Annotated in this window: 53 protein-coding genes and 5 pseudogenes (1 of these 58 running past the window's edge); 22 read left to right on the plus strand and 36 right to left on the minus strand. The window is 69.2% G+C overall.

From position 1 onward, the window contains the following. Positions 1–603: 603 nt before the first annotated feature. The 5 genes and pseudogenes from ACIA8X_RS25060 to ACIA8X_RS25080 form a co-directional block, all read right to left on the minus strand. Complete coding sequence (locus ACIA8X_RS25060) at positions 604–903, minus strand: twin-arginine translocase TatA/TatE family subunit (RefSeq protein WP_393443841.1); 300 nt, start codon at positions 901–903, stop codon at positions 604–606. Positions 904–1,062: 159 nt separating this feature from the next. Then, complete coding sequence (locus tag ACIA8X_RS25065; protein WP_393443838.1) at positions 1,063–1,647, minus strand: TerD family protein; 585 nt, start codon at positions 1,645–1,647, stop codon at positions 1,063–1,065. A gap of 69 nt (positions 1,648–1,716) precedes the next feature. After that, a complete protein-coding gene (locus ACIA8X_RS25070) occupies positions 1,717–2,361 on the minus strand; it encodes a hypothetical protein (protein ID WP_393443836.1) in 645 nt (214 codons plus the stop codon). Positions 2,362–2,484: 123 nt separating this feature from the next. Then, entirely contained in the window at positions 2,485–3,060 is a 576-nt protein-coding gene (locus ACIA8X_RS25075) for a TerD family protein (protein ID WP_393443834.1), read from the minus strand. A gap of 155 nt (positions 3,061–3,215) precedes the next feature. Further along, positions 3,216–3,457, minus strand: a pseudogene (locus ACIA8X_RS25080) (GlsB/YeaQ/YmgE family stress response membrane protein). Between the two features lie 209 nt (positions 3,458–3,666). Between ACIA8X_RS25080 and ACIA8X_RS25085 the strand changes: the two are divergent. Together ACIA8X_RS25085 and ACIA8X_RS25090 are read left to right on the plus strand one after the other, a co-directional pair. Beyond that, complete coding sequence (locus ACIA8X_RS25085; protein WP_328878778.1) at positions 3,667–4,056, plus strand: BlaI/MecI/CopY family transcriptional regulator; 390 nt, start codon at positions 3,667–3,669, stop codon at positions 4,054–4,056. A 6-nt stretch (positions 4,057–4,062) separates the two neighbouring features. Continuing rightward, positions 4,063–4,995 (plus strand): M56 family metallopeptidase, encoded by a 933-nt coding sequence (locus tag ACIA8X_RS25090; RefSeq protein WP_399459152.1) that lies wholly within the window; start codon positions 4,063–4,065, stop codon positions 4,993–4,995. Between the two features lie 629 nt (positions 4,996–5,624). Here the strand turns inward: ACIA8X_RS25090 and ACIA8X_RS25095 are convergent. Both ACIA8X_RS25095 and ACIA8X_RS25100 read right to left on the minus strand, forming a co-directional pair. Continuing rightward, positions 5,625–6,080 (minus strand): TerB family tellurite resistance protein, encoded by a 456-nt coding sequence (locus ACIA8X_RS25095; RefSeq protein WP_328878776.1) that lies wholly within the window; start codon positions 6,078–6,080, stop codon positions 5,625–5,627. Between the two features lie 151 nt (positions 6,081–6,231). Then, a complete protein-coding gene (locus tag ACIA8X_RS25100; RefSeq protein WP_399459153.1) occupies positions 6,232–7,212 on the minus strand; it encodes a sporulation protein in 981 nt (326 codons plus the stop codon). Between the two features lie 381 nt (positions 7,213–7,593). On the opposite strand from ACIA8X_RS25100, the gene ACIA8X_RS25105 reads away from it, so the two are divergent. Continuing rightward, the gene (locus ACIA8X_RS25105; protein WP_393443826.1) at positions 7,594–8,940 is read left to right on the plus strand and encodes a hemolysin family protein; all 1,347 of its coding nucleotides are present in this window, start codon (positions 7,594–7,596) and stop codon (positions 8,938–8,940) included. Next, positions 8,937–9,959, plus strand: coding sequence for a hemolysin family protein (locus tag ACIA8X_RS25110; RefSeq protein WP_393443824.1), 1,023 nt, complete (start codon positions 8,937–8,939; stop codon positions 9,957–9,959). The genes ACIA8X_RS25105 and ACIA8X_RS25110 overlap by 4 nt, the downstream gene beginning before the upstream one ends. A 171-nt stretch (positions 9,960–10,130) precedes the next feature. On the opposite strand, the pseudogene ACIA8X_RS25115 reads toward ACIA8X_RS25110, so the two are convergent. The 4 genes and pseudogenes from ACIA8X_RS25115 to ACIA8X_RS25130 all read right to left on the minus strand — a co-directional run. Then, positions 10,131–10,271 (minus strand): annotated as a pseudogene (locus ACIA8X_RS25115) (amidinotransferase); the annotation flags it as partial. Between the two features lie 282 nt (positions 10,272–10,553). Then, on the minus strand, positions 10,554–10,682 hold the full coding sequence (locus tag ACIA8X_RS25120; RefSeq protein ID WP_393443822.1) for a hypothetical protein: 129 nt from the start codon (positions 10,680–10,682) through the stop codon (positions 10,554–10,556). A 137-nt stretch (positions 10,683–10,819) separates the two neighbouring features. Next, positions 10,820–11,887 carry a TerC family protein gene (locus ACIA8X_RS25125; protein ID WP_393443819.1) on the minus strand — a complete coding sequence of 356 codons (1,068 nt, stop codon included), beginning with the start codon at positions 11,885–11,887 and terminating at the stop codon, positions 10,820–10,822. Positions 11,888–12,265: 378 nt separating this feature from the next. Beyond that, positions 12,266–12,373: pseudogene (locus ACIA8X_RS25130) on the minus strand (IS5/IS1182 family transposase); the annotation flags it as partial. Positions 12,374–12,480: 107 nt separating this feature from the next. Between ACIA8X_RS25130 and ACIA8X_RS25135 the strand changes: the two are divergent. Beyond that, on the plus strand, positions 12,481–13,083 hold the full coding sequence (locus tag ACIA8X_RS25135) for a response regulator (RefSeq protein ID WP_399459154.1): 603 nt from the start codon (positions 12,481–12,483) through the stop codon (positions 13,081–13,083). Here ACIA8X_RS25135 and ACIA8X_RS25140 read toward each other — a convergent pair. Then, the gene (locus ACIA8X_RS25140; RefSeq protein ID WP_399459155.1) at positions 13,024–14,097 is read right to left on the minus strand and encodes a sensor histidine kinase; all 1,074 of its coding nucleotides are present in this window, start codon (positions 14,095–14,097) and stop codon (positions 13,024–13,026) included. The two genes, ACIA8X_RS25135 and ACIA8X_RS25140, sit on opposite strands and share 60 nt — an antisense overlap. Positions 14,098–14,476: 379 nt before the next feature. Here ACIA8X_RS25140 and ACIA8X_RS25145 point away from each other — a divergent pair, with 379 nt between their 5' ends. Both ACIA8X_RS25145 and ACIA8X_RS25150 read left to right on the plus strand, forming a co-directional pair. Continuing rightward, a complete protein-coding gene (locus ACIA8X_RS25145; RefSeq protein ID WP_399459252.1) occupies positions 14,477–20,731 on the plus strand; it encodes a DNRLRE domain-containing protein in 6,255 nt (2,084 codons plus the stop codon). 155 nt (positions 20,732–20,886) lie between these two features. Beyond that, positions 20,887–21,150 (plus strand): hypothetical protein, encoded by a 264-nt coding sequence (locus ACIA8X_RS25150; protein WP_399459156.1) that lies wholly within the window; start codon positions 20,887–20,889, stop codon positions 21,148–21,150. Between the two features lie 347 nt (positions 21,151–21,497). Here ACIA8X_RS25150 and ACIA8X_RS25155 read toward each other — a convergent pair whose 3' ends face one another. The 4 genes from ACIA8X_RS25155 to ACIA8X_RS25170 form a co-directional block, all read right to left on the minus strand. Further along, complete coding sequence (locus ACIA8X_RS25155) at positions 21,498–23,051, minus strand: PH domain-containing protein (protein WP_399459157.1); 1,554 nt, start codon at positions 23,049–23,051, stop codon at positions 21,498–21,500. Positions 23,052–23,366: 315 nt separating this feature from the next. After that, positions 23,367–26,027, minus strand: a complete 2,661-nt coding sequence (locus ACIA8X_RS25160) for an FG-GAP-like repeat-containing protein (RefSeq protein ID WP_399459158.1) — start codon at positions 26,025–26,027, stop codon at positions 23,367–23,369. Positions 26,028–26,745: 718 nt separating this feature from the next. Then, entirely contained in the window at positions 26,746–27,015 is a 270-nt protein-coding gene (locus ACIA8X_RS25165; RefSeq protein ID WP_399459159.1) for a helix-turn-helix domain-containing protein, read from the minus strand. A 152-nt stretch (positions 27,016–27,167) separates the two neighbouring features. Next, positions 27,168–27,707 carry a hypothetical protein gene (locus ACIA8X_RS25170; protein ID WP_399459160.1) on the minus strand — a complete coding sequence of 180 codons (540 nt, stop codon included), beginning with the start codon at positions 27,705–27,707 and terminating at the stop codon, positions 27,168–27,170. 567 nt (positions 27,708–28,274) lie between these two features. On the opposite strand from ACIA8X_RS25170, the gene ACIA8X_RS25175 reads away from it, so the two are divergent. After that, positions 28,275–29,489, plus strand: a complete 1,215-nt coding sequence (locus ACIA8X_RS25175; protein WP_399459161.1) for a lactonase family protein — start codon at positions 28,275–28,277, stop codon at positions 29,487–29,489. Between the two features lie 48 nt (positions 29,490–29,537). On the opposite strand, the gene ACIA8X_RS25180 is transcribed toward ACIA8X_RS25175, so the two are convergent. Then, positions 29,538–30,059 (minus strand): nitroreductase family deazaflavin-dependent oxidoreductase, encoded by a 522-nt coding sequence (locus tag ACIA8X_RS25180; RefSeq protein ID WP_399459162.1) that lies wholly within the window; start codon positions 30,057–30,059, stop codon positions 29,538–29,540. Positions 30,060–30,228: 169 nt separating this feature from the next. Here ACIA8X_RS25180 and ACIA8X_RS25185 point away from each other — a divergent pair, with 169 nt between their 5' ends. From ACIA8X_RS25185 to ACIA8X_RS25200, 4 genes are all read left to right on the plus strand, one after another. After that, positions 30,229–31,317, plus strand: a complete 1,089-nt coding sequence (locus ACIA8X_RS25185) for a PP2C family protein-serine/threonine phosphatase (protein WP_393443798.1) — start codon at positions 30,229–30,231, stop codon at positions 31,315–31,317. Between the two features lie 34 nt (positions 31,318–31,351). Then, positions 31,352–31,888, plus strand: a complete 537-nt coding sequence (locus ACIA8X_RS25190) for a MarR family winged helix-turn-helix transcriptional regulator (protein ID WP_393443797.1) — start codon at positions 31,352–31,354, stop codon at positions 31,886–31,888. 236 nt (positions 31,889–32,124) lie between these two features. Beyond that, positions 32,125–32,682, plus strand: coding sequence for a hypothetical protein (locus ACIA8X_RS25195; RefSeq protein WP_399459163.1), 558 nt, complete (start codon positions 32,125–32,127; stop codon positions 32,680–32,682). A gap of 227 nt (positions 32,683–32,909) precedes the next feature. After that, a complete protein-coding gene (locus ACIA8X_RS25200) occupies positions 32,910–33,626 on the plus strand; it encodes a hypothetical protein (RefSeq protein WP_393443795.1) in 717 nt (238 codons plus the stop codon). A gap of 31 nt (positions 33,627–33,657) precedes the next feature. Here ACIA8X_RS25200 and ACIA8X_RS25205 read toward each other — a convergent pair whose 3' ends face one another. From ACIA8X_RS25205 to ACIA8X_RS25235, 7 genes and pseudogenes are all read right to left on the minus strand, one after another. Continuing rightward, positions 33,658–34,404, minus strand: coding sequence for a DUF4142 domain-containing protein (locus ACIA8X_RS25205; protein WP_393443794.1), 747 nt, complete (start codon positions 34,402–34,404; stop codon positions 33,658–33,660). A 149-nt stretch (positions 34,405–34,553) separates the two neighbouring features. After that, positions 34,554–36,491, minus strand: a complete 1,938-nt coding sequence (locus ACIA8X_RS25210) for a galactose oxidase-like domain-containing protein (protein ID WP_399459164.1) — start codon at positions 36,489–36,491, stop codon at positions 34,554–34,556. 514 nt (positions 36,492–37,005) lie between these two features. Then, positions 37,006–37,407: pseudogene (locus ACIA8X_RS25215) on the minus strand (CBS domain-containing protein); the annotation flags it as partial. A 42-nt stretch (positions 37,408–37,449) separates the two neighbouring features. Further along, the gene (locus tag ACIA8X_RS25220) at positions 37,450–38,169 is read right to left on the minus strand and encodes a potassium channel family protein (RefSeq protein WP_393443789.1); all 720 of its coding nucleotides are present in this window, start codon (positions 38,167–38,169) and stop codon (positions 37,450–37,452) included. Then, the gene (locus ACIA8X_RS25225) at positions 38,162–39,541 is read right to left on the minus strand and encodes a TrkH family potassium uptake protein (RefSeq protein ID WP_393443787.1); all 1,380 of its coding nucleotides are present in this window, start codon (positions 39,539–39,541) and stop codon (positions 38,162–38,164) included. Before ACIA8X_RS25225 ends, ACIA8X_RS25220 begins: the two co-directional genes overlap by 8 nt. Positions 39,542–39,851: 310 nt before the next feature. Then, entirely contained in the window at positions 39,852–40,220 is a 369-nt protein-coding gene (locus tag ACIA8X_RS25230; RefSeq protein ID WP_393443785.1) for a hypothetical protein, read from the minus strand. A gap of 186 nt (positions 40,221–40,406) precedes the next feature. Next, complete coding sequence (locus ACIA8X_RS25235; RefSeq protein ID WP_399459165.1) at positions 40,407–40,778, minus strand: STAS domain-containing protein; 372 nt, start codon at positions 40,776–40,778, stop codon at positions 40,407–40,409. 150 nt (positions 40,779–40,928) lie between these two features. On the opposite strand from ACIA8X_RS25235, the gene ACIA8X_RS25240 reads away from it, so the two are divergent. Continuing rightward, positions 40,929–41,758 (plus strand): IS5 family transposase gene (locus ACIA8X_RS25240; RefSeq protein ID WP_399459253.1). Its coding sequence is split into 2 segments (ribosomal slippage): positions 40,929–41,267 and positions 41,270–41,758, totalling 828 coding nucleotides; the frame shifts between segments, so codons are not numbered across the junction. A 15-nt stretch (positions 41,759–41,773) separates the two neighbouring features. Here the strand turns inward: ACIA8X_RS25240 and ACIA8X_RS25245 are convergent. Further along, positions 41,774–42,370, minus strand: a complete 597-nt coding sequence (locus ACIA8X_RS25245) for an SMI1/KNR4 family protein (protein WP_393443779.1) — start codon at positions 42,368–42,370, stop codon at positions 41,774–41,776. A gap of 1,238 nt (positions 42,371–43,608) precedes the next feature. Between ACIA8X_RS25245 and ACIA8X_RS25250 the strand changes: the two genes are divergently transcribed. Then, positions 43,609–44,193 carry a vanadium-dependent haloperoxidase gene (locus ACIA8X_RS25250; protein WP_393443777.1) on the plus strand — a complete coding sequence of 195 codons (585 nt, stop codon included), beginning with the start codon at positions 43,609–43,611 and terminating at the stop codon, positions 44,191–44,193. A gap of 19 nt (positions 44,194–44,212) precedes the next feature. Here ACIA8X_RS25250 and ACIA8X_RS25255 read toward each other — a convergent pair whose 3' ends face one another. The 6 genes from ACIA8X_RS25255 to ACIA8X_RS25280 form a co-directional block, all read right to left on the minus strand. Continuing rightward, the gene (locus ACIA8X_RS25255; RefSeq protein ID WP_393443775.1) at positions 44,213–45,115 is read right to left on the minus strand and encodes a cytochrome c biogenesis CcdA family protein; all 903 of its coding nucleotides are present in this window, start codon (positions 45,113–45,115) and stop codon (positions 44,213–44,215) included. Between the two features lie 7 nt (positions 45,116–45,122). Beyond that, positions 45,123–45,710, minus strand: coding sequence for a redoxin domain-containing protein (locus ACIA8X_RS25260; protein WP_393443773.1), 588 nt, complete (start codon positions 45,708–45,710; stop codon positions 45,123–45,125). A 95-nt stretch (positions 45,711–45,805) separates the two neighbouring features. Next, positions 45,806–46,507, minus strand: coding sequence for a Crp/Fnr family transcriptional regulator (locus tag ACIA8X_RS25265; protein WP_393443772.1), 702 nt, complete (start codon positions 46,505–46,507; stop codon positions 45,806–45,808). A gap of 176 nt (positions 46,508–46,683) precedes the next feature. Further along, positions 46,684–47,505, minus strand: a complete 822-nt coding sequence (locus ACIA8X_RS25270) for a class I SAM-dependent methyltransferase (protein WP_399459166.1) — start codon at positions 47,503–47,505, stop codon at positions 46,684–46,686. Then, positions 47,502–49,070, minus strand: a complete 1,569-nt coding sequence (locus ACIA8X_RS25275; protein WP_399459167.1) for a radical SAM protein — start codon at positions 49,068–49,070, stop codon at positions 47,502–47,504. Before ACIA8X_RS25275 ends, ACIA8X_RS25270 begins: the two co-directional genes overlap by 4 nt. Positions 49,071–49,402: 332 nt before the next feature. After that, the gene (locus tag ACIA8X_RS25280) at positions 49,403–49,858 is read right to left on the minus strand and encodes a MauE/DoxX family redox-associated membrane protein (RefSeq protein WP_393443765.1); all 456 of its coding nucleotides are present in this window, start codon (positions 49,856–49,858) and stop codon (positions 49,403–49,405) included. A gap of 212 nt (positions 49,859–50,070) precedes the next feature. Here ACIA8X_RS25280 and ACIA8X_RS25285 point away from each other — a divergent pair, with 212 nt between their 5' ends. The 4 genes from ACIA8X_RS25285 (at position 50,071) to ACIA8X_RS25300 (ending at position 51,692) form a co-directional block, all read left to right on the plus strand. Continuing rightward, positions 50,071–50,532, plus strand: coding sequence for an SRPBCC domain-containing protein (locus ACIA8X_RS25285; RefSeq protein WP_393443762.1), 462 nt, complete (start codon positions 50,071–50,073; stop codon positions 50,530–50,532). Further along, positions 50,529–50,879, plus strand: coding sequence for an ArsR/SmtB family transcription factor (locus ACIA8X_RS25290; protein WP_393443760.1), 351 nt, complete (start codon positions 50,529–50,531; stop codon positions 50,877–50,879). Before ACIA8X_RS25285 ends, ACIA8X_RS25290 begins: the two co-directional genes overlap by 4 nt. Positions 50,880–50,881: 2 nt before the next feature. After that, positions 50,882–51,325, plus strand: coding sequence for an SRPBCC domain-containing protein (locus ACIA8X_RS25295; RefSeq protein ID WP_393443758.1), 444 nt, complete (start codon positions 50,882–50,884; stop codon positions 51,323–51,325). Between the two features lie 211 nt (positions 51,326–51,536). Next, positions 51,537–51,692 (plus strand): hypothetical protein, encoded by a 156-nt coding sequence (locus ACIA8X_RS25300; protein ID WP_393443756.1) that lies wholly within the window; start codon positions 51,537–51,539, stop codon positions 51,690–51,692. 222 nt (positions 51,693–51,914) lie between these two features. Here the strand turns inward: ACIA8X_RS25300 and nrtS are convergent, their stop codons facing one another. After that, positions 51,915–52,238, minus strand: a complete 324-nt coding sequence (gene nrtS / locus ACIA8X_RS25305) for a nitrate/nitrite transporter NrtS (RefSeq protein ID WP_393443754.1) — start codon at positions 52,236–52,238, stop codon at positions 51,915–51,917. A 150-nt stretch (positions 52,239–52,388) separates the two neighbouring features. On the opposite strand from nrtS, the pseudogene ACIA8X_RS25310 reads away from it, so the two are divergent. Continuing rightward, positions 52,389–52,685, plus strand: a pseudogene (locus ACIA8X_RS25310) (SRPBCC family protein); the annotation flags it as partial. On the opposite strand, the gene ACIA8X_RS25315 reads toward ACIA8X_RS25310, so the two are convergent. The 3 genes from ACIA8X_RS25315 to ACIA8X_RS25325 all read right to left on the minus strand — a co-directional run bounded on the left by ACIA8X_RS25315 (position 52,681) and on the right by ACIA8X_RS25325 (position 54,578). Next, positions 52,681–52,917 (minus strand): TfoX/Sxy family protein, encoded by a 237-nt coding sequence (locus ACIA8X_RS25315; RefSeq protein ID WP_399459169.1) that lies wholly within the window; start codon positions 52,915–52,917, stop codon positions 52,681–52,683. The pseudogene ACIA8X_RS25310 and the gene ACIA8X_RS25315 sit on opposite strands and share 5 nt — an antisense overlap. Next, entirely contained in the window at positions 52,918–53,856 is a 939-nt protein-coding gene (locus tag ACIA8X_RS25320) for an RNA polymerase subunit sigma-70 (RefSeq protein WP_393443752.1), read from the minus strand. Positions 53,857–54,008: 152 nt separating this feature from the next. Then, a complete protein-coding gene (locus tag ACIA8X_RS25325) occupies positions 54,009–54,578 on the minus strand; it encodes an SRPBCC family protein (protein WP_393443750.1) in 570 nt (189 codons plus the stop codon). A gap of 142 nt (positions 54,579–54,720) precedes the next feature. Here ACIA8X_RS25325 and ACIA8X_RS25330 point away from each other — a divergent pair, with 142 nt between their 5' ends. Together ACIA8X_RS25330 and ACIA8X_RS25335 are read left to right on the plus strand one after the other, a co-directional pair. Next, positions 54,721–54,858: a hypothetical protein gene (locus tag ACIA8X_RS25330; RefSeq protein WP_393443748.1), complete on the plus strand. Its 138-nt coding sequence runs from the start codon at positions 54,721–54,723 to the stop codon at positions 54,856–54,858. A 75-nt stretch (positions 54,859–54,933) separates the two neighbouring features. Further along, the gene (locus ACIA8X_RS25335) at positions 54,934–55,143 is read left to right on the plus strand and encodes a hypothetical protein (RefSeq protein ID WP_393443746.1); all 210 of its coding nucleotides are present in this window, start codon (positions 54,934–54,936) and stop codon (positions 55,141–55,143) included. A gap of 14 nt (positions 55,144–55,157) precedes the next feature. Here ACIA8X_RS25335 and ACIA8X_RS25340 read toward each other — a convergent pair whose 3' ends face one another. Then, complete coding sequence (locus ACIA8X_RS25340) at positions 55,158–55,538, minus strand: STAS domain-containing protein (RefSeq protein ID WP_393443744.1); 381 nt, start codon at positions 55,536–55,538, stop codon at positions 55,158–55,160. A gap of 257 nt (positions 55,539–55,795) precedes the next feature. Between ACIA8X_RS25340 and ACIA8X_RS25345 the strand changes: the two genes are divergently transcribed. Further along, positions 55,796–55,970 carry the 5' portion of a zinc-dependent alcohol dehydrogenase family protein gene (locus ACIA8X_RS25345; RefSeq protein WP_393443742.1) on the plus strand. The gene runs 896 nt beyond the window's last position, so 175 of the gene's 1,071 nt are visible here — the first part of the coding sequence; its start codon is at positions 55,796–55,798; its stop codon lies off the right edge, out of view.

Below are 55,970 nucleotides of genomic sequence, written 5' to 3' on the forward strand. Positions count from 1 at the left end.
CGGAGGCCGCGGCCGCGATGTCGCCGCAGGTGCCGCGCCGGGGACAGACGTCGGGCGATTGAGCCCACCCTCGGGCTGTCGCCAGGACCGCCGTGCCGCGACTGGGCGGCGGCGACAGACGCCAAGGGCGACGACCCGCTGCGGCGCGCCACCGACCTGCCGGCCTTCCCCCTCCTGGCTCGCGACCGGCAGTCGCTCCTGATCCCCCCGCGAGCACTTACCTGTTCGTGGCGACCATGAAGGCCAGCAGCAACACCGATGGGCGGAGTGCAGACCTGCCCATCCATCAGCTCGGTGTGGCCATTGCCGCCGGTGCCGCAGTAACCGGTGCGGCATGGCTGATCTCGCGCAGGCGCGCATGAAGCGGTGTGCCGTGAGCGGTCTGTTCCGGCCTGCCACGACGAACGGTCCCTGGACGCCCGGCCACGGCGCCTCGACTCCCGGCGATCAGTCACTTCCATACCGGGACCCATCACCCGGCCTACGGAGAACGGGAGCTGCACCGCTCGCTGCCGATGCTGCTGCGCGTTTTCGCACCAGATCCTCCCGGCGGCCTGGTGCCTGTCGGCTGATGCTGCGGTGTGCGGCCTTGCCGTAGCGGCCTCAGTCTCTGGCCTGGGGCGGCTCGGCCGGGTGCCCGGGTTGAGGGGACTGTGGGGGCGTGGGCGGGGCTGTGTCATTGGAGGGAGCCAGGGCCTCGCCCGGGATGACGCGGGGTGCCGCCCCTTCTCCAGCCTCGGTCTGTTCCCCGGTGCTGGCGCGCTCCTCCTTCATGGCACGGGCCTCGGCTTTGAGGATGCGGGCCGACTTGCCTGCGGAGCGGGCGAGTTCGGGGAGCTTCTTGGCCGCGAGGACGGCTATGACGACGATGAGGATGACGGCGAGTTCGCTCAGTCCGAACATGCAGGTCCTGGCTTTCTCTTTCAGGGCCCGGGCCGGGCGCGGCGCGAGCATATCGAGCGGCGGGGGGACGACGGTGTCGCTGTCCGGGTTTGGTGTCGGCCACCGTGAGCCGGAGTGGCTGGGAGGCTGCGCAAGCCGCGCATACGGCTGGGGCAGCGATTACAGGTGGGGAGAGATCGACGGCAGCAGGTCCTGGAACGTGCGGCCGACGGCGGGTTCGCCGATGGCCTTCATCTGCCAGCCGCTGCCGCTGCGGTGGACCTTCGCCATGATCTGGGCCGTGTGGTTGCCGCCGCCGGTGAGTGTGTAGCGGGCCAGCTCGGTTCCCGTGGTCTCGTCGACGAGGCGGCAGAAGGCGTTCTGCACTTGGGTGAACGTCTGGCCGGTGAAGGAGTTCACGGTGAAGACGATCTGGTCGATGTGGGCGGGGACCCTGGCCAGGTCTACGAGGATGGCCTCGTCGTCGCCTCCGGCGCCGGCGCCGCCGGTGAGGTTGTCTCCGGTGTGCCGGACCGAACCGTCGTCGCTGGTCAGGTGCTGGAAGAAGATGACGTCAGCGATCTGCCCGGAGGTGAACAGTACGGCGGAGGCGTCCAGGTCGATCTCACTGCCTCCAGTGAGCTTGGCCAGGAAGCCTTTGCGTGGTGCGGCCTGCCAGCCGAGGCCCATGCGTACGGAGGTCAGGCTGCTGCCGTCGGATTTGGTGAGGCTGATCTGCTGGCCCTTGCTCAGATCGACCGACATGGGGGTGCTCCTTCGGGTGTGTACGGCTCTTGTGTAGGGCTCTGTCGCGCGTTGAGGCGGCGGGTGGCGTCAGGGGATGGGCCGGACGGTGTCGTCGGGGCCAGCGGGTGAGGGCTTTGGGAGCGTGGCGCGAAGGAGTGGGTCCTCCCTGATGCGGCGTCTCAGGTGGGGCAGCATTCCGCGGTCGAGTAGCGCCTGTTGCCAGGTGATCCGTGCCTGTTCCAGGCGGTCGGCTGAGGGGACACCGTGTCGTTGCTGTAGGGCCGTGCGCAGGAGGGCGGTCAGGGCGAGCAACGTGCTCACCGCCGCGATGAGCGCGAGCACCCAGCCCGCGGTGACGAGTGAGGCGGGCAAGCTGCCTGATATCTCGGCGAGTTGGAGAACGTAGCCGAGCAGGAGCAGGATAGCCGCGGACGTGGCGGCCACCAGCGGCGTGAGCACGCTGAGCGCCGACAGCAGGGTGGCTTTGCTCGGCGGGTGCTCCGGGCTGTGCGGGGCGGACGATCGTACGGCGCGGTAGGCGTCGTAGGAATCGCCCGACTCCGCCGTGATCTCGTCGGCGGCTTCGAGGGCGTGGGTGCGGAGATGCCTGGCCGCCTGGCCGGTGGGGTCGGCGAGGAGGGCAGCGCGGATGTCCGCGGTGCTCAGTGCGAGATGCAGTACCGCTTCGAAGTCCGCGCGGTCCTCCGGGCGGAGGCGGTGCGGGCCGGCCACGTGGGTCTCCTCGTTGGTTGCTGAGGCGGTCGCAGACGGAGCCGCGGTGTGGGACTGCTTCGACGGCGCGACCACCGGGCCTGTCCCTGAGTGACAGGTCCGGTGGTGCCATGTCGGTCTGTGTCAGACGTTGACGCCGAAGTCGGAGGCGATGCCGGCCAGGCCGGAGGCGTATCCCTGGCCGACCGCGCGGAACTTCCACTCCGGGCCGTTGCGGTAGAGCTCGCCGAAGACCATGGCGGTCTCGGTGGCGGCGTCCTCGGACAGGTCGTAGCGGGCGATCTCGGCGCCGCCGGCCTGGTTGACGACGCGGATGAAGGCCCCTCGGACCTGGCCGAAGCTGTGGCCGCGGTTCTCGGCGTCGTGGATGGACACCGGGAAGACGATCCGGTCGACCTCGGCGGGGATGGCCGCGAGATTCACCTTGACGACCTCGTCGTCACCCTCGCCCTCACCGGTGAGGTTGTCTCCGGTGTGCTCGACCGAACCGTCCGGGCTCTTCAGGTTGTTGAAGAAGACGAAGTGCTGGTCCGACGGGACCTTCCCGGAGGCGTCGAGGAGCAGCGCGGAGGCGTCGAGGTCGTAGTCGGTGCCGGTGGTCGTGCGCACGTCCCAGCCCAGGCCGACCAGGACGGCGGTCAGGCCCGGTGCCTCCTTGCTGAGCGAGACATTGCCACCCTTGGACAGGGAAACTCCCACTGCGTACTCCTTCTCGGCAGGCGCGGTCGCGGTCCGCGGCGCGGACCCGGATCAAGAATCTACAGCACTGTAGAGAAAGTGGAAGGATGGCGCGGCCGGGTGGCAGACGCAGCGAGCGTGACCCATCTGCGGAGCACTGGCCCCGAAGCGGTGTGTCAGTCCCGTGCGTTGCCGAACAGCAGGCGGTAGCCGATCGGCAGCACGAGTGCACCGGCGATGGCCGAGCTCCAGTTCGCGGCATCGAGGAACTCCCGCTGCACCGCCAGTCGAGGGGCTCCGGCGACAGCCAGCCGCCCGCGAAGGCGCCGGCGATGCCTATGACCGTCGTGCCGATACAGCCCCGCGGATCCCGGGCAGGAATGGCCTTGGCGATCGCGCCGGCGAGAAAGCCCGGAATCGGCCATGCGAGGCCCGTTTTTCCTTGTTCCCTTCGGTCAGCCCGACTGTCCTTCTTCTGGCGGGCGGTGCCGGGCACCGTAGCTTCTACAATTATGTAGAGGATTTGGTGGTGGGCTGGTGCGCACTCCTTGGGCGGCACGGAGTTGCTCCGGGCGTCTATACGATGTCCGCCCGGGAAACGGGATGATGGCGGAAGGGAGGCAGGGTGTGACGGATCACCGGCAGCGTCCCCGGCGGCGGGGGCAGGGCGAGCTGGAGGCACAGGTCCTGTCGGCGCTCGGCGAGGCGGATGGTCCGGCGACCGCGGGCTGGGTGCAGGAGCGTCTGGGCGGGGATCTTGCCTATACGACGGTGATCACGATCCTGACCCGGCTGCTGGCCAAGGGGGCGGTCACACGGGAGCGGGCGGGCCGTTCCTTCGCCTGGACGCCCACGTCGGACCAGGCGGGCCTGGCCGCCGGGAAGATGCGTCGGGTGCTGGACGCCGAGAACGACCGGGAAGCGGTGCTGGCCAGCTTCGTCACCGGCCTCGGCCCGGACGACGAGCGGCTGCTGCGCGAACTGCTGGGTCAGCCGCTGAGCGAAGGGGAAGACTGACATCTCATGGGGGTCTTCGTCTTTCTGCCGCTGGTCCTGCCGTTAACGGCGTGGCCGATCGCGCGCCTCGCCGAGCAGCATCTGCATCCAAGGACCGCGACGCGGCTGCTGACCGGAGTGGCCGCGGTGATGGGCACGTGCAGCACGGTGTGCCTGGGCCTGGTCATGGTGGTCGGCACCGCCCAGCTGCCCGGCAACCCCCTGCCGGACGGCTGGTCGGACCCCGAGGTACGCGAGGCGGTCCCGTACGACGAGGTCGCGGGCAAGGCGGCCATCCCCGCGCTCGTCGCGGTGATCGTGGCCTGCGGCCGGACCTTGTGGCGGCACGGCCGGGTGCGACGGCGCGCCCACCACGCGCTGGCAGGGCTGCCGGGTACGGAAGTGGCCGTCCTGCCCGACGGCGTCCCGTACGCGTACGCGCTGCCGGGCGGCCGACGGGACCGGGTGGTGGTGACCACGGCCCTGCTGGACTGCCTGGAACCGGATGAGCGCCGGGCGCTGTTCGCCCATGAGCGAGCGCATCTGACCGCCCGGCACCACCGCTTCCTGCTCACCGTTCAACTGGCCGCGCGCGCCAACCCTTTCCTAAGGCCGCTGCGTACGGCCGTGTCGTACACCGCGGAGCGATGGGCGGACGAGGAAGCGGCCCGGGCGGTCGGCAGTCGGCGGGCCGTTGCGTGCGCGATCGGCAAGGCGGCCCTCGTGTCGCGCGGGACGCCGGTGCCCACATTCGCGGGGCTCGCGGCACCCGGGCCGGTGCCGCGCCGGGTGGCGGCCCTGCTCGGGCCCGCTCCGGTGGTGCGCAGCTGGCCGTCGGTGTTCACGTCGGTGGGCCTTGCCGCGTGGGGTGCGGCCGCGGGAACCGCTGTATCGGCAATGTCGTCAGCGAACTCCGCCGTGACGATGGTCCTCATCCTGCATGCGGCGACGCCACTCTGACCCGCAGGGGCAGTTCGGTCAGGCGTAGGCCCGAAGCATCGAGAGTCTGGTGACGAGCCTTTCCATGGGGCGACGCCCGAAGACGGACGAACAGCACCAGACAGTCGGTCAGAATGCTCGCCAGGGCGAGCCCGGGCCCGTCTCCGTCCCGTCTCGCCCCGTACTTGGCAGGTTGCCGATTCAGTTCTGCCCCAGCGGATTCGTCTGATGTCGACGCCGAGGAGTTCGAGCAGGCGGAGCTGGCTGAGGCATTGGTCGCGCCGGAGCCGGAGGCCGGACAGTGCGGTCCAGGAGTGCGCGGCTGACGAGAATGTGGCCGATCGGCTCTTCGCGGCCGGCGTGGATGTGGGGGAACCGCTGTCGGCGCCTCGGCTCCCCATCCGCTCCGGCAAACGGCCCGGAGGCGGCCGAGGCTGAATGGAACGCCTCCCTGGGGGAGAAGCTCCAGGGGGCGACGCCGGTCCTCGTGGTGGCCCGCCGCGACCAGGAGGGGGGATCGGCTCCTGCAGGGGGCCGAGAGCACGATGCTGGCCAGCGTCCGGCGCTGGCCGGGATCGCGGCCGTGCGGACGGGCAGTGTGCCGGGCGGCGGCCCCTGGGTGCCGGCCCGGCACATGTGGCGTTTGTTGGTCAGAGATCGAACTCGTGCGGCGGCAGGTCGAGAGTGAAGCACGCCTCTCGGACCACAGCCTGCTCGTCCTTGTCGAAGTCGCCGTCGGCGCCGCCGATGACGATGCCGATCTGGATGACGGCACGCGCCTCGGCGGGCTTCTTCTTCGCCTTGGCGATCTCCTGAAGGACGCTGACCTTGCCGAAGTCGAAGTCGGTGGTGAGCTTGTTGAGGTTGTCCTCGAAGCGCCGCTGCAGGTCCATGGCGTCGAAGTTCTGCAGCACCTCGTTGGAGGCGATCAGCTGCGCCACCCGCTGCCGTTCGGAGGGGTCGACGGTGCCGTCGGCGGCGGCGACGAGAGCGCACATGGCCATGCTCGCGTCGCGGAAGGCGCCGCTCTTGAGGTCGTTCTTCTTCGCAGTGAGCTGGGTCTGCATCTGCGATGCGGACTCCTTGAGGCGGTCCCACAGGGCCATGAGAACTCCGTACGTGTCGGAAGGATGCCCGGACGGAGGCGCTCCGGACAGCATTTCTTCTACAGCAACGTAGAAGCTACCAGCAGGGTGCGGAGGGGAGAGCCGCTCCGCACCCTGCTGCGCATCCTTTACCGGGTGCTGTCGGTGGGCATCAGCTCTCTTCTTCCTCGTCGCCCTCGAAGAAGTCCCCGACCTCGTCGACGACTTCGGCAGCCACCATGCCGCCGACGACGCCGACCGCGAGCCCGGCCGCACCCGCTGCGACGGCGGTGCCCATGCCGGGTCCAGAGCGGTGCCCGTTGTGGTGGTGGTCGTCGTGCCCGTTGTGCCCGTCGTGGCCGTACGCGGAGTGAGAGCCGTACGACGCCCGGTGCTCGACCATGTGCCGGATCCAGCCGTCGACTTCGGTGTTCCAGTCCCGTACGTCCTGGTGTCCGACCGTGAAGCGGGTCAGTGCGTCGGGCCCTCCGGTGAAGAAACCGCCACGCTTGTCGGCCTCCAGGATCACCTCGACGCCGGCGGGGTTCGAGAGGAAGGTCAGCTCGATCTCGTTGACCTGGTGCGCGTACTGCGGGGCCGGGGTGAGTTCGATCTCCTGGTAGAAGGGCAGCTGTTGGCCGGTGCCGCTGATGCGGCCGTACTCCAGGTCGGCGGAGCGGAAGCCGAACCCGAGCTGTCCGAGGGCCTCCAGGATCGCCTCCTGCACGGGCAGTGGGCCCACGGTCAGCTGGTCGAGGTCGCCCTTGTCCTTCGCGCCGGCCACCGCCAGCTCGGTGCGCACGCCGAGCACGATGCCCAGCGGCTTGCCGTACAGCTCGGTGACCGGGGTCTCCCACGGCAGCGTCACCGCGAACGCAACGCCGCGCTCCTCACCTGCCGCGAGCCGGAAGCCCCCGCCCACGGTGAACCGGTCGAAGACAACGACACCCTCGCTCTCCCCGTCGTCGTGCTCGGCCTCCACCCGGGCCACCAGTTCCAGGGTGATGTGCTCGATGCCGAAGTCGGCGTCGCCGCCCTTGAGGCGGACCTCCCCCGACAGACTGCTGCCCGGCCGGGTCGGGCCCGGGGTGAGGACTGTGTCCACCGTGGGCCCGCCCACGCCGAGCGAACCGAGCAGCCGTTTGAACACCATCGCGGCGTCCACTCCTTTACATGCGTCCGTCATACGCGTCTGTCGCGCGGAACAACCCGGCAGGCCCGGACGTTCTCTACACGCGAGTAGAAGCATAGGGTGGACGGACCCGCCGAAGGCGGCGTCACCACCCCGGATGCGGGAAAGTCCGAAAACCGCCGCAAACTCGCGGCCGCCAAGGACTTGACCGGCAGGCTTTGCTTGACCTTTACCATGAGGGAGAGAGGGCTGACACCCTCCCGACCTGTCGCACCGAACCGACCCGTCTACCGAAGACGTCGTCCCGAAAAGGAGCCAGAGTCCCGCAATGGGTGAGCCTCCCAGTACCGGCCGTGCCATGCCCTGCCCAGGTCACAGACTTGAGGGAACGGGGGTGGCACGGTGACCGAGGTCCTGCTGCTCCTGCTGGCCCTCCTTCTCACACTGGCCTGCGCACTCTTCGTCGCCGCCGAGTTCTCCCTGACCACCGTCGAGCGCGGTGACCTGGAGCGGGCCGCCGCGGCGGGCGAACGCGGCGCCGAAGGCGCGCTGAAGGCAGTACGCCATCTGACCGTTCAGCTGTCCGGCGCCCAGCTCGGCATCACCGTCACCTCGCTGGTGATCGGCATGCTCGCCGAGCCATCGCTCGCGGCGCTGCTACGCGGGCCGCTGGATGCGGTCGGCCTAGGCGGCGCGGCATCCTCCGTCGCGACCGTGCTGGGTGTGGCCGTGTCGACCGTGGTGCTGATGGTGGTCGGCGAGCTGGTGCCCAAGAACTGGGCGATCTCCCGCCCGCTGGCCGTCGCCAAGGTGGTGGCCGGCCCGCAGCGCGGCTTCACGGCCGCCTTCGGCCCGTTCATCCGGCACCTGAACAACACCGCGAACCGTTTCGTACGCCGCTTCGGCCTGGAGCCCGCCGAGGAGTTGGCCTCTGCCCGCAGTCCCGAGGAGCTGGTCGCGCTCGCCCAGCACTCCGCCGCCGAAGGCGCACTGGAGGCCGACTCCGCCGAACTCTTCGTACGCACCCTGCACCTGGGCGAGCTGACCGCCGAGAACGTGATGACCCCGCGGGTCGACGTCAAGGCCCTCGAAGCGCACGCCACGGCCGCGGACGCGGCGAACCTCACCCACGCCACCGGCCTGTCCCGCTTCCCGGTCTACCGCGACAGCCTGGACGAGGTCATTGGCACCGTCCACATCCGGGACGTGCTAGCGCTGGCGCCGGAGCAGCGCGCGGTCACCCCGGTCACCGAACTGGCCACTGAGCCCCTGCTGGTCCCCGACAGCCTTACCGCCGACCGGCTGCTGGAGCGGTTGCGTTCCACCCGCACCATGGCCGTGGTCATCGACGAGTACGGCGGCACGGCGGGCGTGGCGACGATGGAGGACATCGTCGAGGAGGTCGTCGGCGAGGTCCGCGACGAGCACGACCCCTTCGAGGTGCCGGACCTTCAGTCCGCACCGGCCGCAGCCGACGGCCGCGCGGCGTGGGAGGCGGACGGCTCGGTCCGTATCGACCAGCTCGCCGCGATAGGACTGCCGGCACCGGACGGCCCGTACGAGACCGTGGCCGGTCTGGTCGCCACCCGCCTCGCGCGCATCCCCGCCAAGGGGGACGTCCTGGAACTGGACGACGGCTGGTGCCTGGATGTCCTCGACGTCGACCACCATCGCGCCGACCGTGTCCGTATCACCGCGCCCGCCCAGATCCCGGTCCAGGCGGGAGCGACGGGGGAGGAGTCCCGATGACCGTGCTGCAGCTCGCCATCGGCGCCCTGACCCTGCTGACCAACGCCTTCTTCGTCGGGGCCGAGTTCGCCCTGATCTCCGTGCGCCGCAGCCAGATCGAGCCCCGCGCCAAGCAGGGCCATGCGCGGGCCCGGATGACCATGTGGGCCCTGGAGCACCTCTCCGCGATGATGGCCACCGCCCAGCTCGGCATCACCGTCTCCTCGCTGGTGCTGGGCGCGGTCGCCGAACCGGCCATCGCCCACCTGCTGGAGCCCGCCTTCGAGACGGCCCACATCCCGCACGGCCTGGTGCACCCGATCGCGTTCGTCATCGCGCTCAGCGTGGCGACGTATCTGCACATGCTGATCGGCGAGATGGTTCCGAAGAACATCGCGCTGGCAGCGCCGGTCGGGACGGCCCTGCTGCTCGGCCCGCCAATGGTGGCCCTCACTCGAGCGCTGCGCCCGGTCGTGTTCGGCATCAACGCCTTCGCGAACATCCTGTTGAAGCTGCTACGGGTGGAACCGAAGGACGAGGTGGAGTCCGTCTTCACCGATGACCAACTCGCCCGCATGGTCCTCGACTCCAGCGCGGCCGGACTGCTCTCCCGCGCCGACGGCGAACGGCTGCGCGATGCGCTGGAACTGGGCACCCGCCCGGTCGGCGAAATCCTCGTCCCCGCCCAGCGGATGCACACCGTCGACCACACCATCACCCCGGCCGAACTAGAGCGGACGGCCGCCGCAGTTGGCTACTCGCGCTTCCCTGTCACCGGCCCGAACGGCACCTTGCTGGGCTACCTGCACATCAAGGACACCCTCGGCATCGCCGACCGCGACCAGCCGTTCCCGCGCGGTGCCCTGCACCCCGTCACCCGGGTCCGCATCGACACGCCGCTGGACGACACCCTGACCGCCCTGCGCGCCGACGGCAGCCACTTGGCCGCCGTGACCGGCGAAGGGGGAGCGGTCCTTGGCTTCGTGACCATGGAGGACGTTCTGTCCGAACTGGTCGGCCCGGCGCCGGCCACGGCCTGATAGCCCATGACGAGGAGGTAGCCGGTCAGCATGACCGCGATGTTGAGGTGCACCGGCAGCATGGCAGGCTCCGCGCGGTCAGGTGGGCTAAGGCCCGGTCGTTGCTGGCGTCGCGTACGGCGTACCGGGGCGGTGGGTGCGAGGGCGGAAGGGAAGGCGTACGTGGGCCGCGACCGGATGCTTGGAGGGGATCGTCGCGCCGTCGAGGCGTCCGACGATGATCTCTTCCAGCGGGTCCCACGCGTTGTGTGAATTGACCGGCGAAACCAGAGGCTCCGCACGGTTGTCAATCGTGGCCGATAGCGCGGACATCACGCGCAATGCGCTGCCCACTCGGGGCATAGCGGCCGTGCGGCCGGGCACTCACCCAGTCCCGGAGTTTGCACAAGACCGAGATCGAGTGGGCGTCGCGGTCCCCAGAACCGAGGAATCGCCGGCCTGGGTGCTCTGTCACTTCGCCTCCCACTTTCTCGCGTACTGCTGGGGCTGTCAGGTTGATCACCGCCCGCGACGAGCGCGGGATTCGGAGGCCCACCGTGAGTCCCAGCCCCCGGCCGCGATCGGCGGCCGTGGGCCTGGCGTCCTGCCTGGAGGTCAGTGGTCCTGGTGGTTGCTGTGCTCTGGCTGCTCCAGGTGATCGGGGCAGTCGGGGTTGTGGCAGGGGCCCGGGCCCCACACCGGCACGAAGATTCCGAGAGTCTTGTGCCGTCTCTTGATGGTCATATCGAGGTGCTGCTTGCAGACCGGGCACACAAGCGTCCCTCGTGGGCTCGTCTCATGCGCGGCTTTGCTCATTCTTTAACAATAGGCTGTGTGGCCGGAGAGGGGGATGGGCGACAGGCCGCTCACCGCCGTGTTGATCAGTGCGCCGGCCGGGGCGGATCATCCGGCTGCTGGTCCTGCTCAGCATGTGCGCCACCGGGTCCGGGGTTCTCGGATGGCGCGTCTGACAGGGAGGGTGCCCTCTCATCCTGAGCCGCGGGAGCCAGATTGGGTGGGACAGGCCGCCGCAGGCTGAACACGACGGAAGCTGCCAGAACAATGACGATGACCGCCAAGCTGATCGGTGAGGGTATCTCCGGGATGCTGGGACTGATCACCTTGTGGGACGCCTGGAGGATGAGCTTGACGCCGATGAAGGCCAGGATGATCGCGAGGCCCTTGTTCAGGTAGTGGAAGCGGTCCAGCAGGCCCGCGAGCATGAAGTACAGGGCACGCAGGCCCAGGATGGCGAACGCGTTGCTGGTGTAGACGATGAAGGCGTCGTCGCTGACGGCGAGGACGGCGGGCACGCTGTCGACGGCGAAGATCAGGTCGGCGGCCTCGACCGCGGCGACCACCGCGAGGAGTGGGGTGGCCACGCGCTTGCCGGCATCCTTGACGAAGAACTTCGCGCCGGCGTACTCGTCCCGGACCGGCATGATCTTGCGGAGCATGCGCACGGCGAAGCTCTTGCCGGGGTCAAAGCTCTCTTCCTCGTCCTTGAGGAGCTTGTAGGTGCTGTAGAAGAGGACGGCGGCGAAGGCGAACAGCACCGCGGTGAAGCGGCTGACGACGGCGACACCGAGGGAGAGGAAGATCCCGCGGAAGACCAGTGCGCCGATCACGCCGAAGAACAGGACCCGGTGCTGGTAGGCGCGAGGCACCTTGAAGTAGGCGAAGATCACGGCGAAGACAAACAGATTGTCCACCGACAGGCTCTTCTCCAGCAGCCACGCGGTGGTGTACTCGGTGCCGGCCGTCGTGCCGAGGACGAGGAAGACGACGCCGCCGAAGATCAGAGCGAGGCTCACCCACAGGGCGCTCCACGCGGCCGCTTCCTTGAAGCCGATGACGTGCGCTGTGCGGTGGGCCAGCAGGTCCACCGCCAGCGACACCACCACCGTCGCGGCGAAGGCTCCCCACAGCCAGAACGGGACCTCAAGCACAACCCGTCACCTTCTCAGCGGCCCACGCTGATACGGGCCCCTATACGGGAGTCTGTGGCATTTCACTGCGCCCGGCGACACCAGCGCGGAGGCGGAGCAGGTCACCAGCCTCGCTCTTGTACAGGGGTCGAGATGGGGGAGCGGGGGCACGCTCGGCGCAGAGGTGGCGGATCCGCCAGGGAGACTTGTGATGGGGCGGAGTCACCGATTTCACCTTGACGCCAAGGGCCACGCGATGACCGTGACCCTCGATGGCGGCCATGATCGAGTGGTCGAGCTGCTTGTCGACGGCACGGAAACCGGTCGTGCCGAGATCCATGGGAGCCGGGCCTCGATCCTCACCGGCGAACTACCCGCCGATTCACCGTTGGCCGCGGGCGTACGCACCAGCAAGACACGGCCGCCAGCGGAAGCCGACAGGGGGCGGCCCCGCTGAACGTCGCCACCACGGCGCCGCATCAGCGCCACCACCTTGGCGAACTGCACCTCGGGCGGGCCACCTCAAGCTCTGCCGGGCATAGGCAATCAAGAGAAGTCAACATTGCCGAGGACTGGCAATGCGCTCACGCCAAGCGGACTGGACGATTCACAGCGTGATCAAGGTCCTCGTCGTAGAAGACATGCAGGTGGTCCGGGCAGGCCTGGTGGCTCTTCTCGACGGAGAGTTCGGCGTGGGGGTCGTGGCCCAGGCAGCTGACGCGGTCGACGCCTTGAACGCCATCGAGCATGTGGCTCCGGATGTCGCCCTGCTCGACATCGATCTGCCGGGTATGGACGGGCTGGCTCTGGTGTGTGAGCTGGCCGAGCGGGCGCCGGCCTGCCGTACCGTCATGCTCACGGCTCTGGACCGGCCCGGCCATGTGCGGAGAGCCTTGGACGCGGGGGCGGCGGGGTACCTGCTGAAGAGCATCTCGCCGAAGGGACTCGTGGAGGCGGTGCGCACGGTCGCCGCAGGCGGTCGGGTGATCGAGCCGCCGGAGCTCGCAGACTTGGCGGAATCGGTGACTCCGTTGACCCCGCGCGAGGCGGAGGTACTCAGGCTGGCCGCGAGTGGTGCGGACACACGGGCGATCGCCAGCGATCTGTTCCTCAGCGTGGGTACCGTACGCAATCGGCTTTCGGCCGCCGTGGGCAAACTACACGCCCGCACCCTGGTGGACGCGATTCGTATCGCCGAGCGTCAAGGCTGGATCTAGGGGAAGTTCGACGGTCAGGACGAAGCGTCCGCCGCAGGATTTCGTGCCGAGGGTTCCGCCGAGTGCCAGGACTCGGAATCGCATGTTCACCAGTCCACTGCCCTGATCGGCGTCCTCTACGCTCGGCAGAACGCCGTCGTTGTCGATGGACAGTTGCACCCGAGAAACCTGGGTCGTCACCTCGATCTCGCAACGCGACGCCTGGCTGTGCCGCAGCACGTTCCCGATGCCCTCGCGCAGGACAGCACTCATGCAATTGGCCGTGGGCCCGCCGAGATCCAGCCCGGCCGGCAGAGTTGTGCGCGTGGCGATCCCTGCACGGGACAACAGATTCTGGACGTGCGCGACTTCCGTGTGCAGATCGGCGGCGATCCTATGCCCAGTGATGCTTCGTATCTCCTGGTGGGTGCGTCGTGCCAGCGTGGCGATGTCGGTCAGCGCCTGGTGACCTGGTGCGTCGCTCACAGTCCGGGCGAGGGCTTGCTCGCTCTGCACAGCGATGGAGACAAGTGACGAACCCACCAGGTCATGCAGGTCCTGCGTCATGCGGACCCGTTCGCGGTGCTCACCGAGCCGACCCGCCTGACTGTGTGAGGCTTGAAGCCGCGCGGCGAGCAGGGTGAGGTGGACCACCGCGTACACGCTGCTGCCAGTGACGACGGTCGACACCAGCACGCTCATGCTGCCGCGCTGCGAGGTCACCAGACTGCTGTTCACGAGCAGAGGGCCGCTCGCTGCCACCGCTGCCGCGATGACGATCGAAGCCGGTCGAGGCACCGTCAGCAGCACGGCACCCACGAGGAAGCCCAAGAGACTCAGCCACGAGTACTCAAAGACGAGGACAGGTAGATAGGTGAGCACCGCCTGCAGGCCGAGCAGTCCCCAGCGCCACCGGTAGGGGAGACGGTAAGGAGGAGGCGCGTACTGGCCCATCAGCACTCCGGGCAGCAAGATCATCAAGAGGAGCCCGGTGATCAGTGTTCCCTTGCTGAGGGGCTGTGCCAGCACGTCCACGGCCAGCAAGGTGAGTGAGCCCGCGACCAGGACTGTCAGGGACAGTGACGCGATTCCGGTGGCCTGAGTCAGCCTGATGCGATGACCCACACCGTTCCCCCGTTCCATGGCCTGCGCTCTCGGCTTTCCAGGCATGCCCGGTGATGGGCATACCTCACCGTCCACGTACGACCGTGCAGCGCACCAAAGGGTTGTGCAGGGGATTGGTGAAGATCTCACTTCTTTCGCGACGGTGGAAGTGGTCGGATCGGGCGCCCCCCATGTCCTGATCCACGAGGGATGCCAATCGATGAGACACGCCGTGCCCCGAATACGGGGCTCTGTGCTCGCTTTCCACCGCCGCAGACGGGCCTTGCCACCGATCGCCGCGGCTGCCGCGATGCTGCTGGCCGCCGAAACAGCTCTCCTGGTCGCCAACACGGGCGACGCCGTGGCCCTCACCTTCGCTGCTCAGCGTCAGCAGGTGAAGGAAGCCAAGCCGAAGAAACCAGCTGTCAAGCAGGCCGACGACATACCGTCGGCCCGCATCGCCGCCCGGCTTTACGGGCACCGTGTGGAGGCCCTGAGCGAGCGCACCGAGACGTCGACCACCTGGGCCAACAAGGATGGCAGTCTGACCACTGAGATGGCGGCAGGGCCGGTCCGGTTCCAACAGGACGGCCAGTGGACCGATGTCGATGTGGAGTTGCAGGAAGTCGCCGGCGGCGTAGAGCCGAAAGCGCACCCGGACGGGTTGCGACTGGCCGGCAAGACCGGAACGCCTGCCAAGTCGCTGAAGGCTGCGCGTGAGGCCAAGGCAACCGACCTGGTCACGCTCGGCGAAGGCGATCAGCAGATCACCTTGCAGTGGAAGGGCGGGCTGCCGAAACCGAAGCTCGCCGGGACGCGTGCCGAGTACGTCAACGCCGTTCCCGGCGCGGATGTGGTCGTGGAGGCCACGCGGACCGGCTTCGAGCAGTACGTCGAGATCAAGGAGCGCCCCGCAGAGGGCGGTTACTCCTACACGCTGCCCCTGAAGGCCAAGGGCCTGAAGGCGAAGCAGCTCAAAGACGGCAGCATCCTGTTCACCGACAAGAAGAACAAGAAGCACGCCGTCATGCCGGCCCCAGTGATGTGGGACGCCACCGTCGACAAGCGGTCCGGTGAGCACACCAACCGCGCCAAGGTCGGCATGAAGGTCGTGCAAAAGGGCTCGTCGGTCGATCTGATGATCACTCCGGACGCGAAATTCCTCGCAGACCCGGACACCACCTATCCGGTCACCGTCGACCCCTCGACGGCATCGCTGTCCAACGTCTTCGACACCTACGTGCAGCAGGGCGAGACGGTGGACTGGTCCGCCGACACCGAGCTGGACCTCGGCAACCCCGGTACGAAGAACGCGGACGGCACGCCGCGCACGGCGCAGTCCTTCATCTCCTGGAACACCTCGCCGATCCAGGACGCGCTCATCTCGGACGCGAAGCTGTCCCTGTGGAACTTCCACTCGGGTAACACCGACTGCAAGCTCTACCCCTGGGAGGTGTGGTCCTCCGGCGCCGCATCCACCTCCAGCCGGTGGACCAACCGCCCGACCATGACGGCGAAGAAGGCCACTTCGACCGAGACCCGCGGCAACGCGGGGTGCACCACGCAGCCCGACGGCTGGATCAACGCCGACGTGACGACCCTGGTGCAGGAGTGGGCCTCCGCCAAGGCCACCCGCGGCCACATGGGCATCCGCGCCACGGACGAGTCGATCGTGGCGCAGTGGAAGCGGGTCAACTCCGCCAACGCGGCCTCCAACCCGCCGAAGCTGGTGGTGGACTACAACTACCGGCCGCGTACCGGCACGAAGCAGGAGGCGGGCCCACCGTACTTCTCCTACAACGCTGCCTACGTCGTCGACACCACCACCCCCACGCTGCGCGACACCTTCGTGGACGCCAACGGCGACAAGGTCAACGGCACCTTCGAGGTGCGGGATTCGGCGACCGACACCAAGGTCGGCGAGTACCTGGTCTCCCCGTGGGTTCCCTCCGGCCAGGTCGCCGAGGTCACGGTCGCGTCCGGCGTACTGACTGACGGCAAGACGTACAAGTTCCGGACCTCGCCGTACGACGGGACGCACTTCAACGTCGGCTGGTCGGCATGGAAGACGTTCACCGTCGACACCAAGGCTCCCTCCGCCCCGACCAACATCACATCGACGGACTATCCGTCGGCTCAGTGGGTCAAGGGCGCAGGACAGGCCGGTACATTCACGGTCACGCCTCCTGCCGCGGACCACAACTGGCTGGAGTGGTCGCTGGACGGGGTGACCTGGACCAAGGTGGCCACCGGCGGTTCCACCGCGAACAAGGCCCTCTCCATCACTCCGCCGAAGGACGGCACCCAGACCCTGCAGGTGCGGTCCGTCGACAAGGCGGACAACAAGTCAGAACCCGCCCAGTACACCTTCCACGTCGGCCCCGGAGGCTTCATCCAGCCGTCCGACGGTGAGCGCACCGCGCGCCGGCTCCCGCTGGTCGCCGAGGCGGAGGCGGGCAAGTACGACGCCGTGTCCTTCTCCTGGCGCCGCTCCGAAGCCGATGACTGGGTGAAGATCCCCGCCGGTGACGTCACCTCCGGCGGCGCCGCGCTCACGGCATGGCCGGTTCCGCTGACGGGCGGTAAGAACGCCGCGCTCGTGTGGAACACGACGGACACCGTCGACCCGGACGGTTCCATCCAGATCAAGGCCGACTTCACCGGTCCCAACGGAGCCTCCGGCGCGACGCAGCCTCTCGCCGTCGTCGTGGACCGCAACGCCGACGGCGCCGCCGCCAGTGAGGTCGGGCCCGGCTCGCTGAACCTCCTCACCGGCGACTACACCCTGTCCGGCACTGATGTGTCCGTGCTCGACATGACGGTGACGCGCAGCGCGTCCTCCCGCACCCCGCAGGCCGGTGCGGCACAGGACGGACAGGCGGCCATCTTCGGCAAGGAGTGGGTGGCCGGCACGGTCGCGCAGGCCGTCCAGTCCGACTACTCCGAGCTGCGGAAGACCTCGGCGTCCTCGCTCGACATCGTCACCGCCGACGGGGAGACGATCGCCTTCTCCGCCAACTCGGCCAAGACCGGCTGGATCCCTGAACCAGGTGCCGAAAACCTGACGCTGAAGGGCAACTTCACCAGCGGCGACTTCACCCTCTCTGACACCGAGGCCAACGTCACCACCTTCAGCCAGGTCAACACGTCCGCCGATGCCTGGACGGTTTCCCGGTCCCTGGTCGATGGACAGGCCAACTCCACGACCGAGGTCATCTCCGAGGCGGTCACCGTCGACGGCAAGGTCCTCGCCCGCCCCAAGCGCGTGATCGCCGCCACCAGCGCGGTCACCCTGGCAACCTGCGAGGCGAACCCGGCAACCCGGGGATGCCGCGTCCTGGAGTTCGTCTACGCGGCCTCGACCACCGCCACCGCCACGGCCTTCGGGAACGTGAAGGACCAGGTGTCCGAGATCCGCGCTTGGGCGACCAGCCCCGGCGCCACCGCGTCCACCGCGACGAGCGTGGCGAAGTACTCCTACGACGACGCCGGACGCCTGCGTGAGACCTGGGACCCCAGGATCTCCCCGGCGCTGAAGACGACCTACGCCTACGACTCCGCCGGCCGGGTCACCCAGTTCACGCCGCCGGACCAGCTTGCCTGGACGTTCACCTACGGCAAGGTCGGCACCGATCCAGTGTCCGGCGAAGGAATGCTGCTCAAGGCATCCCGTCCGACGCTCAAGGCAGGCTCCGCCAGCGAGCTGGACGGCGGTACGGCCCAGACGTCGGTCGTGTACGGCGTACCGCTCACCGGTACCAAGGCCCCTCAGGCCATGGGAACCGGCGACGTAGCGGCATGGGGACAGCTCGACGCTCCGTCGGACGCCACCGCGGTCTTCCCGACGGGTTCGGTCCCGGCCTCGCACAGCGGCGCCTCTCTCGCAGCGGGCGACTACGGGCGGGCCATGGTGCACTACCTCAACGCCCCCGGGCGTGAGGTCAACACTCTGGACGCCGCCAAGAACATCACCACGACCGAGTACGACCAATTCGGCAACGCCGTCCGGGAGCTGTCCGCAGCCAACCGCGCGCTGGCGCTGGGAACGACCGACGCCGACAAGGCCCAGCTGGCCGACCTCGGCATCGCCGGTATACCGGCGGCGGAGCGAGCCGAGCTGCTGTCCAACCGGGGCATCTACAACGCTGACGGCTCCCGCGAGGTGGAGACGCTCGGCCCGCTGCACCGGGTAGTCCTGGACGCCGAGCTCAAGGACGGCACCACCACCGTTCTGGCCGCAGGCGACCAGGCAATCGTGCGCCACCGCACCGTGAACGAGTACGACAACGGCCGTCCGACCGATGGCACTGCGACGGTCTCGGACAAGGTCACCAAGCGCACCGAAGGCGGTCAGCCGCGCAACTGGCCGACGCTGACGGCCGATGTCCGCGTCACCCAGAGTGTGTACGACTGGGTGGTGGGCGAGCCTACCAGCACCATCCAGGACCCGGGCGGCCTGGCCATCACCGAGAAGGCCACCTACGACACCGCAGGGCGGCAGATCACGCGCAGCCTGCCCGCCTCAACCGGGTCCGACGCCGGCACGCTGATCACGGACTACTACACCGGCGACGGCACCGGCGTCTGCGGTGGCCGCCCCGAGTGGGCCGACGAAGTGTGCCGCACCCGACCCGCCGCGGCGATCACCGGAGGAGGATCCAACCCGAGCCAGCTGGCGACCACGACCGCCGAGTACGACCGGTGGGTCGAGACCGCCAAGCTCACGGAGACCGCCAACGGCACCACTCGGGTGAAGACCACCGAATACGACGACGCGGGCCGCACGAAGACCGTGACGATCTCGGGGGGTACTGGCACGGCCGTCCCCGCGGTCACCACGACGTACGACCCGGTCAGCGGCAAGGTGGCCGAGATCACCTCCACCGGCGGCGGAACGATCAAGAAGGCGTACGACAAGCTCGGCCGCCTCGTCTCCTACACCGACGCCGACGGAGGTGTCACCACCAGCCAGTACGACGCCGAGGGCCACGCGGTCCTCGTCAGCGACAACGTGCCCTCCAGCACGAGTTACGCGTACGACGCGAGCGTTGACCCGCGCGGTCTTCCCACGTCGATCACGGACTCCGTGGCGGGCACGTTCAGCGTGCGCTACGACGCCGACGGGCAGGTGCGCTCCCAGAAGCTGCCGGGTGGCTACACCATGAGCCAGAGCACCAACCCGGCCGGCATGGCCATGGAGCGGACGTACACCCGAGACAGTGACGGCGAGGTGCTCTTCTCAGAGACCCTCATTCCCACGGTCCACGGCCAGCGTTCCTCCTACACCGGCTCGCTGGGCCAGACCTCCAGCCAGACCTACCGGTACGACAAGGCCGGCCGGCTCGTCCGGGCGGAGGACGACACCGTCGACAGTGTCTGCGTCACCCGCAGCTATGCCTTCGACCAGAACTCCAACCGCAAGACCCTTGCCACCGCCGCCGCCGAGCCCGGCTTGGCCTGCACCACCACCGGCGCCACGACCACCAGCCACGCCTACGACAGTGCCGACCGTCTGGTCGACTCCGGTTACACCTACGACGCCTTCGGCCGCACCACGGCCGCGCCCGGGACCACGCTGGCCTACTACACCAACGACCTGGTGCGTCAGCAGACCGCGGGCACCCAGCGGCAGACCTGGACCCTGGACTCGCAGCTGCGCTTCCGCGGCTCGACCGTGGAATCCAACGGCTCCGGCACCTGGACACAGACCCAGTCCAAGCTCCACCACTACAGCTCCGACGCGGACACCCCGCGCTGGACCGTGGAGGACACCGCCACCGGCACGGTCACCCGTAACGTGAACGGATTCGACGGTCAACTGGTGGCGACCACCGCCAAGACCGGCTCAACCGTCCTGCAACTCGTCAACCTGCACGGTGACGTGGTGATGCAACTGCCCACCACCGCCGGTCAGGCCCCCACCGTTCTCACCACCGACGAGTACGGCAACCGCGCCAACACCTCCAGCACGGTCCGCTACGGCTGGCACGGCGGAATGCACCGGTCTGGGGAGACCCTCACCGGCCTCACCCTGATGGGTGTCCGCCTGTACAACCCGGCGACCGGCCGCTTCCTGTCCGCCGACCCGCTGCCCGGTGGCAGCTGCAACGCCTACGACTACGCGTGCGCCGACCCCGTCAACAACGAGGACGTCACCGGCTGCGCGACCTGTCGTGTGCCCAAGCACGCCTGGACCGGCCGCAGTTACACCACGGTCCTGCGCACCACGCGCTGGAGCTACAGCGGTTGGCAGAACGTCAGCTGGCACTGGTACATGGATGTCCTGAGCGGTGACTACGGGCCGGTGCCCATCAGCGCGTGGAAGCGGCAGTACCGCTACCGCAAGCAGTACATCTTCAAGTGCAAGGTCGTGGCCTGGTACGGCTGGGGCCGGCAGAAGATCCTGGCGACCTTCGAAACGCACTGGCAGTACTCCTACCGTGACCGCACCACGTACCGGATCAAATGGACCGGTATCAAATGGACACGGACCGGAGGCTGGAGCTGGACGAGAACATCATGGCGCTACGTGTCCAGCTATCGCATCGTCTACACAAAGGGCTGACTTCTGCAGCCTGATCATCCGTAGAGCATAAGGTGGTGCTCCGCGACACCGGTCGCGGAGCACCACCTCCTTGCCCCACCCGCACTGCCGCAGGCCGGTTTGTTCACCGCTTGGGCCTTGGCCGCTTTTGTGGAGATATCTTTATGCTTCCCGCAGTGATCGCTTTCGGGATCGCCTTCTTCTGTTTCACTCTGTGGTGCTCCGTCACTGTCGCCCGGATGCAGGACATCCCAACCTGGCGCAGGTTCCTGCCGCTCACCCTTTTCCTGATCGCTGCTGCAGCCAGCCTGCTGCGGGCGTTCGACATTCCAGAGGTGGCGAACGCCATCTCCTTCCCCCTGAACCTGGCAGTCGTCCTTCTGTCTTTCCGGGAGATTCGCGGTAGCCGCCGCAAGCGCGAACTCGGCCCTTCCGTATAGAAGATCAACGGCAGTCGGTAGTTCTCTATCGCGCGCTCATCTACGTGAGAGCGCGCCAATTCATGCTGCGTACATTCGTGTAAGAACGCGCACAAGAATCTTCGGGTGTATGAGATCTCGTCGAATGTGGGGTGCCGCCGCCGCAGTAACTGCACCCACCGGCGCAGGTACTTGCTCACCCCCTGCTCGGTGAGCCGCACCGGGTACAGCTTTGCGATCAGATCACCCACTCCGACGCGCAACCACAGCTGCCCGGCCAGCCCCAGGTCACAGGGACGGTGATCCAGTACGGCCTGCCGGATCGCCTGGTCACAGTGCCACCGCGACCACCATTGCAGCCGCTCCTCTCAGAGCTCGCGGCGGGCGGTGGGTGCGGGGTTGTACCCGAGGCCCAGCTCGCGGAGCATTCGGGTCAGGTCGGCCGGAGCCGCTGCCAGGCGGACCGGGGTGCCCGCGTCGTCGAGTTCGGCGACGTGCCAGCTTCTGCTGATCGCCTCCTCATCACCCCGCGCGCGCCTCACGTTCACGGCGGTAAGCCGTTCCACCGGGATCGGCTTCGCCGCGAACCGGCCGGGGCCGCCGTGAGGCACCACCGCGGGCGGGCCGTCGCCGAGGACGATGTGGGTGCCGAAGCCGTGCGGGTTGTAGTCGGTATGGTCCAGGAAGCGGGCGGCCAGGAACACGTCTCCCCGCACGGGGGGTGTCTGGGCCGCTCCCGCCTCCCCCGGTGTACGGATACGTGTAGCGCGCCACGCCCAGGCGAACAGGCTCAGGCTGACCAGCGAGCCCGCTGCCCACCACGTGATCGGCGTGCGCGATGAGAACGGGGTGGTGGGGTGGAGGTAGCACAGCGGCAGCAGCCATACGGCGGTAGCGACCAGAACGCCCGCGAACGGCAGTGCCGACGGGAGCACCTCGTCGTCAGCCAGGCGGCGCCCGCGCCGGCGCATCAGCATCAGGGCTCCCGGGTACGCCGCGCCCACGGCCAGCCCGGCCGCGATGACGGCCACGTCACCGGCGGGCGTCATGTGTTCGCGCCAGACGTGCCGCTCGCCGGCGACCACTCTGATTTGACCACGCCAGAAGGTCACCTCGGCCCGGTCACCGGCCGCGAACCCCTGGGCGCCTTCATACGAGACCCTGACTCGCCGCACCGGCTCGCCGTCAGCGAAGTACAGCCAGCTGGGCTTCTTGCCCCCCTCGGGCTCGGCCTGCGCGATCACGGCCGGCACTGTGGTCAGGCACTCGCCGCGCACCGCTGCGGGCGTCTCGGCGGCACATGGCACGGCCGCCTCCCAAGCCCGCTTCTGCGCATTGGCGCTCGGCACGGACCACGCGGCCAGACCCGCACCTGCGAGTAGCAGCAGGCACAAGGCCATCAGCCAGCGCCGGCCACGCCCGGCGGTGCGGTACGACACGACGGGGAGATGCGTCGACTCCGGCGCGCCGTAGCAGCGGTGCAGTGCTCGGAGCGCCTCCACCTCCGAGTCGAACGCCGGGTCGTCGTATTTCGCGGTCTGCGGCAGGGGCAGGCGCAGCTTGCGTCCGCCGCGCAGCACCAGGTCGACGCGACGCACTTCGCCGTTGCGTACACGCTGCAGTCGTATGTGCAGGTCCGCGACTTCGCTCCACGGCACGTTGCGGCGGCGCAGCATCATCCGGGAGCGCACGCCGTACGCGTCGGCGCGCACCTGAGCTGTGGCCCAGAGGAGCAGCAGAATGGCTGTCAGCACCACCGTCAGGCCGACGGTCATCCACAGGACGAACCACTTGCCCCAGCGTTCCGTGGGCAGCAGCACCGTCAGGAACGCCCAGACCCCCACCACGGCGCCGAATCCGGCGAAGACCCGGCCGGGGCGGCGGATGAGGGGACGGCAGGTCATGTCGGGCGCTTCGGACATGCGGATGATCCTGCCAGCCGCGCAATCGCATGCGCATGTGCGGTGTGCGGCAACGCCCTGGTCACGGAGATTGCCGGGCTGCGGAAGGCGCTACCCGCTCGTCAGGCCGGTAATAGCCGCGCTTTGCCGACACCGACCGCGACGCCACAGGGCACCGGCTATGCGTCGAGGGAATCGGCTGAGCCTCAGATGGCGGCGGCCGGCCAGGGGATCAGCTGATGCCCGATTCTGCGGTCTGGAGCGCGGCCGCCAATGCAAACGTGGGGCCTCCGCGACGGAGGACCCCACGTTGCATTGGCATTGTGCGGTTCCGGGTTACGGGGTGAGCGTCTGGCCCAGGTGGGCGCCTGTCGGGGTGCCCAGGGCGCTCTTGCCGTAGTAGACGCCGCCGCTGGTGTCGATGCCGGAGTTGCCGCTGTCCAACTGGAGGATGACGCCGTTGTAGGCGTCCTCGCCCTCCACGCCGATGGCGAGGTCGGCGCGGCCCCAGCCGGAGAGGTCCTGCAGGACCACGGCGGAGCCGAACTTGTCGTTCGGCTCGGTCACGCCGGCGATGCCGCTGCGGTCCTGGCTGTACCACTGGGCGCCGGAGCCGGTCAGGCCGGACGAGGTGCCCTTCAGGAGCAGGGCCATGCCCGCGTTGGTCTGGTTGGCGCCGCTGCGGGTGATGTCCTCGCCCGGCATCCCGGTCAGGACGTCGGCGTAGCCGTCGTCGTTGTAGTCGCCGACGGAGACGGATGCGCCGGTGGCGTCGCCGGCCTCGGCGGTACCCGGCACGCCGCTGGTGTCCTGGTGGACGGTACGCATGCCGGTGGTGGTGAATCCGGTCGAGGTGCCCGGGACCACGGTGACCTGGCCGCCCTTGAAGGCGCCGGACTCGGCGGTGAAGGGCTGGCCGATGGCGATGTCGTCGTAGCCGTTGCCGTTGACGTCGCCTACGGCGATGGAGCGGCCGCCCTTGACGGACAGGACGCTGACCTTGACGAGGCCGGACGTGGTGCCCTTGAACCAGGTGACGCGGCCGGTGCCGGACTGGTCGAGGTAGTTGAGGGCCACGTCGGCGTAGCCGTCGCGGTTGAAGTCGCCGGTGGCGGCGTCGAGGGCGGCGAGCGAGCCGGTGGCACTGGTGAGCTTGCCGTACTGGGTGGTGCCGCCGGTCAGGCGGGCGTTCCAGCTGCCGCTGTTGCCGGTGCCGGCGGAGAAGACGTCGGCCTTGCCGTCGGCGTTGAAGTCGCCGACCGTGACGGCCGCGCCCAGCTTGGCTCCGGTGCTGGTCACACCTGACGTGGAGTACGAGAAGCCGGAGTCCAGACCGGGACCGTACAGCACGGTGACCGAACCCCGGTCGGCATGGCCGCTGGTGTCGTCCTCGCCGGGGGAGCCGACGGCGAGGTCGGCGTAGCCGTCGCCGTTGACGTCGCCCCAGGCGGTGGCGGCACCGAAGTTGTCGCCGGACTCGTGGCCGCCGGGGACACCGGGGCTGTTCTGGGTGAAGGAGCGCTTGACTGTGGCGTCCGGCCCCTCCGTGTTGCCCGGCACGACGGTCAGCGTGCCGCCGCTGCTCAGCGCCCGGGGCGTGCCGACGACCAGGTCGGTCACGCCGTCGCGGTTGAAGTCGGCGGTCGGGATTGCGGAGTTGGCGCCCGTGCTCGCGGCGAAGCGGCGGATCTCGCCGAGCTTGGCGTACATGGCGGCGCCGGGGCACTCGGTAGCGTAACCGTCGCGGTGGCCGGAGATCACGTTGAGGGTGGCCTCCTGGCCGTTCTTCCAGACCCCGGTGTCGCCCTTGGCGGTCAGCGTGACCTTGCCGGTCGGGTTGCCGCCGTACTGGCCAAGCTTCCAGGCGGCGACACGGGCCACCGACTCCAGCGTGGCCCGGGTCGGCCGGGCCGGAGCGATGCCCTTGGCGGAGTCGCCCTGGAAGTCGCCGAGGACGGCGATGCCGGTGGAGTAGCTGTTGAAGCCGTAGGTGTGCGCGCCCTGCACGGGCAGGTCAGTACCGCCCGCGCGGCCCTCGAAGATCTGGCCGCACTTGTCGACCAGGAAGTTGTAGCCGAGGTCGTTCCAGCCGTTGACGTCGATGTGGTACGCCATGATGCCGCGCACCAGCGAGGCCGACTGGGCGCAGCTGTAGCTGTTGGAGCCGACGGTGTGGTGCACGAACACGGCCTGCACCTTGTCGTTGTACGCCGGCGGGTCGTCGACCTTGGACTCGTCCGCGCCCCACTGGGCCCGGCCGGTGATCGGCGGCTGGGTGACGGTGGACGGCGGGGCGGTCGGCACCGTCTCACTCGGCGACGGCGACGGCGACGGGGACGCGGAGGCCGAGTCCGTCGGGGTCGCGGTGTCGGTGGGCGAGACGCTGTCCGTCGGCGTCGTGGTCGGATCCGCCGTGGGCGACTCGGTCGCGGTGTCCGTGGGGGTGACCGCATCGGTGGGAGTGACCGTGTCGGTGGGGGTGACCGAATCGGTGGGCGTGGCGGCGGGGTCGGTCTCGGCGGCGAACGCGGCCGGCTCGAACTCGGTGCCGATGGACTTGGTCTCGGCGGAGGTCATTCCCGGGTCGACCAGGTTGACCTCAAGCCCCGTGGGCAGCCCCGAGCTCGCCGTGCCGTCCTCGCGGACGACCTGCACCTCGACACCGTCGGACGGCCCGACCCACAGCGGCTCCGAGGCACCGCGCATGCCCGGCTCGACGCCCTCCGGCGGATCCACCCCCAACTCCAGGTCCTGCCAGGCGCTCCACTCACCGGCCTCCAGGTTGCGCGTGCGCACCTGCGCGGTGCCGTCGATCTGCTTCCTGGGCCCGGTCCAGGAGACGCCCAGCAGCGAGAACTGCTTCGTGCTGGTACGCGGCAGCTCCCGCTCCTGACTGCCGGTTCCCTTCAACGCGAGGTCGTAGACCTTCACGGGCCGCTTGGCCCGACCTGTGGCGCCCGGATCCTCGGACGGCCCGGCCAGGGCGTACGTCGCCACGCCCCCACCCCCCAGGACCACTGCACCCAGCGTCAGCCAGGCTCTGCGCCTCAGGCTCAGCGGTCTGTACGCGTGCGACGTACGACGCGCACGTCGAGTACGACGACTCAAGACGAATCCCACCCCAAAGAAGGCCGTTGAACGACCAGAGAAGAAAGTCACGTGAGGCACATCCGTCACATGGATGGCCTGCTTTGGCCAGCGTTTTGCACTGGGCAAACGTCACTGCTCGGCAAGGTGCAGTGACGTAGATCACGTCGGGCTGGTCAGTCGATGGCGATCCTGCGATGGGCGGACGGCGCAATCCGGCCCATGATGCGGTCATTGGTGGCCGGGGCGCCGACACGCAGCCAGCCGTCGCGCCACTGTTATTGGCGTGCAAGAAGATCCCCGCGCTGCGGCCGGGTGTGGCGGGCCGGCGCTTGAAGTTGATGACGAGCGCTTTGGCGCGCTGGACGGGGTAGTTGATGAGACTTCGGTGAGTCGATCGCGCAGCAGGAAGACGGCCAGGTCGTTGGCGAGCAGGAAGGCCGGGCGCACCGACGGCTCTCAGTGGGTACGGCGAGCCCGGCTGCCGCGAGGCCGTCGAGCGCGGCACGGCTGAGGTCGAACAGGCGCTGGAACAGCAGCCGTCCGGCGTCCGTGTCGGACAGCAGCGGTTGGCGCAGGTAGCCGGGCAAGGGCGAGTCGGCCGGGAGGTGGCGGGCGAACGCCTCGCTCAGGGTTCCCGCTCCGGTACCGGGATCGAGCAGCTGAGCCCCGCCCCGCCGGTCAATTCGCCCAGCATGGCCTCGAATACGGCCAGCACGTACTCGTCGACCTCCCGACGCAGGCCGCCCTTGGAGCCGAAGTGGTGCACCACGAGCCCAGTTGACACGCCTGCGGCCTCGGCGATCTGGCGTCCGGTCACCGACTCCGGCCCACGGTCGGCGAACAAGCGCAGGGCCTCGTCGCGGATCACCGCCCGCCTGGTCCGATCGTCCGGCATTGGACGCACGTACAGCATGCTGAACAGGTATTCAGTCAGTGGTCCAGGGCTCGGCGGATCGGCCCGGGGGAGGGCCTTCGGGCCTGCCTCTGCCGGTCGCTCTCCGTCAGGGGTGCGCCATGGCCGTCGATGCGCTCCCCCTGCGATGCGCGTCAGCCGGCAGTGACCGCAGACGAGGACGGCTCCGCGACGGCGGATCCGGGCGGGAAGCGGGTTGCCGGGGACAGCTCGGGGGGCGCCTCCTCCAACTGCTGCACGATGGAGTCGTCCGGCGCGTTGCCGGCAGTGCCCGCGCTGGTGGGCAGGCAGGACCAGGCGCCCAGGGTCACCGTGATCGCGGCAGCCGTTGCTATCACGCGGACGACGCGCCGGAGTTTGGCTTTGTCGTCCAGGTCCCGCCAGGCCGCTCCGGTCCAAGGTTCGTCCGGCTGCCACAGGTCGCCGACCGCATCCGTTCCGACGTCGGCCGCGCCGCCGTGCGGACGCCGCGAACGCAACCCAGTTCTGTCGGCTGGGTCGACGAGTCGGTGCCACCCCGGTGCCCGTTCCAGGGCGGAGGGTTCCTTGGGGGCGGACTGGCTGATGGCCACCTCGCTGTCTGTGAGGAACTTCAGCCAGATGCCCTCAGGGGCGGGCGGCGTGCCGTCCGGCTCTTCGGGCGTTCCCTCGCCGCCCGGCCCTTTGGTGGTCACGGTCTCCTTCTTCCTTTCCTGTCCACAGGGTTGTGGGCAGGGCCCCCGGCTTGCCAGTGGATGTTCCCTGTGGCTCCGTGGTCAGAGGGGGTCGCCGGTCTGGTTCGGTCCATGACGCCGGGTAGGAGCCAGCTCGCTCCTGCAATCCATATCCTCCGCCGATCGGTATGCACCGAGGTGCGGACCGGCTGTGAGGGCAGGCGGTGGCAGGGGCGAGGGGGGAGCCCGCCGACGGCCGGTGCGCCGTCCTGCTTGACTTGCCGGTCTCACTCCTGGGCGCCGGATGGCAATCGGCCGTCGGCTCGGCTTCCCCCGGCTCGATCATTGCATGATGCAAAATGAGATCGCCAGTCCCCCATCGGTTCTCGCGAACTTCCCGCGACGGCGCGGGCGGTTGGCCGTGCCGTGGTGACCGGCGTCTGGGGACGTTAGAGCCAGAGAGGGCCGAAGACCTTACGAGACCCTGACGCGGTCGGGAAACCGCTCTGCCACGCTCGTCTCACTGGCAACTCTGGTTCCGTCCGCCGTCGGCCCCGTGGCGGCGGCACGAACCCCGAGGAGCGACGCATGAGTAAGCACACCAGGCGCAGGTCCCCGTTACGAGTCCGGCTGCTGACCGCCGGAGCCGGGATCGTCGCCGCTGCGGCGGCGGTCGCGACGGTGACCGTCGCCTCGGCGGACGAGCCCGGCGGTCCCGCCGCGCAATCGGCCAAGGCCGGGGCGGATCACGCGGTGTTCGTCCAGGGCAACGAGCTCGACGGCAACACCATCCACGCTTTCCGGCGAGGCAAGGACGGCGCGCTGAGCGCTGCCGGCCGATACGCCACCGGCGGCAAGGGCGGCGACCAGGTCGACGCGCCCACCGACTCCCTGGCCTCCCAGGGGTCGCTCGTCTACGACGACGCCTCGGGGCTGCTGCTGGCGGTCAATGCGGGCAGTGGCACCGTGACCTCCTTCCGGGTCGACGGGCAGAGGCTGACGCACCGCCAGGTGGTGGACTCCGGCGGGTACTTTCCGTCCTCCATCGCGGTGTACGGCAACCTTGCCTACGTCATGAACGCGGGCGGCTCCGGCAGTGTTCAGGGCTTCCGGATCACCGCCTCGGGACTGAAGCCGTTGCGCGGTTCGCACCGCTCCCTGGGGCTGGACAACGCCAGGGTGCCGCTGTTCTCCAGCTCGCCCGGTCAGGTCGCCTTCACTCCAGGCGGCAGGGCACTGGCTGTGACCACGAAGTCCGCGGGCACCATCGAGGTCTTCCCGATGCGGCGCGACGGTCGTCCTGCGCACCGGGCAGTGGTCAACGACTCTGCGGGAGGCGTGCCGTTCGCGATCACCTTCGACAAGAGCGGCCGGATGCTGGTGGCCGAGGCCGAGAAGTCCACAGTCAGCACGTACAAGGTGCGCGGTGACGGTCGCCTCAAGGTGGTCCAGCGGCCGCTGGCCAATGGGCAGGACACGCTGTGCTGGCTGGAGCGCGCCGGCGACTTCTTCTACGGCGGCAACACCGGCAACTCCACCGTCACCGGCTACCGCACCGACTCCCGAGGTCGGCTCGCGCTCACCAACGACGTCGGCATCGCCACGCCCCCGTCGGCCAAGTCCCAGGGGGTCATCGACCTGGCGGTGACACAGGACGAGAAGTTCCTCTATGTGCAGAACGCCGTCTCCGGCACGGTCGACGGCTTCCGCATCGGCAGGAACGGCTCCCTCACCAAGGTCACCACCGCCACCGGACTGCCCGCCTTCGCCGACTCCGGCATGGAGGGCATCGCCGCGGTGTAAGGGAAAGCGGCCACCGCGGTGGGCGCCCCGGGCACCTCGTCCGGGGCGTCACGCCTGTCCGCGTCCGTGCTGACGGCGTCCGACGGCGGCGTCGAGGCGGACGAAGGGGACGGCTCGCCCCGCCTCGCGATACGACGCCTCGCCGCCGTCGACGTAAAGGCCCATGTACGCGCACAGAGAACGGGCCGTGCGTGGATGCCGCCGGGCGTAGCCGGCCATGATCTCGGCGCCTTCGTCGGGCGGGAGGAAGCGGGCGGTGACGGCGTGCGGACGGTTGCCGAACTGGATGAGGGTCATCGGCTGCGCGCGCAGGTTCTGGTACCAGTCGGCCTTCGGCCCGAACCCGGAGGCGACGGTCCAGCTCGCGCCGATCGGATCGTAGGACACCACTTCGAGGACCACCATGCGGTCCAGGCCGCTGACGCGGCCGACGTGGTGCAGTAGGAGCAGCCGCTTCCCGAAGACGGACCCCAGCCCCGCGCGGAAGACCAGGATCGGCAGCCGCGCAACCAGGCGCCGCCATCCGGTGGGGAGTTGGGGGCGGCGAAATGTGGTTTGTCTGTGTGCCATGGACGCCTTCCGCGGGTCGGGAATGTCGGCTCTCGGCCTCGATTGGGTAAAGGACCGGGGTTGTGAGCCGCCTCGCGCAAGCCACCTTTGCATAGTCTAAAGGTGGGGTAGGGGCGCCTGCGGGGACGAGGGGCGGCTCTCGAGTGCTGTGACACCGTTGGAGTACGTCATGACTGACCGGAAGCCGCCATCGAGCTGGATCGTGCTGTCCTGGATGCCGGCGGTGGTGATGGCGGTGGTCGCGGTGATGGACGTGGTGGCCGGGCCGGGGGTCGGGTTCCTGCCGTTGGTGTCTCTCGGTCCGGCGTTCTCCGGGCTGGTCGGGGGGTGGCGTCGTACGGCCGTGTTCGGGCTCGTGGCGTTGGTGCTGTGCGTGGCGCTCGGGCTGTACGACGGGCTGTTCGAGGAAAGAAGAGGGTTCACCGCCCTGGCCTCGGTGGCCGGCGTCACCGGCGTCGGCATCGCGGCGGCTGTCATGCGCTCGCGCCGCGAAGGGGAGCTGGCCAGCGTGCGGTCGATCGCGGAGGTCGCCCAGCGAGTGTTGCTGCGGCCGGTCCCGCTGACCGCCGGCCCGCTGCAGGCGGCCGTTTCGTACACCTCGGCCGTCGCGGAGGCCCGCATCGGCGGGGATCTGTACGAGGTGGTGGCCTCGCCGCACGGCGTCCGGGTGATCGTGGGTGATGTGCAGGGCAAGGGCCTGGCCGCGGTGGAGACGGCGGCCGTGGTGCTCGGTGCCTTCCGGGAGGCCGCCCACGACGAGCCGGACCTGGTGAGGCTCGGCGAGCGCCTGGAACGCAGCGTGGCCCGGGAATTGGAGGGCGAGAAGTTCGTCACCGCGATCCTCGCGGAGATCGGCGCACGACACGAGGCCGTCTTCCTCAACTACGGCCACCCGGCCCCGATCGTCCTACGCCGGGACGGCATGGTCGACTTCCCACGGCCGCCCGCCTACGCCCTTCCGCTGGGGCTGGGCGCGCACGGGAGCGAGGGCCCCAAGCCTCATCGGGTGGACTTCGTCCCCGGCGAGCAGCTCCTGCTGTACACCGACGGTGTCACCGAGGCCCGCGACGAAGACGGCCGTTTCTATCCGCTCGGCGAACGGGCGCACCTGCTGAAGGATCCCGACGCGCACCGCGCACTGGAGGCGCTGCGTGCGGACCTTGCCCAGCATGCCATCGGGCCGCCCCACGACGACGCCGCGATGCTCCTGCTGCGTTACCACGGTCATGGGGAAGGAAAATCTGTTCCCATCGTGTGAGTGAGCAGGGACTTCGGCACGGTAGAAAGGACACATGCCGGAGCGTGAGACCCCCGCGGGGGCGATGGACGATGTTGACGCGGTGACGCGTGCGGTGCTGACCGCGTCCCGGCTGCTGGTGGCGGTCTCCGCCCGCTCCCTCGCCGCGGTCGAGGAGCGGGTGACTCTCCCGCAGTTCAGAATGCTTGTCGTCCTGTCCACGCGCGGTGCCACCAAGCTGGTCGCGCTCGCCGACCTGCTCCAGGTGGCGCCGTCCACCGCGATGCGCATGGTCGACCGGCTGATCGCGGCCGGGCTCGCCGACCGGCAGGCCAATCCCGACAACCGCCGCGAGACCCTGCTGCAGCTCACCGAGGAAGGCCGACGCACGGTCGAGGACGTCACCGCCCGGCGCCGCGCCGAGATCGCCTCAATCGTCGAACGGCTCACTCCGACGCAGCGGCTGGCACTCATCGAGGCGCTCGCCGCCTTCAACGAGGCCGGGGGAGAGCCCCTCGCCCCGGCGCTGGACGACGCGGAGCCGCACCCCCTGGGCTGGGCGGTGGATCTCCCGGTGGCCCGCGACGCCTGAGAGCATCGCCCCGGCATTTCCTGAGACGCATGTGTTCCCGTCGCCAGTGACCCCAGAGGGAGGCCGGCTGTCGAAGGCTGCGGCGGTGCCAGGGATGCCGTCTGGTTGCCCGGATCCAGCAGGATTCGCCTCTGTCGGCTGCCGGAGCAGGACCTTCCGCCCGCCGCAGAGCCACGCGATGCTGCACGGGTTGCCGCCGGAGCGCAGGCAACGGCACACAGGGGGAGGAGTGACGCATGGATCAGGTGGAGCTGTCCGGACTGCCTCGCGTCGACCGTGTTCACTTTGCGCTGGCCTGGGTCCTGAGTGTGCTCTCGCTACTGCTCGCGACGGCAACCTTGCTGCCAGGTCCGAACAAGGTCCCGTTTGGAGCCGTGGGTGTCGTGTTCGTCGCGATCTTCCCGGTCTTCGGCGTCGCCCTGCTTCGGGTCATGTTTTCCGAGGGCGGCAGAAGCCTGCTCGGCAGGAACAACGGCGGTCGGATGGCCCAGTTCGCATGGAGCCTGTCGACCGGTCTGAAGTGCTCCTACGTCGTGATGTTCGCGGCGGTGCTACTGGCCATGACGGCCGGGGGCAAGGCGCGGGACACCAAGACCGACGAGCACGGTAACCACTACTACACCCGGTGGAACAACACGACGCTGCACAGCGAGCGGGTCGTGCTCAGGGCAGCGGAGTACCACGAGGCCGCCAAGGCCCAGGCTCGTAACTTCGCTTCCGGTGCCGCCCTCTTCCACACCATGGGCGGCTTTCTGGTCCTCGTGGCCGCCGCGCCGAATGCCAACCGGCGGTGACCAGATGCCTCGCGAACTGGTGGGCGGACGCTGTCCGCTCACACGGAGGTCCCCCGAGGCGCCGCCAGACTCGTTTTGCATAATGCAAGGGAAATGTGCAGGCAGGCCCGCTGCCCGATCCCGACAAAAAGCGGGCCATGTGCGCGCGTCCGGCCGACGGCGCGCGGACCGTCCGCCTGTCACACCAGGATGGCGGACACGGACAAGCGCTTGGAGGGGTGACGTACGTGAGCAGACGGCATCGCGCCCTGCCCGCGCCGGAACGGCACCTGATGGCGCATCTGCGGAGCACGGTGTGGGGGCCCGCCGAGTTCGTCGGCCTGCCGCCGCGGTGGCTGGCAATGGAAGGACTCGTTGCCGGGTGCGTCGGAGCGGGGGCGATCGTCGGGGCCACGGTTGCCGGTGCCTGGTACGGGGTTCCCGGGCTGGCGGACGGCGAGGGGGGCCTGGTGTGCGCCGTGGCGCTCGCCATCTACCTGTGCGTAGTACGGGCAGGGCGTGCGCTGGTCGGCATCGTGGCGGTGCTCGGAGTCTGCCTGGCGCTGCACGCGCCTCAAGCGGCCGTGGGTCTGGTGCTGGCGGAGCGGGGGCGTGTGGAGTCCGTCGTGGTGACCTCGGTCGAGGGCGGATTGGGAGCCGTCTCCGACCGCGGCCGCTATCTCTGCTCGGTGGCCGACCGTGACGGCATGCCTCTGAAGGTCCGTATCTGGCGCGGCTGCGGAGAGACCACCCGGCCCGGCGACGCGCTTGCCGTCGTGTATGACTCGAAAGGTCGCGTGCCACCGCGCGGCGTGGAGGCCGGAGCGTCCCGGTCGGGCTCTCTTCGTGATCTGGGTGGCTGGGCCGCTGCGCTCGTCGCCGCGTGTCTCGTCGCGGTCGTACGCTCCTACCGGCTCTCCCGCGCAGTGTCCGCCCCTCCCACCGACCTCCCTGTTGAATCGTGACAGGGCCGCGCCCCAGCCGCTCCCTCGCTGATCATTCGGCGGTCGGGCTGGGTGTGGGTGTCGGGGAGCTGGTGTTGACGTCCAGGTCCGGGCGGGGGGTGAGGGCGACCAACGGTGCACCGGGCTGGGGTGCGGGCGGGGTCAGCTGGTCCTTGGGGAGCTTGGGTGGGGTGGTCTGCTGGAAGTTGACCTGGTCGTAGTTGACCAGGCCGGTGTTCTCCAGGACCGTGATGTGGTCCAGGACCGTGTCGTTGGCCAGGTCGGCCAGTTGGCGCACGAGGGTGTTCTCGGTGGTGGCGCGGATCTTGGCGATGGTCGGGAAGATCTGGCCGTGGGTGACGCGCATGATGCTCACCGCGGTGGAGTCGAACTCCTTGCCGCTCTTGGAGTCCACTGTCGCCACGAACTGCTGCTGCTGTGGGCTGGCCTGGTTCGGCAGGGTGACGTTCAGCTCTGGGGCGATCTTGCGGCACATCGCATCGAGCCCGGCATGGCCGACGACCAGGTGCTCGCCGGCCTCCTTCATCTGCTCCGTAGTGCCCCGCTCCATCGCCATCTCCCCCAACGGGTACTCCCAAAGCCCCGCCGCACGGACCTTGACCACGAAGTCACGGTCGGCCTCGGTCAGCGGCCCGTACTGGGTGTTCGCGATGATCCGGGATGTGTTCGTCGCCGTGTTCTCTATGCCGAGCATGGCGGGGTAGGCGAGCGCGGAAAGGGTGAGCACCAGTGCGCCGCCCACGAAGACAGTGGCGATCGTGTTGCGGGAGAGGGGCATGGGGCCTCCTGGCGTGAGAGGGCTGTTTGCCAGGAAGTACGGACGCGCGGACCGAACCAATCATTGCACTGGGTAAATTTTGCACTCTGCTTTACTGCACTGTGCCGACTCCGGTGCGTCCCGCAGGGTTGGTGTGCGCAGGCTGTGTCTCACAGGAACACGTGCACCCAGACCGCGGGGGACGGTACACCGTGTTCATCGACGGCAACGACCATGTACCTGCCGGGTGGGACGAGCGACGCGTCTTCGGGCACGCGCACGGTGAGCGTGCCGTCGGCGCGCCGGGTGATGTCGAGGGCCACGGAGCGCTGGTCGAAGTCCGTGACGTGGGTCGCGGATCCGGGGCGGATGAGCCGTACGTGGCTGATGCGGGTCGGGTCGGAGGTGCGCAGGACGACCTCGCCGCCGCGCTCGACCTCGGTTCTGCCGCTGGGTGTCAGGTCAGGGCGGTCGCCGCGGTGGAGGTAGGGCGGGGAGAAGACTTCGACCCGTTGTTCGGGGCGGCCCGGGCGGGAGTTGGCCTTGTCTGCGAAGAGAGGGTCGGAGCCGAACACGGCGACGCGGCCGTCGGGCAATAGCAGGGCCTCGGTGTGGTGGTTGCGGCCCACCCTCGGGTCTGCGGCCGGTGCGAAGGTGTTCTTGGCAGTGTCGTAGATCTGGGCCTTGAGGATGTCGCTGGAGCCCTTGCCGCGGTAGTCGTGGCTGCCGCCTGTGGTGAACACCGTGTCGTCGGGGAGGATCACGCTGTTCAGGTACCGGGTGTTCTCCGGAAGGCGGGGACCGGTTGTGAAGGCGGGGTGCTCGGCGTCGAGGTCGGCGATCGCGGTACGGGAGGTGGCCGCGCGTGACTCGCCGACGCCTCCGCCGCCGAGCACCATCACCTTCTTGTCCTGTGCGGGCGGCAGCAGGACCGAGGAGGAGGTCTCCAGGATGTCCGGGTCCTTCAGGCCGGGGACGGGGGTGAAGGTGTTGGTCTTGAGGTTCCACAGGCCAGGCTTGCGACCCTGGTCGGCGGGGCCGTAGCCGGCGTTGGAGCCGGAGTAGAAGATCTTCCGGGTGCCGGTCAGGAAGAGGGACGGGTAGGTAGGGAAGTAGCGGGTCGGTGCCGGGGACCAGGTCTGTGTCCTCGGGTCGTAGATCTCGTTCTTGCCCGGCACGATCTGCCCGATGTCGTCGAGGCCGGAGACGGCGAGGACGCGCCCGTCGGAGAGGGTGGTGAGGGTCGGGTACGAGCGGGCTTCGCTCATGGAGCTGACCTTGGTGTACTTCTCGGTGACGGGGTCGAACTCGTAGGCGTCCTTGATGCCTTGGGAGTACTTCTTGTCGAGGCCGAGCTTGTTGGCGATGGCGTAGAGGTTGTCGGCGTCCTTGCCCTTAAGGCCGACAATGGCGTACTGCTCGGTGGTGTTGGTGATGCCGAGCGGTCCCTCCTCGACCGCCTCGACGAACACACGGGCCTCGCTCGCGGTGACCTTCACGGGGCCGATCCGCCCGGTGGGCGTCTTCTTCGCGGCGGGTACGCGCACGCTGAACTGGGAGCGGTACTCCACGCCGGAGGGCGAGCGGAAGACGGTGCCCTTGGGGAAGGTGCGGGCGCCGTCCGGGTCCTCGTTCTTGATCAGCATGGCGCCGCCGGCTCGTTTCACATCGCCCTTCAGGACCTCGTAGCGGGCGGTGCCCCCGGCGACGAGGATCTTGCCGTCGGGGAGCTGGGCGTGGCCGCCGCAGAACAGGTCGGCCGGGGTGTCGATCTTCTTGAAGGTGTAGGTGGCCGGGTCCCACAGGGTGCTCTTGAAGGCACTGCCGTTGAACTGCTTCACGTTGTTGCCGGAGCCGGCGATCAGCAGCACTTTCCCGGTGTGCAGCAGGATCGCGTGGATGGAGTTGAGCTGGTACTTCTCCGGGAGCGAGGCGAGTGTCCAGTGGCCGTACTTCGCTTTGTACTCGGGCTGGTTGATCTCGTAGCGGTGGTAGGCGTGCTGGGCGAAGCCCATCACGGCGGGGGTGTTGAGGGTGGCCAGGGCGACCACGGCTGCGACGCCGAGCAGGGTCTTGCGGGTGGTGAGGCGTGAGGGACGCTGGGCCATCGGGGGCGGCCTCCGTTAGCGGCGAAACGGGTGTGGATGTAGCGACCACTACCCCATGCGTCTTGCACGCCGTGACTACTAACTCTTTTGCATTATGCAAAATGACCGATGTGAGCAACGCGGCCGACATGAAATCCAGCAGGAAGGCTGCGTTCAGGGGCTTGTCGGCGCCGATGGCCCGCTCGATCACCGGGCGGGCGGGAGGTCCGCTGGCTGTGGATGGCGTGGAGTGCCGTGCGGTTGACTCCAGTGCAGAGAAGTGATCAGGCGCACCGGTTTCATGTCTCGTGCAGGTCGGCGGACGCCGCGCGCCCCGGTCGCATGATGCGAATCTTGTGGCTCTCGCAGGCGGGGCACTGTGGCGACTGCAAGGGGGAGGGCACGCGCTCGCCGTCGAGCCGGCGGACGGCGGAGAACGGACGTGCTTGTCCACGGTCATGACGATGCCGTATATGCCCCTCCCCAGACCCGCCTTGGTGTCCGTGTGGGAACGCCGTTGCCGGGGTGCCCGGCACTACGCGGTCGGTGTGTGCACGGCGCGCAGGGCGTTCTGGTGGCTGAGCCAGCCGACGGGCTCGCCGTGCTCGGCGTCGAGGACCGGCATCCCGGTGCCCGCGGGGGAGAGCAGGGCGTCGAGAGCCTGGGCGAGCGGCTGGTCCGCGGTCACGGGTGCGGGCGGCTCGACGAGTTGCCCGACCCGGACGGGTGCGGTCTGGGGTTGTTCCACGAGTGCCTCGGCGACCGCCTGGGCGGTGATCACGCCGACGTACTTCCCGGTGGCGTCGACCATCGGGAGCGCGCCGTGGCCGGACAGGCTCAGCAGATCTGCCGCGTCGGACAGCGTGGTGGACGACGGCAGGGGCGAGGGAAGGGGCTCCATCACGGCGCCGACGTGCTGGGCACCGATCCGGGCGCCTTGGGTGCAGGTTAGGTATGTGGCTTCCGGACTCGAAGGGACTCAGCCGAGCCCGGCGAAGGTCTCCACCGCGTGGGTCTTGCCGGTGACGACGATGACGTCGCCCTTCCGGACGACGGTCTCGGCGGTGGCGTAGGTGAAGTCCTCGCCGGGGCGTTTGATGCCGACGACGGTGACGCCGAATCTGCTGCGGACATGGCTCTGGCCGAGGGGGACGCCGGTGGCGATGTCCGGGGCGACGGTCTTGACCAGGGCGTAGTCGTCGTCGAACTCGATGAAGTCCAGCATGCGGCCGGTGACCAGGTGGGCCACGCGTTCGCCCATCTCGTGCTCGGGCAGGACGACGTGGTGGACGCCGAGGCGTTCGAGGATCCGGCCGTGCTGGCGGCTGATGGCCTTGGCCCAGATGTTGGGGACCTCGGCCTCCAGCAGGTTGGAGCTGACCAGGATGCTCGCTTCGATGTCGGTGCCGATGGCGACGACGGCGCTGGTGAACTCGTGGACGCCGAGCTGGCGCAGCGCCTCTGCGTCGGTGCAGTCGGCGACAGCGGCGTGCGTGAGGTCGTCGCTGTACTTCTGCACCAGGCGGGCGTCGGTGTCGATGCCGAGGACGTCCCAGCCGCGCCGCACCAGCTCGTTGGCCAGGGACAGGCCGAAGCGGCCCAGGCCGATGACGGCGACCCGCTGGTCTTCGCCCCGGGTTTGGGGCTCGGAGCGGCGCTTGTGGCGCCTTTCGCGCAGGCTGCGTAGGTAGTTAACCAACGACGGGTCGCTCCTCAGGCAGTTCGTAGCGGCGGGTGCGCTCGCGCAGGGCGAGGGCCGAGACGAGAGTGATCGGGCCGAGTCGACCGATGAACATCAGCCCGATCAGCAGCAGTTGGCCGACCGTCGGGAGGTCGGCGGTGATGCCGGTGGACAGGCCCACCGTGGCGAAGGCGGATACGACCTCGAACAGCACGACCTCCAACCGCGCTTCGGTGAGGGAGAGCAGGGCCAGCGTGGAGGCGATGACCAGGCCGACGCCGAGGAGTGCCACGGTCAGTGCCTGGCGCAGTGCATGCGGGGCGAGACGGCGGCCCAGGACCGCGGAGTTGGGCTCGCCGCGCACCTCGGCGATGATCGCGGCGAGCAGGACCGCGAAGGTGGTGACCTTGATCCCGCCGGCGGTTCCGGCGCTGCCACCGCCGATGAACATCAGCACGCAGGTCATCAGCAGCGTCGAGGCGTGCAGCGCGCCCATGTCGAGGGAGTTGAAGCCCGCGGTGCGTGACATCGCGGAGTGGAAGAACCCGTCGAGGATCTTCCCTGCCGCGGTGTGGGGGCCGAGTGTGCCGGGGTTCGACCACTCCAGGAGACAGGTGAGCACGGTCCCGGCAGCCAGCAGGACGGCGGTGGTGATCAGCGTGAGCTTTGTGTGCAGCGTCCAGTTGCGGCGTCCGGTCGTACGCCGCCGATGGCGGTGGCGCAGCAGCTCCAGCAGCACCGGGAAGCCGATGCCGCCCAGGATCACGGCGGCCGCGATCGGGAGGGTGACCCAGGCGTCCTGGGCGTAGCGGGTGAGGCTGTCGGCGTGCAGTCCGAACCCGGCGTTGTTGAACGCGGACACTGCGTGGAAGTAGCCCAGGTACACGGAGCTGCCGAAGTCCTCGCCGTACCCGTACCGGAAGCGCAACGCCAGCACAGCCCCGACAGCGAGTTCGACGATCAGGGTGGTGCCCGCGACACCGAGCAACACCCGGCGCACGTCCCCGATGCCGAGGCTCCTCGTCTCGGCCTGCGCCGTCAGCTGCATACGGAGTCGCAGGCGCCCCGAGACGAGCAGCGCCAGCAGCGACGCCATGGTCATGATGCCGAAGCCGCCGACCTGGATCAGCACAAGGATGACGCCCTCGCCGAAGCCGCTCCAGTACGTTCCTGTATCCACCACGGCCAGACCGGTGACGCACACGGCCGAGGTCGAGGTGAACAGCGCCGTCACGAACCCGGTCGCGGAGCCGTCCTCAGCGGCGAACGGCAGCGACAACACCACAGCACCCGCCAGCACCACGACGGCGAACGCCACGACCACGGCACGGGCGGGGTGCGCGGCAAGCAGCGACGACCCCTTCCGGGCCCATGCCACCAGTCCCGCCATCGCCGCCGTTTCCGTTCCGCCTCCAACCCCCGTGCTTCGCACGCACCGGTGTCAAGGGCCCGTCAGGATTCCGGCGGCACACCTTACCCGTGCAGGTGGCTGAAGGAACGTCACCCGCGCGGCAGCGCAGTCGACCGGAATACGAACCCTGATGAAGACTTCTCGGATCCGGCAGTGCGCGACCTGATTACCACCGTGCACCATTGCTAGAGGTGACGGTGGCGGTCGCGGCGCCGGACCCACGTCTACCGGCAGCGGTTCCTGCGTGAACGTGAGTGACAGCTGGCCCGGACGGCTCGATCCGGCAGCCTCACAGCAGCGTTTCGATGGAGCGCAGCTCCTTGCGCACGGCGTCGAGATCGGCGCCGCCTCGGTCCAGGACCAGCAAGAGGAATAGCCCTTCGTGGGCGCGACGGGTCAAGGGTCGGATGACGTGGTACTCCGTGTCCAGGGTGACCACGATGTCTTCCATCCGCTCCGGCGCGTAGCCGATCAGCTGGAGGGCGGCCAGCTTGGCGCGCACGACATCGGTGTCCCCGTGGACCGCCCGGTTCAGGTCGAGGCCGTCCGGATGGCCGGAGGTGCCGAGAGACATACGGCTGACGTAGTCGACGACCGCGGCACCGCGCGCTCCGTCGAGGCTCATTGCCCGGCTCAGTGCGATCTCAATGGCGGACACGCTCGGCCCCCTCGTCGCGCGGACAAACCCATGCCGACCAGGCTTCCCGGCGCACCAGCTCTGTCTGCGGCCTCTGGCGGACGCCGGACGCGGAGCGTCTTTGCATTGTGCCATGGTGCTCCGGTCCTCGCACCGGTCATGCCGCATCCAAGGCGACGGTCTCGCCGCCACGGCCTGAACCCGGCGTTATGGACTGTCCTGGTCCTCCTCCCGACGGAGATCGAGGAATCGGGCCAGGCCCAGTTGGGTGAGCGTGTCGTGTGCCCGCGCATTCGCGTGCGTCACCGTCACACGGGTGGCCTGCGGGCGAGCTGCGAGCAGCGCCGCGAAGAACGCCGCACAGCCGTCGCTGCTCAGGTGGGGCACCCGCCAGAGGTCGACTTCGAGTACCTGAGGGTGGGTGCGCAGGGCCTGGCGCAGCCGCTCGGCGACGCGCTCAGCGTTCCGGTCGGTGATTTCCCCGGAGAGCCGTACGACGACATGACCGGTACCGGCGACGTTGTCGTCGACTCGGTGACGTCGCACGAGGCGCCGGAGGCGGGAGAGGGGGTCTGGCATCTGGGGCTCCAGGTCAGGGGCGGCCGACTGCCGACCAGGCTTCCCGGCGCATCTGATGGGGACCCTAGGCAAGGGTCCCGTAGGTCGTGTCTCTTTGATGGGTTGGTCAGTTGATCGGATGTGTCTGTCCGTTTGGTGATCACCGATGCGATGTGGGATCGGATCGAGCCGCTGATGCCGGCGGATCCGGTTCGCGGGCGGCGATGGGCAGCCCATCGCAGAACGATCGAGGCCATCGCGTGGAAGTACCGCACCAACTCGCCCTGGAGGGACCTGCCCGACGAGCTCGGCTCATTTCAGACTGCTCATAAGCGGCTGATCAGATGGGCCGTCGACGGCACCTGGGAAATGATCCTCGCCGCTGTCCTGGCCGTGGCAGACGCTGACGACGAGATCGACTGGACGGTGTCGGTGGACTCCACGGTCGTCCGGGCCCACCAGCACGCCGCGGGAGCACTCAAAAGGGGGCACCCCACTCCGGCGAGCCCGCGGATCACGCGCTCGGACGATCCCGCGGTGGGCTAAGTACCAAGGTCCACCTGGCCGCAGACGGCCGCGCACGCCCCCTCGCCTTCACCGTCACCGCAGGCCAAGCAGGTGATGCACCTGCCTTCGAGTCGGTGATGTCCCGGATCCGAGTGCCCCGTACCGGGTCGGGCAGGCCCCGGACCCGGCCCATGGCCGTTCTGGCCGACCGTGCGTATTCCTCACGTGCCATCCGCAGTCATCTGCGGCGACGGGGCATCCGCGCGGTCATCCCGCAGCCGTCCGACCAAGTCGGCCACCGTCTGCGGCGAGGCCGGCTCGGTGGCCGTCCGCCTGGCTTCGACAGCGAGGCGTACAAGCAGCGGAACACCGTCGAGCGGTGCATCAACCGCCTCAAGCAGTGGCGGGGCCTGGCCACACGAACCGACAAGCTCGCGATCACTTATCAGGCCGCGCTCCACCTCGCGGGCATCCTCATCTGGGCACGAAGGTGATCAACGAGGCAGGACTCAGTTCCACCAGTCGAGGTCTCCGCTGCTGTCGACCTTGGGTGCGGTCACCGCGCCGAACCAGGAGGATTGGTCGTGATGGTCCATGGCTTCCGCCACCTCGTGGAGCCATGAGCCCAAGCTGGGCCAGCCCAGAAAGCACGCCTGGTCATCATGAACGGCGTCACCGAGGTGGTTCTGCCACACCCCTTCCCCGGCATCGATGAAGTGGTCGTCTCCGTCACTTCCGGAGATGGGGACCCACGTCGTTCCCCACCAGGGGGTTTCCTCCTGGTCCGGGTCGTCTGAATCCCATATCTCCATCCGCATCTCGCGGACCTCAAGGATCTCCGACACCGAGTACAGCCTCCGGCAGGGGAGCACACCCAGCAGGGACGTATCTCCGTCGTGGCACCGCAGCGACTCACGAAGATCTGCAGGAAGAGGGAACCCCAAGCGTGACTCGGCTTCCTGGATGGACTGCCCCGAAGCCGGGGGCCTGAGTTCTGCCAGAGCCTTCGGCGCGTACAGGGACAACCAGGCGTCGATGCGGCGCCAGGACGTCGCGACCGGGCGCACGACAGGGTCTATGCCTCGTCGGGGAGGTTGCATCATCATGCGGGGAATCATCCACCAGGACGCATGTGGTCAGCCACGTCGAGCCAATGGCCAGCCGCAAACGGCTTAGCACGACGCCAAAGAGACAGAACCTAACTTGATCTTTAACCTCCGGCGTCGAATGGTCCGTCGAACTTGATCACTCGGTTCGGTAACTGCCCTACACGGAGGCGGCCTTCGTCTGAACATGTGCTCCGACCAAGGCTCACGCTACATATGTGCAAATTCTCTTGATTGGCCGTGTTCTCACAACAGTCCTACGCGCTCGGGCGTCTCATAGGTAAGGAGAGCCATTCCACGCACAACTCACGGGGAAACACGGGGGATTCGTATGAGTGACCGTCGTTTTGCCGCGCGCGACGCGCGGATCCGGGCCGCCGAGGCCGAATTCCAGCGCCACGCACCGGTCCACACCGCCAACGGGGAGGAGACGGACCACCCCTTCGTCTGCACCTACTCCAAGGCGCTGCCGCACAACAAGTACGGAGAGGTCGACCCGGCCGCCTACAACCTGCTGCGCCGGGCGCTGGCCACCGGCGCTTACGAGGACTTCGAGCGGATCCCGCTCGGGGACACCCGCAAACTGGTCAACCCGCAGGCCGGACTGGCCTTCGACCCGCAGGGCCCGGACGCTCAAGCCCTGGCCATCCCGCCCGCGCCGCGTATCGACAGCGCGCAGAACTCCGCCGAGGCGGTCGAGCTGTACTGGATGGCGCTGTGCCGTGACGTGCTGTTCACCCGGTTCGGCGACAGCGAACTGGTCGCCGAGGCGGCCACCGAACTGAGCGGTCTGGAGGACTTCCGGGCGCCCAAGCAGAACGGCCAGGTGACCCCGCAGACCATCTTCCGCGGCGACACCCGGGGCGACCTGGTGGGGCCGTATCTCTCGCAGTTCCTGCTCAAGGACATCCCGTACGGCACGCTGCTGATCCCGCAGCGGCAGGACACCCTGGTCCGTCCGGTGGACCACCTGACCACCTGGGGCGACTGGCTGGAGGTGCAGAACGGCTCCGAACCCGAGCCCGACGAGCGGGACTTCGCCACCCGGCGGTACATCCAGACCCCGCGCGACCTGGCGCACTACGTGCACTTCGACGCGCTGTACGAGGCGTACCTCAACCCTCATCCTGCTCGACCTGAAAGCGCCGGCGGATCCGGGCAACCCGTACAACTTCTCACGCAACCAGATCGGCTTCGGGACGTACGGCGGCCCGCACATCCTCTCGCTCGTCACCGAGGTGGCCACGCGTGCCCTGAAGTCGGTGTGGTTCCAGAAGTGGTACGTGCACCGGCGGCTGCGGCCGGAGGAGTTCGGCGGCCGCGTCCACCAGCAGCTGCGCGGGCAGCGCGAGTACCCCATCGACGGCGGGGTGCTGGACTCCGTCGCCGTCAAGCGGGTCTTCGAGAAGTACGGCAGCTACCTGCTGCCGCAGGCGTTCCCCGAGGGCAGCCCGACCCATCCCTCGTACGGCTCCGGACACGCCACGGTGGCCGGTGCGTGCGTGACCATCCTCAAGGCGTGGTTCGACGAATCGCACGTCCTGCCCGACCCGGTCGTGCCCAGCACCGACGGCACCGCCCTGGAGCCGTACACCGGCCCGGACACCGACCGGCTCACCGTCGGCGGCGAGCTCAACAAGGTCGCCGCCAACATCGCCACCGGCCGCAACATGGCCGGTGTGCACTGGCGCACCGACTACACCGCGGCGGTCCGGCTGGGCGAGGGGGTCGCCATCGGCGTGCTGCGCGAGGCCAAGGAGTCGACCCTGGAGGACGCCGTGTTCACCCTCAGCCGCTTCGACGGCACCACCATGACCGTCTGACCTCTCGATCGCCCCGCGTTCAGGGGCTGGGGCTGGGCGTCGACCGCGCACCGGTGTCCGCACCGGGTGACCGGCGGGCCCCTCGGGTCCGCCGGAAGCGGACGAGCGCCAAAGCCGCGATGAACAGGCCCGCGAAGAGGAGAGCGATCACTGCGGGGCCGGTGGCGTCCAGGGCCTCGGCGATGCCGCGCTGAACGGCTCCGGCCGCGTCGATGACCGGGTCCTGGAGCATGGGATCGCGCTGGACGCGGATCTCGTACCAGCCGTAGTACGCGACGTACGCGCCCACACACAGGAGAAGTGCCCCGCCGAGCCGGGGCGCGATCGCGCCGAGGCGGCGCAAGCGGGTGACAGCGGTGGCGCGGGTGAGGGCGACGGTCAGCGAGGCGGCGCCGACGATCAGGCCCATCCCGCCGGCGTACGCGGCGAACAGGGCGATACCCTCGCCGGTCGAGCCGCTGCGGAAGGCGGACACGACGATGGCCAGGAACGGGGCGATGGTGCAGCCCAGGGAGGCCGTCGCGTACGCCATGCCGAACAGCGCCATCGAAGGCAGCGAGCGCGTCACGGTCGGCGCGCGGCGCAGCTTCGGGGCCAGGGTGGGCAGTTGACGACCCGCGAGCAGCCAGGCGCCGGCCACCGCCATGAGGAGCCCGAAGGCGATGGTGAACCAGGGCAGATGCTCCTGGACCTGGCCCGCGACGGGCTGGACGGCCAGGCCGAACACGCCGAAGAGCGCGGCGAATCCGGCGGTCATCGCCGCGGTGGCGGTCAGTGCCCGGCCGACGGCGATCGTACGGCTGGGAGAGTCGTCGCCGAGGACGAGCAGGGACAGGTAGGCCGGGAGCAGGGCGAAGCCGCACGGGTTGACTGCGGCGAGCATGCCCGCGCTGAGCGCGAGGGCCAGGGGCAGGTCGGTCATGGCGGGTTCAGCCGGTGAGCCCGGCGACCTTCTCGGCCAGCCCCTCGCCACCGGGCAGCACGCCCTCGTAGACGGTCTTGCCGTCCTTGTCGAGGATGACGTAGCGGCTCTGCTCGGCGACCTCGAACCGCTTCCATACGTCGCCCGCCTCGTCGGACAGGTGGGGGAAGCCGTCGGTGCCGGTCTCGGAAACGAAGTCCTTCATGGCGGTGTTCTTGTCGAGGCCGGCGACGCCGAGGACGTTGGCCTTGCCCTGGTAGTCGGCGGCGACCTTGGCGGTCTCGGCGGCCTGGGCGCGGCACTTGGGGCACCACGGGGCCCAGAACCACAGCACGGTTGGCTTGCCCGCGAGGGCCTTGGCGTCGAAGGGCTTGCCGTCCACCGTGGTGCCGGTGAAGTTCAGGGCCTCGGGGACCTGCGCCCCGCTGTCGCCCCCGCTCTCGTCCGAGGTGGTGGACCCAGGGGCGGAAGACGCCGTCTTAGGCGGTGCGCCCTGGACGTCGCTGCCGGAGTCGGTACCACCGTCGGAGCCGCACCCGGTCACGGTGAGCAGGGCGGCGGCCAGGACGGCCGGGAGCAGAGTGCGGGCACGCATGATGGGGCAGCTCTTGGTGGTCGGGGTCGGCTGGCTGAACTGTAGGCGGGCGGCGCGCGGTCTGGGCTGGAGTGGGTGCTTACGGTTCGGTGACGTCAGCCCGCGTGGTCGGCGAGCCGCTCTGAGTCGAGGACGGTGATGCGGCCCCGAGCCAGGCGGATCAGGTGCTGGTCGGCGAAGTCGCGCAGAACCTTGGTGCACGTCTCGCGGGACGTGCCGGCCAGGGCGGCGATTTGCTGGTGGGTTAGCGCGATCTGCGGGCTGCGGGCGCCGAGCACCCTGGGCCGGGTCTCGGCTGCGAGCGTCAGCAAGGTGGTGGCGATGCGCTGCGGGACGGACTTGAAGACGCTGTCGGACAGGCGCTGTTCGAGGTCGGTCAGGCGGCGGCCGAGGATCTCGGTGATGCGGGCGGAGATCCGGGCGTCGGACAACAGGAAGCGGTTGACGTCGGCACGGCTCATCACGCAGACGGTGACGTCGTCGAGGGCCTCGGCGAAGTTGTCGTACATCCGCTGCCCGAGCAGCACCATCTCGCCGAAGATGGTGCCGGGGCTGATGATCGCGCAGGTCAGTGCACGGCCGTCGGCGGAGACCCGGAAGATGCGCACCCGTCCCTGCTTGAGGATGAACAGCACCTCGGAGGGCTGGGAGGGCGAGTAGAGCAGTTCGCCGGCGCTGTAGGTCTTCATCGGGGCCGCAGCGGCGATGGCGTCCATCTCCGCCTCACTCAAGTCGCGGAAGATGTCGACCTCGGAGATGCACCAGGTCTTCTCGGCCTCGTCACCGGTGTGGTTCATGTGGTGTGGTTCCTCGCGTCGGCCTGGTGCCCAGGGCGGGGGTGCGGTGCCCCACGCCGGGCTGGCCAGTGCGCCCGCTCTGTTGGCCAGACAGTAGTCGTCCGGGGCACCGAGGAGCGGTTCAGCACCCCGGGGCGGCGCGCCGGGACCAGGCGGTGACTCCGGTGGTATCGGTGTCATCCCGCGGCCCGGCCGGTCCGCTTGCCCGCCAACTGGGCGAGGGTCGAGAAGGTGACTCCGGCCAGGAGACCGTAGACGAGGTGGGCGCCGAGGCTGGAGGAGGTGACGTCGTTCCACTCGAAGACGGGCATGCCCATGTTGGCGGGCATGATCCACAGGGCGCCGACAGTCCACCACACCGCGCCGTAGGCCAGGCCGAGGACTACGGCAGGCGCGAGGCGCTGGGCGAACTGTCCGAGCAGCGCACCAAAGGCCCGAGTCAGGATCTCTGCGTATGCGTACAGGGGGCGGGCGTCGGCCACGCAGGCGATGCGGGCGCCGAGGCCGAGCAGTTCGGGCGGTAGCCGGCCCGGGTCGGCGGTGACATCGGTGATGCCGACGCGCCCGCCGGGCTTGAGCACGCGGGCGAACTCGGCGGCGGCCTTCGCCTTGTCGGGGAAGGTGCACAGCGCGCACTCGCACACCACGGCGTCGAACATCCCGTCTTCGTACGGCAGGTGTTCCGCGTCGCCGGTGGTGAACGCGGCCCGCTCCGCCAACCCGGCCGCCTGGGCCGCTCCTTGGGCGAGGGCGGTGTTGGCGGCGGAGTAGTCCACGCCGTCCACTCGTACTCCGTAGGCGTCGGCGAACAGGAGTGCGGTGGTACCCCGGCCCGAGGCCACGTCCAGGACCCGGCTGGCCGCGGTCAGTTGGAGGTGGTCGGCGAGGCGGCGGGTCAGGGCGGTGCCGCCGGGGTGGTAGGAGTCGCCGAGCAGGAGCGCGAGGACATCCTTGGCGTAGGCGTCGGCACAGCACGCTTTGACCTCGTCGCTGTTCATGGCCGCTGCCCCTCCGCCTCGCCACGGGCGGTCTTCGAGCCGTACGGAGTCGGGGTGAGCCGGTCCGCGAGGGGCAGCGCGTTCGGCACCACGTCCGCGACCGGCACCCCCGACATCTGGGCCCGTACCTGCTCGCGGTACCCGACCGAGTTGTACGCGCAGAATGGGATCAGCCGCCCGTCGGGTGTGATCTCCTCGACGCAGCACTTCATCAGCTGCTTGACATTGAGGGTGTAGGGGTCCTGGAAGTCCTGCACCACGATCATGAACGCGTTGTCGCTCAGGTTCTTCACCGCCTGCGGCAGGTCAATGCCGCAGATGTCCGTGCAGCCCAGGGTCTCTGCAGTGGCGCGGAGCTTCTCCTCGGTCGTCTCCGTCCCCATGAACGCGGAGGCGGACCACAGCTTCTCCAGCGCCTCGCGGATCCCGGCGTCGGGCAGGACCCGGTTGGTGACGTAGTCGAGGTAGTCCTCGACCTGGAGGAGCCTGGGAATGGGCACGACGGTGCGGTTGCCGCGTTCGCCGTCCACCAGCAGATAGGTGACGGAGCGGCAGGTCGGGAAGCAGCAGGGGACAGGGAAGAAGTCGCCCTTCTGGAACCAGTCGGGCCGCTGCTCGCGGATGAGCCGGATCACGTCGGGGTTGGTGAGCCGGTTCAGCGGGTCGAACTCCACGTGCCGGCCGGAGTGGGTGACGGGCTGGAAGGCCACCGACCGGACGGCCGGGTGGTCGATGCCGTACTCGATGATGGCCTCCAACTCGTGTTCGTTCAGGCCGCGTTCGACAGCGGGGACAAGAGTGACCGTCAGTCCGGCTTCGGCACAGTTGTCCAGCGCCCGCTGCTTGAGCGTGCGCAGGTCCCGGCCACGGATCGCCAGGTGCGTGCGCTCGGAGAAGCCGTCGAACTGCAGGTAGACGGTCACCGACCGGCCGGGCGTTCGGTTGCGCCTGCCCAGTTCGGCGACGAAGCGGTGATCGGTCGCCAGGCGGATGCCGTTGGTGTTGAGGGTGACGTTCCTGATCGGGCGGGCCTGGGCCAGGTCGATGAAGTCCAGGATGCGCTGGTGAATGGTGGGCTCTCCGCCGGAGAGCATCACCACCTCCGCCTCGCCCTCCGAGGCCACGAAGGCGTCGAGCATGGTCGCGCACTGTTCGTGGGTGATGGAGTAGCCGTCTGATTGGTGGCCGGAGTCGGCGAAGCAGATCGGGCAGTCCAGGTTGCAGCCGGTGTTGACCTCGATGATGCCCAGGCAGGCGTGCTGCTTGTGCTCCGGGCACAGCCCGCAGTCACTCGGGCAGCCGTCCCTCACCTCGGTCTGGAACGTGAGCGGGATGGTGCCCGGTTTGTTGAACCGGGCCGAGGACAGGTACGCCTCGGCGTCGCCGTAGACCAGGGCTTCGAACTCGCCGTGCTCGCGGCAGCGTTTCCGCAGGTAGACCTTGCTGTCGCGGATGTTGACCTGGGCGTCGACGGAGGTCTTGCACAGGGGGCAGATCGACTTGGTGAACTCCACGAACACCTCGTCCCGGCCCACCTTGCGGCGGGGCGTCGGCGCCTGGGTCATCGAAGAACTCCTTTCCCATGGGGGCGGTCGTATCCGGTCAGCGGATGGGACGGCCCGGATCGTCCTCTTCACGGCGGGGCGGGGGCGGACCCGGCACATTCGGGCAGCAGTCCTCCGGTCCGGCACCGTTGCGGCGTCGGAGCCGGTACCGCAGGGCATAAGTGGTAGCGGCGAGGAGTACGACCGCGCCCATAGTGATCAGCCCTGGGTTCGATAGCGCGCCATCGTCGGCGCCGAGCGCCCCTCCGGCCACGAGTAGCGGGCCCGCGCAGGACACCACCGGGGCCAGTGCCGCCCCGATGACCGCGGCTGCCCCGCCGAGCCCGGAGCGTTCACGGGATGCGGACATCACGCCCCACTTCCACTCCATCGGCTGGTTCCCGGTGCGGGAGCGTGTGGGCGGCACGCAGCAGTAGTCCGGCGTAGAGCAGCGCCAGGGCGTCCTGGACCAGCACGAACCAGCCGAGCCGCTGGGTGAGGTAGTTCCCGAAACAGCCGCAGTTGACCAGCGTCAGTCCGCGTACGGATGCCTGCACGGCCAGCGCGCCCCACACCAGTGAAACGCCCGTGTACACCCACACCGGCGCGATCGCTGTCGACCTGGGCCGGGCCAGGAACCACACCCCGCAGACCAATTCGCCGACAATCAGCAACACAGCCAGCACGGTCGCGGCGGCACCCTGCACCACGCCGTACGCGCCGAGGATGGCCGGCATCTCGCCCAGGGAGGCGAGCTGACCGATCCCCATCGCCGTGTAGATCGCGCCCAGTGCGAGCCGTAGCACCATGCCCGCGACGCTACGGCCATACAGCGGCCGGGAACTGTAAGCGCGCTCACCGAGCCTGCCGGGCTGTCAGCGGCGGTCGTCCGGTCTTCCGGCCTCGGCCTTGATCGAGGGCAACGGACTGGACGGCCTCACCGATCCGCAACTGATGGTTGCGCATTTGCGACGCTCGTCGTACGCTGACATGCAACCAAAGGTTGCGAAAGGGTTCGGGTATGGAGCACGGCAGCATCGAGCGCGACATCCACGTCGACGCATCACCCGAGGTCGTCTTCGAGGTCATCAGCAGGCCGGAGCACATGCGGGAGTGGTGGCCGGACGACGCCCGGTTCGAGCCCGTGGAGGGGACGCCGGGTGAGTTGTTCTGGCGTGACGAGGCGACCGGCGAGACCATGACCGTCGCGCTCACCGTCGTAGAGGTCGATCCGCCGTCGCGGTTCTCGTTCCGGTGGTGCTACACCGACGCCGAAAAACGCGGCGGGGACTCGTTGCTGGTCACCTTCGACCTGGAGCCGACGCCGCAGGGGACCCGGGTGCGGATGACCGAGACCGGGTTCCGCGAGATGGGCTGGGAGATCGCCGTCTTGGAGGAGCAGTACCGCGAGCACGCGAGCGCCTGGGACCACTACATCCCCCGGCTGGGCACGTATGTCGCACGGCTGGTGTCCACGCCATGAGCACGCCCGTCGACGACGAGTTGTGGTCGGCGATCGGCGACCCCACCCGGCGCACGCTGATCGACCTCCTCCTCGCGTCCGGCCCCGGCACGGCCACCTCACTCAGCGCGGACCTGCCGCTCACGCGGCAGGCCGTGTCGAAACATCTCGCCGTCCTCGACCGGGTCGGGCTGGTCCGCGCCGAGCAGGCCGGCCGCGAGCGGCGCTACCGCGTCGACGAGGCGCAGCTCGCCCGCGCGGCCGCGCAACTGGCCGCGGTCGGCGCCACCTGGGACGCCCGACTGCGCCGTATCAAGCGCATCGCGGAGGCGATCGAACGCAGCCGCACCAACACCGAAGGAGCATGAAAATGGTCGACATCCTGCATCGGATCGGCGCCGTCGCGCCCCTGGACGACGTTTACCGGGCCATCGCAACGCCCGAGGGCATCGCCGGCTGGTGGACGACCGACACCACCGGCAAGAGCGAGGTCGGCGGTCAGCTGGCGTTCCGGTTCGGCGACGCCGGCGGCTTCGACATGGAGATCCTGGAACTCGACCCCGCCGGCCGGGTGCGGTGGCGCGTCACGGACGGACCGGCGGAGTGGATCGGGACCGAGATCGACTGGAGCCTCAGCCGGCACGGCGAGTACACGATCGTGCTGTTCAAGCACGACGGCTGGCGCGAGCCGGTCGAGTTCATGCACCACTGCAGCACGAAGTGGGCGATCTTCCTGATGAGCCTCAAGGAGTTCGTGGAGACCGGACACGGCAGGCCGGCGCCCGACGATGTCCGGATCAGCGACTGGCACTAGCGGCGGGAGCGGAGCGCTCGGCGCCACACCGTGACGCCAACGCCCGGAGTCATCGTCGTGTTCTCACTCGCTACCTGCACCGTCGCGTCGTGATCGGAAACGACGCCACGGCCACCGGTGCGCTGATCGGTGAGCGCGCTCGCGTTCCCCACCGGCCTGGCGGCTTACGGTGAGTGCAGCACACGTCAGGTACGAGGAAGGACCACCGGCCGTGTCCGTACCCGTATGCGAGTTCACCGACAGCCGCGCGGCGACCGACGCTTTGCTGGAGGTGCTGCGGGGCGGCCGGTGGAGGCCGGGCGCCGTCGGGCGTTTCCTGTATCTGGCCGCTCACCGGTCGATGTCCGACTCACCGGGGCTGATGTGATCACCCTGCTGCGGGGCAATCTCCCCGCCACCACCCTCGGGCGTAGCCGCTGGTCGGGCCTGCTGGCCATCGCCCTCGACCTGACCGACGGCCGTCTGGCCCGCCGCCAGGTCACTGTGTCCCCGTTCGGCGATTACGCCGACTCGCCGTGCGGCACGCCCTGCGCCGCTGACCCGGGGGCGCCGGGGAGCCGGACGGCGCGCGGTGGCCGCACCGGAGACGTCAGGGTGTCTCGTGCCCGGAGTGCCGCCGTGACCGGGGCGCGGCGCGGACCCGCCGCGTGGCCAGCGAGCCCGTGCCGGCGACCAGATACGGCACCAGATAGTTGACCGCGAGACGTGCCCACGTGGCGGACTTGGCCTCGCCGGAGATGATCACCGTCCCCTGGTTCACGGCCGAGAGGACTGTACCGACCAGGCAGGCGGCGTGCGCGGCGGTACGAGCGGTGTATCCGCGCAGCAACAGCCCGATCGCCTCCCGGGGCCGGGTCCACGTGACCGTGCGGCCTGCCGCCCGGATCGAAGCACTGTCACCTCCTGCCCCCACATTCTCGACACCCTGGTCATGACCGGCGCGGCCGACTCGGAGGCCGCACCGGATCCTTCTGCGCGCGGGCGCCCCCCAACGATCACGGCCATGCTGGAGGCGACACAGCACCGGCCGAAGCCGGAGCCCGGGGCACGAGGGGGCGAGGCGATGACGATCGATGTGACGGTGCGGCGTGTGATTCCGCTGCCGCCCGAGCGGGTGGCCGGTTACGCCATGGACTGGCGCCACGACGCGGAGTGGACGCAGGGCATCCGCACGGCGGAGCTGACACGGCAGGCGGACGACGGCGGGTTCGGGACGGGCGCCGAGGTCACCCGCACCGCTCGTTTCCTCGGCCGGCGCATCGACTACGTCCTGCGCGTGGCCGCGTACGAGCCCCCACAGTTGCTGGACATGGTCTCCGTGGCCGCCCCTATGCCGATGCATGTCACGTACTCCTTCACGTGGACTTCATCGGGCGACCGGTGAAGTCCATCGGGCGCACGCCCGGGTGCCGCAGAGCCTCGGCGGCACCGTCCTGGCCGAGCCGGACCGTTAGCTCGTCGTGGACGCCACCGCAGAACATGTGGCCGCCCAGCAAAAAGGCCGGCCCACCGAACATCTTGCGCTCGCCGAGGTCGGCGGCCGGCGGCAGCGCTTCCCGGACCCGCTCGGCGAGGGTTTCGTCGGAGGGCATTCATGCCTCGCGTGCCTCCACGTCGGAAAGTTGACCGGGCAGGCCGAAGAGGGAGAAGAGGGCGGGATCGGTGAAGCCGGTGATCTCGGCGATCGTGTCGCCGCGCACGGTGAGGACCATGATCCCGTAGGCGGTCGCCCGTGTCCCGCCCGGCCCACGCAGATAGGCGGCCAGGGCGGGCTGGAAGTTGGCCCAGGTGGGCACCGACGTGATCCGAGTCAGGTCGCCGCCGGCGGGGACCGTGGCGAAGAAGGAGGCGATCGCCGACCGGCCCCGGTAGGCCATCGGGTAGGGCGGCATCGTCAGCAGCGTGTCATGGCTGAGCAGCCCAACCAGCGCGCCGACGTCTCCCGCCTGCCAGGCCGCGGTGAATCGCTCGGCCAGCGCGGCCTGCTGGGCGTACGTCGCCACCGGACCGCCACCGCGCAGACGTCCGCTCGCCCGCTGCCGGTGGAGCGTCGCACGGGCCCGCTGCAGCGCGCTGTTCACCACGGCGACGCTCGTGTCCAGCAACCCGCTGGTCTCGGCGGCGGAGAAGCCGAGCACATCGCGCAGCAGCAGGACCGCGCGCTGTCGCGCCGGAAGGAGCTGAAGGGCGGCGAGGAAGGCCAGCTGGACGTTCTCGCGCAGCTCATAGCGCGCTGATGGGTCATGGCGGTCGTCGAGCGGGGCGAGCAACTCGTCGGGGCAGGGTTCCAGGGCTGAGACCTCCACGTCGTCGGCGGTGGAGGGCGGCACGTCCTGCGGCGGCTGCGCGAGAGGCAGCCTTTCGGCCCGGGTGCGGGCGGTGAGGCACCGGTTGGTGGCGATGCGGTACAGCCAACCGCGCATCGACGAGCGTCCCTGGAAGGCGTCCAGATGGCGCCACGCGCACAACAGAACCTCCTGCATGACATCCTCCGCGTCCTGCACCGAGCCGAGCATCCGGAAGCAGTGCACGTTCTCGCAGGGAGAGAACCTTGATTCACGGAGACCAGCGCCACTGCCGCAACGGAACCGGGAACTGTGAGCGCGCTCACCGAACGGGCATCGCTACACAGGCGCGGCTGTCGGCCCCATCCAGCAGGTCGGCCGCCCGATGATCCGGCGGGTCACGCGAGGGCCGCGCGCCGCTCCGCCTCAAGCTTGACCGCCGCCAGCGTGGCCGCGACCGTTGCCTCCCAGCGCGGGGCGACCACGCCGCCCCACCACCGGCCGGCTGCCCACAGGTCGGTGCCCAGCTCGCCGGTGTACGTCAGCCGGGTGCGCGGCCCGTGCTCGCTGAGCTCGAACGACTCGGTGACCGCCGGGACAGGTCCGCGCACCAGGCGAAAGTCGACCCGCTCCGGGCGGGTGAACCTCACGGTCTCCACGGTTGTGGCCGTCAGTCGCCCGCCCGCGACGGGAGTGCGGTGCGCGGCGAGCACCATGTCGCTGCCCTGCTCCAGCACGCTCACCTTCTCCCGCATCGCCCGGGTCGTCCGCCCCAGATAGGGCTGGGCGATCACCTCGAAGACAGTTTCGCGGGGCGCCGCGATGCCGACGGTCTGCGGCCCCAGGGGACGGGTTCGCCGTCCCACTCCGAGATCGAGCGGCAGGGCGCCGGAGACCAGCCCCAGATATCCCGCTGCCGCACCGCCCGCCGCTGCCCCCACGACCATCAGTCTGCCGACCCACGTCATGCCCGTACCCTTCCCGGTCTGCTCGTCCCTCTCACCGCGAGGCTATGGCGGCCGCCGCCGCGCAACGGTGAGCGCGCTTACCTTCAACGAGCGCCCCTGACGCCCGGCGGGCCGCAAGCCGAGCACCGAGAGCCGCCTCTGGGTGCACGGGGATCCGTACGCGGAGGCCGACACCTCCCTGCCGTGGGCGGCACTCGGCGGGCAGGACCCCAGGGAACGGCTCCCCATGCGCGATTTCACCGGGCAACGCCACGCCGACAAGCTCCTCGCCCGCCCCTAGGAGACAACTCCCGTCATCGCCCTGCTGACCACAGAGCACGACCGCCGCACCGACTGGCTGCGCGCCGGACAGGCCATGGAACGCGTCCTCTTGGTCGCCACAGCCCACGGGCTGCGCGCCTCGCTCCTGTGCCAGGCCGTGGAGTGGCCCGACCTGCGCGAGTCCGTGACCTCCGGGTCCGATCACGCGCAGATGCTCGTCCGTCTCGGCTACGGCCCCGAGGGCCCTGCCACTCCGCGGCGCGCGGCGCGTACGGTGCTCGCCGCCGACCGGGTGAGCGGGTAGCCGGTCGGGGTGCGTCAACCTGCCGTGACGGTCACGACCTCCGCGGCGAGAGACGAGGGCAAGCCGGGGTGGATCTCGAACACGCCCGCCAGGCCGGCGAGCCGCAGTACGCGCCGGAAGCGCGCATTGTGGGCGACCAGCCGCAGTCGGCCCTGCCGGGCCAGGACGCGGTTGCGCGCCCGGCACAGGACGCCGAGCCCACTGCAGTCGATGAAGGACACGGCACGCAGATCGAGCACCAGATCGGGCCACGTGCCGGCCGTCAGTGCGTCCAGCCGCGCCGCCAGGGCCGGCGCCGCGAGGAGGTCGATCTCGCCACGCAGGTCCACGACGGTCGTACCAGCGACGTCACGCACCGAGAGAGGTGGCATGGACCTGGTGTGGTTCTCGGACATGGGCACAGCGAAACCCGTGCGGCGGGGCTGGTGGAAGGGCCGGTCGGCCCTACTTTGCCCGGTATCGCGGGCCGACCGGACCATACGGCGCGCAGCGGCCCGGCCGGCGGGCGATCGGGGCCGACCGGCCCAAGGTCACGCGCCCCGGAATGGGACAAGCTGGATCTACGGGGCAATACGGGCAATCGTGTTCCTGGCCGAGCCCCGGCGACAACCGATGAGGGACCCGGGGGGCAACCGATGAGGGAAGGATCGTCATGAAGGGCTTCGTCTTCCACGGTCCCGGACACTTCTCCTGGGAGGACGTCCCGGACCCCGCTCTCAAGGACCCCACCGACGTGATCGTGCGCGTCGACACCGTCACCATCTGCGGCACCGACCTGCACATCCTCAAGGGCGACGTACCCGAGGTGCGTCCCGGCACGGTGCTCG

This window comes from Streptomyces sp. NPDC051738, assembly GCF_044453205.1.
GTDB lineage: Bacteria > Actinomycetota > Actinomycetes > Streptomycetales > Streptomycetaceae > Streptomyces.

Excerpts from the sequence above, each read along its gene's own strand:
- ACIA8X_RS25280 (WP_393443765.1), bottom strand. The coding sequence starts at position 49,858 with ATGGTGCTACGGCTCGCACTGGGCGCGATCTACACGGCGATGGGGATC.
- ACIA8X_RS25065 (WP_393443838.1), bottom strand. The coding sequence starts at position 1,647 with ATGTCGGTCGATCTGAGCAAGGGCCAGCAGATCAGCCTCACCAAATCC.
- ACIA8X_RS25095 (WP_328878776.1), bottom strand. The coding sequence starts at position 6,080 with ATGGCCCTGTGGGACCGCCTCAAGGAGTCCGCATCGCAGATGCAGACC.
- ACIA8X_RS25180 (WP_399459162.1), bottom strand. The coding sequence starts at position 30,059 with ATGGCACACAGACAAACCACATTTCGCCGCCCCCAACTCCCCACCGGA.
- ACIA8X_RS25060 (WP_393443841.1), bottom strand. The coding sequence starts at position 903 with ATGTTCGGACTGAGCGAACTCGCCGTCATCCTCATCGTCGTCATAGCC.
- ACIA8X_RS25335 (WP_393443746.1), top strand. The coding sequence starts at position 54,934 with ATGGAACGCGTCCTCTTGGTCGCCACAGCCCACGGGCTGCGCGCCTCG.
- ACIA8X_RS25190 (WP_393443797.1), top strand. The coding sequence starts at position 31,352 with ATGCCGGAGCGTGAGACCCCCGCGGGGGCGATGGACGATGTTGACGCG.
- ACIA8X_RS25145 (WP_399459252.1), top strand. The coding sequence starts at position 14,477 with ATGCTGCTGGCCGCCGAAACAGCTCTCCTGGTCGCCAACACGGGCGAC.
- ACIA8X_RS25090 (WP_399459152.1), top strand. The coding sequence starts at position 4,063 with ATGGGGGTCTTCGTCTTTCTGCCGCTGGTCCTGCCGTTAACGGCGTGG.
- ACIA8X_RS25275 (WP_399459167.1), bottom strand. The coding sequence starts at position 49,070 with ATGACCCAGGCGCCGACGCCCCGCCGCAAGGTGGGCCGGGACGAGGTG.
- ACIA8X_RS25210 (WP_399459164.1), bottom strand. The coding sequence starts at position 36,491 with ATGGCCCAGCGTCCCTCACGCCTCACCACCCGCAAGACCCTGCTCGGC.
- ACIA8X_RS25255 (WP_393443775.1), bottom strand. The coding sequence starts at position 45,115 with ATGACCGACCTGCCCCTGGCCCTCGCGCTCAGCGCGGGCATGCTCGCC.
- ACIA8X_RS25235 (WP_399459165.1), bottom strand. The coding sequence starts at position 40,778 with ATGCCAGACCCCCTCTCCCGCCTCCGGCGCCTCGTGCGACGTCACCGA.
- ACIA8X_RS25225 (WP_393443787.1), bottom strand. The coding sequence starts at position 39,541 with ATGGCGGGACTGGTGGCATGGGCCCGGAAGGGGTCGTCGCTGCTTGCC.
- ACIA8X_RS25175 (WP_399459161.1), top strand. The coding sequence starts at position 28,275 with ATGAGTAAGCACACCAGGCGCAGGTCCCCGTTACGAGTCCGGCTGCTG.
- ACIA8X_RS25120 (WP_393443822.1), bottom strand. The coding sequence starts at position 10,682 with ATGACCATCAAGAGACGGCACAAGACTCTCGGAATCTTCGTGCCGGTG.
- ACIA8X_RS25325 (WP_393443750.1), bottom strand. The coding sequence starts at position 54,578 with ATGACGTGGGTCGGCAGACTGATGGTCGTGGGGGCAGCGGCGGGCGGT.
- ACIA8X_RS25315 (WP_399459169.1), bottom strand. The coding sequence starts at position 52,917 with ATGCCCTCCGACGAAACCCTCGCCGAGCGGGTCCGGGAAGCGCTGCCG.
- ACIA8X_RS25165 (WP_399459159.1), bottom strand. The coding sequence starts at position 27,015 with ATGCCGGACGATCGGACCAGGCGGGCGGTGATCCGCGACGAGGCCCTG.
- ACIA8X_RS25285 (WP_393443762.1), top strand. The coding sequence starts at position 50,071 with ATGGAGCACGGCAGCATCGAGCGCGACATCCACGTCGACGCATCACCC.
- ACIA8X_RS25155 (WP_399459157.1), bottom strand. The coding sequence starts at position 23,051 with ATGTCCGAAGCGCCCGACATGACCTGCCGTCCCCTCATCCGCCGCCCC.
- ACIA8X_RS25185 (WP_393443798.1), top strand. The coding sequence starts at position 30,229 with ATGACTGACCGGAAGCCGCCATCGAGCTGGATCGTGCTGTCCTGGATG.
- ACIA8X_RS25295 (WP_393443758.1), top strand. The coding sequence starts at position 50,882 with ATGGTCGACATCCTGCATCGGATCGGCGCCGTCGCGCCCCTGGACGAC.
- ACIA8X_RS25260 (WP_393443773.1), bottom strand. The coding sequence starts at position 45,710 with ATGCGTGCCCGCACTCTGCTCCCGGCCGTCCTGGCCGCCGCCCTGCTC.
- ACIA8X_RS25265 (WP_393443772.1), bottom strand. The coding sequence starts at position 46,507 with ATGAACCACACCGGTGACGAGGCCGAGAAGACCTGGTGCATCTCCGAG.
- ACIA8X_RS25205 (WP_393443794.1), bottom strand. The coding sequence starts at position 34,404 with ATGCCCCTCTCCCGCAACACGATCGCCACTGTCTTCGTGGGCGGCGCA.
- ACIA8X_RS25245 (WP_393443779.1), bottom strand. The coding sequence starts at position 42,370 with ATGATGATGCAACCTCCCCGACGAGGCATAGACCCTGTCGTGCGCCCG.
- ACIA8X_RS25110 (WP_393443824.1), top strand. The coding sequence starts at position 8,937 with ATGACCGTGCTGCAGCTCGCCATCGGCGCCCTGACCCTGCTGACCAAC.
- ACIA8X_RS25290 (WP_393443760.1), top strand. The coding sequence starts at position 50,529 with ATGAGCACGCCCGTCGACGACGAGTTGTGGTCGGCGATCGGCGACCCC.
- ACIA8X_RS25195 (WP_399459163.1), top strand. The coding sequence starts at position 32,125 with ATGGATCAGGTGGAGCTGTCCGGACTGCCTCGCGTCGACCGTGTTCAC.
- ACIA8X_RS25100 (WP_399459153.1), bottom strand. The coding sequence starts at position 7,212 with ATGGTGTTCAAACGGCTGCTCGGTTCGCTCGGCGTGGGCGGGCCCACG.
- ACIA8X_RS25340 (WP_393443744.1), bottom strand. The coding sequence starts at position 55,538 with ATGTCCGAGAACCACACCAGGTCCATGCCACCTCTCTCGGTGCGTGAC.
- ACIA8X_RS25270 (WP_399459166.1), bottom strand. The coding sequence starts at position 47,505 with ATGAACAGCGACGAGGTCAAAGCGTGCTGTGCCGACGCCTACGCCAAG.